A 57,671-nucleotide genomic window follows, 5' to 3' on the forward strand; every position below is an offset into this window, starting at 1 on the left:
GAATCCCCAACAATGGAGGCAATCCGCTTTTTCATTTCGCGTGCAGCTTTGTTGGTAAAGGTCAAGGCCAAAATATTGAAGGAATCCACCCCTTGGTTCATCAAGTGGGCAATCCGATAGGTCAACACCCGGGTCTTCCCGGAACCGGCACCTGCAATCACCATCAATGGCCCATCCTTGTGCAATACAGGGGCCCGTTGCGCATCGTTCAATTCATCCAAAAAAGTACTCAAAGGCTCGGATTTTTAAAAAGTAAACGTGAAATTAGCCAATAATGCCCTTATGCTAAAATCTAGCTTTCAATAGTTATAAACACGGAGGTGTTTTGATTTGAATTGAATATATTTAAGGCCATAACCCTTTTTATTGATGAAATACAACGGTTTCCCTATCTGGATTTGTGCGCTTTTCAGCCTTTTCGCATTGTCCCAAGAAAAAAAAGCAGGGCCAATCCTGGAAAATTATGGTGCTGTATTCACCGTTGAGAACCCCGATTACAAAACCAATGTTAACGAGGAATTTAAAGTGGTTTTTGATGTGGCGACCGGTCCAGAATCCCATGAAGAAATCAATAAACGAATAGAGACCGCTGCTCGATTTTTGAATATGCATGCCCAAAATGGGGTACCAGCTTCTCAACTAAAAGCAGCTTTGATCATACATGGGTCAGCTACGACCAACATCATGAACAATGAAGCGCACCAAAAACGGTTTGGCGTTCCCAATCCCAATGCAGAAATGTTGCAAAACCTTATGGATAATGGAGTTGAAATCATCCTTTGCGGCCAATCCTCCAATTCTCGAAATGTTCCAAAAGAGACCCTTATTCCGGGTGAAAAAATTGCACTATCGGCCATGACGGCATTAATTCAATTACAAAATGACGGTTACCGTCTTATTAAACTATAACTCACTCACCATTATGAAGAAAATTTTAGCCTTTACACTATTAATTTCAAGTGTAACCCTCCACGCCCAAGATTTAGGAAAAGACATTGCAGCCGTTGAATCCAAAGTAGTTGAATGGCGTCGCGACATCCACCAACATCCTGAACTCAGCAATCGCGAATTCAAAACCGCTGAAAAAATTGCAAACCACCTAAAATCCTTAGGCATTGAAGTTCAAACTGGAGTGGCCCACACCGGAGTGGTCGGGCTTTTAAAAGGAGACAAACCCGGAAAAGTAGTTGGCCTACGTGCCGATATTGATGCGCTTCCCGTGACTGAACGTAATGATTTGCCATTCAAGTCAAACGTAACTTCTGAGTTTTTGGGAAAAGAAGTTGGCGTAATGCACGCTTGTGGTCATGATACGCACACTGCCATTTTAATGGGCGTGGCCGAAGTGCTATCCAAACATAAAGACAAAATAAAAGGAACGGTCAAATTCATTTTCCAACCTGCCGAGGAAGGGCCACCTCCAGGTGAAGAAGGAGGTGCCAAATTAATGGTGAAGGAAGGCGTATTGACCAATCCCGATGTGGATGCCATTTTTGGTCTGCACATCAATTCGCAAACACCAATCAACACCATCAAATACAAACCAGGAGGAGCTTTGGCATCCGCCCAACGCTTTGTAATCAATGTGAAGGGAAAGCAAACCCACGGTTCCCAACCTTGGGCCGGTGTGGACCCTATCTTGATTAGTTCAAAAATCATTGATGGTCTTCAGACTATTATAAGCCGAGAAACTGAGCTGACCAATGAAGCTGCTGTGATTTCCGTGGGAAAGATTACCAGCGGGGTTCGCTTTAACATCATTCCAGAAAGTGCTGAACTCATTGGCACCATCCGAACTTTGGATTATGACATGCAGAAAAAATTGAACAATCGAATGCTAGAAATGGTTCCTGCCATTGCCAAAGCCTACGGAGGGGATGCTGATATTGAAATCACTACCTCCACCGCCATTACATTCAACGATTTGGATTTAACCGCCAAAATGGTCCCTAGCTTGGAAAAAGCGGCTGGCAAGGAGAATGTTTCTATACACAAAGCGGTAACCGGAGCTGAAGATTTTAGCTATTTCCAAGAAAAAGTACCCGGTCTCTTTTTTATTCTGGGAGGAATGACCCCTGGAACAACAGAATCGTTTCCGCATCATACGCCAGATTTTAAAATTGATGACAGTGGGCTGCTGTTGGGTGTAAAAGCCATGACACAGCTTACTTTGGATTATTTGAACATGTAACAATGGAATCCCTATTGGATTTTTTAGACGACATTCCTTGGTGGGGGTGGATATTGGTTTTCCTATTATTGGTAGCCATCCGGGATATCTTTTTCCAAAAGGCACACACCATAAGTCATAATTTTCCCATTGTGGGGCATCTTCGCTACTGGTTGGAGAGCATCGGACCGGAAATGCGGCAATATTTTGTAGCCAACAACCGAGAGGAACTTCCTTTCAATCGTATTGAACGCAGTTGGATCTATGCCTCGGCCAAAAAGGAAAACAATTACGAAGGATTTGGCACAGACCGGGATATTTATGCGCATCAGCATGTTTTTGTGAAAAATGCAATGATTGCCTATCAACTTCCTGAAGGCCACCCCAATACCAAAGACCCTTGCTTTTTGCCTTGCGCCAAGGTAATTGGAGGGTACAACAAGCGTAAAAAACCATATCGTCCCGCTTCCATCATCAATGTGTCGGCCATGAGCTTCGGTTCTTTATCGGCTGCTGCCGTGGAGTCTCTCAACAAAGGTGTTGAAAAGTGTGGGGCCTACCATAACACGGGTGAAGGCGGTCTTTCCCCCTATCACAAAAAAGGAGGAGATGTTATCTTTCATTTTGGCACCGGATATTTTGGAGTCCGTACTCGGGATGGAAATTTCTCCATGGAGAAAATGAAAATCCTAGTAGATGAAAATCCTTGCATCAAAGCTGTGGAAATAAAACTATCCCAAGGGGCCAAACCCGGAAAAGGTGGGGTTCTGCCCGGAGCCAAAATCACACATGAACTTGCAGAAATAAGAGGGGTTGAGGTTGGGAAAGATGTCATCTCCCCTCCTACCCACAAGGCTTTCAGCAACATTCCTGAACTTTTGGAACTTATAGAGAACATTGCGGAAGAAACCGGACTGCCTGTTGGCATCAAAGGAGCGGTTGGAAAATTGGAACAATGGGAAGAACTCGCCAATTTGATGAAAAAGTCAGGAAAAGGGCCTGATTTTATCACCATTGACGGCGGTGAAGGTGGTACCGGAGCGGCCCCTCCCAGCTTTGCTGACCATGTCTCGCTGCCTTGGACATACGGATTTACCTCGGTCTATAAAATTTTTAAGGATATGGGATTAACAGACCGCATTGTTTTCATAGGAAGTGGAAAATTAGGATTCCCGGCCAAAGCGGCGATGGCTTTTGCCATGGGTGCGGACTGCATTAATGTGGCCCGTGAAGCCATGATGAGCATTGGGTGCATTCAGGCGCAGGTATGCCATACCAACCGGTGTCCCTCTGGAGTGGCCACACAGAGTAAATGGTTGCAAAAAGGCATCAACGTCCCATTAAAATCAGACCGATTGGCGCAATATTTCAAAACTTTTCGCAAAGAGTTCATGGAAATCACACATGCAGCTGGTTACGAACATCCCTGTCAATTTAAGATGAATGACATCCAAGTAAATGTTGATGATGATTATCTTAGCAGCGGCTTGGAGGCGGTTTATGGATACCAAAAGGACGAGGTAACCTTTTCTTCCATGCAGGAACTTTATGATTGTTCCTATTTGGGAGGTAAGCCCAATTAAAAAAAAACATTATACTTTAGCTCCAAATTTGAATCATCAAATACAACTACTTATGAAAAAACTGTTACTCCCCATAGTTTTGCTTTTTGTTGCTACTTCGGCTTTTGCCCAAAGAAAGAGCGACCTTATTGCAGAAATTGATGACCTAAAGTCAAAAATTTCTGAGGTTGAACAGGAATTGGCCAAGGCCAAACGTGAAATATCGTCGAGTAATGCCAAGGCCGAAACTTTAGAGGTTGAGAACGCTGGGCTACGTGATGCCAACGCCACGTTGCTGGGCAATCTGAGTAACTTCTCGGAACTTTCCAAGCAGAATTCCAACAATGTGAACAAGGCCATGGAAGCCTTGGCTCGTAAGGAAAAACAGCTGAGCGGCATCAACGATATGATTTCCGCAAATGATTCCACAGCCATTGTTTCTTTAACCCGAATTAAGCAAACCTTGGGCGAAAATGCCAATGTAAGTGTCGCCGAAGGCACCATTGTAATCTCAAGCAGCCTGAGTAATCTTTTTGGTTCGGATACGTCCTCGGAACTGACCGAAACAGGAAAAGCTTGGTTGGCCAACGTTTCCAAAGTCATCAAATCAAATCCCAATTTTAAGACCGAAGTGGAAGGGTTGAACATAACAGGGGAATTTGGCCCTACGTTTGACCAAGTCTCCGCTGTTTCCAAGGAATTGGTGGGCACTTTGGGAGTTTCCAGTGAAAAAATAGTGATTACGGCGAAGGACGGCAACTTTAAGGAGGGGGTAAATATTAAATTACAGCCTGACTACAAAGGATTTTATGCCAAGGCAAAGGAAAGTGCCAAGGCAGCCCGATAAGATTGTAGGTCAAAATACTTTTTGCAGTTTTGGTTCGTTCTTGTTGTGTAAAATCAACAAAAACCAAACTATCCTATGAGTGGAGATGATATCCTTCAACTTTTTGCGTATTTAATGCCCGCCGTTGTTACCGGTGTGGTCGCCTTTTATTTTTTTAGACTGCATACCCGTAACGAAGACGGTCGAAGACGATTCCTTTTGCACAAAGATGCCCAAGCGGACACCCTTCCTGTTCGACTGCAAGCTTATGAGCGAATGACGCTTTTCCTAGAGCGTATTGCCATCAACAGCCTTGTGGTTCGTGTGGGACCCAAAGGAAAAAACAAAAGGGATTACGAAAATCTTCTGATCAATCAGGTTGAAACGGAGTTCGAACACAATCTTTCCCAACAGATTTATATGTCCGAGGAGTGTTGGAACATCATCAAAGCGGCCAAAAATGCCACTATTCAGATTATTCGTTCAGCTGGTATGAGCGAAACGGATTCCGCGGATAAGCTTCGGGAAGATATCCTCAACCAGACCATGGAGAAACAATCGCCTTCCAATACGGCCTTGGCTTTCGTGAAAAAAGAAGTGAGCGAACTTTGGGATTAGTGCCTATTCCTGGTGTTCTGGGTCTATTGGACTGGTTTCATCATTCTTGTTCTTGGCATAGAGATATCCCCTTTTCCACCACAAGGTCATTCGCTCCTTATTGAATACCAAAGAATTGGTGGTCAGAACCGTAGGTGTGTAGTAGAAATTGATGATGGCATCTTTTTGATTGGCCACCAACTTTCCTATCCTGATATTCTGGTTCTCAATCCGGTCCAACATAAAACTAAAAATAGTGGTAATTAAGTCGAATGGATTTTTAGCCGACATACGGTTTAAATGACTTACCTCGGTGTGCAATACCACCACGTCTACCTCAGTGGCACCTCGATTAAGAGCTTCTTCGATAGGGACTAAAGTACCAAGTCCGCCATCGGCATATTCGCAACCATTCTTTTTGGCCAAACTCATAAAAGGGGTGTAATTGGATGAAATCCAAATCCAATCGCAGAATTCATCATAGGTACATTCGTGAATGGATTTGTATTCTACTTGATTTAAAGAAAGATTGGATACGGTTACCACCACATCCATATCAGTTTTTTTGAGTTCATTGAATTCCTCCACGGTTATGGATTCACGAATGAGTTTTCTAAGGTTTTCACTTTCCCCGAACGTCTTTTTTCCACGGATAAAATTCTTTACCACCTTCCAATGGTTAATGGCGATAATTTCCACCCCGTGCTTTTTCTTGATCAAAAAAGGGCAATTGTTGAAAATACTGTCTTGGTCCACCGAGGAGTAGATTTCCTTGATTTTGTCAAGCTTATTAAGGGCCAGATGTGAAATTAAAAGACTGCCGGTGGAGGTGCCCACAAAAATATCGTATTTGTGCCGTGCTTCTTGAATTAAAAACTGGGCAACACCGCCTGCAAAAGCGCCCTTGCTCCCACCGCCTGAAATAACCAATGCCCTCATTTGCCCAAAGTTTTGTCCAAATATTGTTGTTCTTCCTGATTCAGCAAAGGATAAAGAGCTTTTAATCGGGCCATGCTATCCTCATTTTTTAAAAACTCCTTTAAAATTTGTCGGGACGATTTTTTAAAATGCCAAACGTGGTGACTGCAAGCTTCCACTAAATTCTTTAAGGAAACGTCATCAAATCCACCAATGCCTTTTAGATATTGAAAGGCCAATAGGCGCACCTCAAAATGAAATTCTGAGCTTGTATAGTTGCTAAGTTCTTCAAAATATTTGGGCTTTAACTCAGAATTGTATTCGGGGGTCACCAAGGCCAAGGTCAGCCAAAGCAACCGAATATTTTTATTGGGGAACCCGATAATACCGTTGGTCTTGTTCAAGTATTTCTTTCGGCTTTCCGGAAAATCAGTCCAAAGCTTATACAAGGCCGATTCTAGGGTGATATAACTTTTGTCGTCAAGTAACTCCTCAAAATTCAGTTGGATTTCCTGTGGAATTTTGTCCACGGACAGCGCTAGGGATTGCCGAACCTTCAGGTTTTCCGTACCAAGCATTTTGGAAATGGTCTGAGTTGAGAGGTGGGTTCCATAATCCAAAATAAGATGATGTTTCAACTCTTCAGAATGAAGGGTGTTCCATTTTTCTTGTAAAATGGACTCAGCGGATGCCAAATCATCACCAATCTGGTTTTGCAGCTCAAAATAGGTTTTAATGGATGGACTTTTCTCTATCAAAAAGGTTTCCACTTTCTCAAAAGGAAATTCCGATTCTTGAAGCCAGGTTTCCTCAAAATCGGAAAGCTTCATCCCCGAAGCTTTTTCCATTTCCCACATAAAATCGGGTATAGTTACATTTTCATAGGCATACTTGTCCAGATAATTTTTGATGCCCTGCTTAAAATTGGAATCCCCTACTCTTTCTTTTAGCATCACCAAGGCCCACGCTCCTTTTTCGTAAAAGGTAAGACTCCCTGCGTTGGAATTGGTAAGGGCCTCCCCATTGCCCTCACCTGAGAAATTAGCCAAGGCTTGAGCGGTTTCCAACAAATGCCAGTAGTAATATTCGTCACCAAAAATGTTCTTTTCTGCCAAATAGGCGTAGAAGGTCGCAAAACCTTCGTGCAACCAATGGTGGGCTCCGCTCTGTTCCGTCACCAAATTGCCAAACCACTGATGCGCCAACTCATGCGCATTGACGTTTACATAGTTCTTATCCTTGAAAGCGATGGAATCCACTACCAATGTATTGGAAAAAATAGTTGCTCCCGTATTTTCCATACCCGCATATAAAAAATCCTGAACGGGAATCTGTTTGTAGTTCTGCCAAGGATAAGGAACCCCGATTTCTTGTTCCAAAAAGTCAAAAATATGCTGGGAGTATCGATATGTGGACTCAACTTTTAAGCTGTCCTTGGGTTCGTAATAGAGTTCAATGGGTACACCAGATGTGGAATGCACAGTCTCTTTTTCAAAATTGCCAATGGCAAACGCCACGAGATAGCTGCTCATTGGCTTTTGTATGTCAAAACTCCATTTGGTCTTACCACTCATTGTTTGCTTTTCAAACAATCTGCCATTTGAGACTACGGAGTAGCCATCATTAAAAACAATAGTTAAATCAAATTCCACCTTTTCCATCATGTCATCAAAACTGGGCAACCAGTGACTGGTATATTTGCCTTGGCCTTGGGTCCAGATTTGTTCGTTTCCCACAACAGTATCGTCCCAACCTAAAAAATATACCGTTTGTTTGGGTTGAGTAGTATAGGTCAATTCAAGTTGGTGCTCTTCTCCTTTTCTAAATTTATTTTGAATGATGAGGCTCTTGTTGGTATTCGTATAAGATGTTGATTCTCCATCAAGTTCAACCTTGGAAAAGGTCATATTGTGAGCATCCAAAAAAATGGAATCAACATCTTTGAGCACATCAAACGCATAGGTGACAGTTCCTTTTATTTTCTTTTCCTGTGGAATGGGCTCAACAAAAACCTTTGCATGGGTAAAATCCACCTTATCCTGAACTTGGGCGGAGAGCAACTGTGTGAGAAGGAAAAAAATAAGAAATGGGGTTCGCTTCATATCGACATACTATCAAAAGTCCTTCCAAATTACATATTTTAGTTCGATGAATCCCAATTTTCTACAAACTCCTATCCCCTATTTAAAAGGTGTTGGCCCCAACCGGGCAGACATACTCAAGGCTGAGCTAGGGATTGAAACCTACCGGGACCTGCTTCATCTGTTTCCCAATCGGTATTTGGATAAGACCCAGTATTACAAAATAGCACAATTGCAGCCCAGCGGTGCTGATGTGCAGGTAGTGGGGAAAATCATTCATCTAAAAACCGTGGAACAAAAACGGGGGAAACGCCTTGTGGCGACTTTTGTGGATGAAATGGGACAAATGGAGCTGGTTTGGTTCCGTGGGCACAAATGGATCCGGGAAAACCTAAAAATCAATGAACCTTATGTGGTCTTTGGGCGGGTTTCAAAATATGGGAGCATCTTTTCCATGCCCCATCCTGAAATGGAATTGCTTTCCGAACATCAAAAAGGAGTAAAAGTGGCCATGCAGCCCATTTATCCCTCTACAGAAAAATTGAGTGCCAAGGGAATCACCAATCGCGTGGTAGGAAAGATGATGCAGCAACTCTTTTTGGAGTCCAAGGGACGGTTTTTGGAATCGTTGCCTAAAACTATCTTGGAGGAATTACGGTTGATTTCCAAAAGTGAAGCGCTTTTCAACATCCATTTTCCAAAGAATCAAGAATTGTTGGCGAAGGCACAGTTTAGACTGAAATTTGAGGAGTTGTTCTTTGTGCAGTTACAATTAATTTCCAAAAAACTGGTGCGAAAACAAAAAATAAAGGGCCTACCTTTTGAAGCTGTTGGGGAAAATTTTACTTCTTTCTTTGAAAACCACCTCCCTTTTGAACTGACCGATGCCCAAAAACGGGTCATCAAGGAAATTCGGGGAGACTTGGGTAGCAATGCGCAAATGAACCGCTTACTTCAGGGTGATGTAGGCTCCGGAAAGACCATTGTGGCCCTCATGTGCATGTTATTGGCCATGGACAACGGTTTTCAGGCCTGTTTGATGGCTCCTACAGAAATTTTAGCCGCCCAACATTACAACAGTCTGAAAGAATTGTTGGGTAAAATGGACGTGAAGATTGCTTTACTCACAGGTTCCACAAAAAAATCGGCACGCACACTACTTCATAATCAATTGGAAAATGGAAATCTGAATATTTTGGTGGGCACCCATGCCGTTTTGGAGGACAAAGTGCAATTCAAAAATCTAGGCTTGGCCATTGTGGATGAGCAACATCGGTTTGGGGTAGCGCAGCGTTCCAAATTGTGGCACAAAGGTAGCCCACCCCAAAGCTCGGATGGAGAGGATGGAGGGGCCATTCCGCCTCATATTCTAGTAATGACCGCCACGCCCATCCCCAGAACCTTGGCCATGAGTCTTTATGGGGATTTGGATGTTTCGGTGATTGATGAACTTCCTCCTGGGCGAAAACCAGTAAAGACCGTCCATCGGTATGATGCGAATCGCTTGAAAGTTTTTAGATTCATCAAAGATGAAATCAAAAAAGGGCGGCAGATTTATATCGTATACCCTTTGATTCAGGAATCTGAAGCCTTGGATTACAAAGACCTCATGGACGGCTATGAAAGCATTGCCCGTGAATTTCCCATGCCGGAGTATCAAATTTCCATTGTCCACGGTAAAATGAAACCTGCGGACAAGGATTATGAGATGGACCGTTTTGTAAAGGGAGAAACCCAAATCATGGTGGCGACTACCGTGATTGAGGTCGGAGTGAACGTCCCCAACGCCTCGGTAATGATTATTGAAAGTGCAGAGCGGTTCGGACTTTCCCAATTGCACCAGCTTCGGGGTCGTGTTGGTAGAGGAGCAGAGCAGAGTTTTTGTATTTTGATGACGGGACACAAACTCTCCGAAGATGCCAAAACCCGATTGCAGACCATGGTACAAACCAATGACGGCTTTGAAATCGCCGAAGTGGATTTAAAACTCCGCGGCCCTGGGGATTTAATGGGCACCCAGCAAAGCGGACTGTTAACGTTAAAGATTGCGGACATTGTAAAGGACAACCAAATCCTAAAAACCGCCCGCTATCATGCCATTCAATTGCTCAAGGAAGACCCAAGGCTGGAAAAAGAAGAGAATCGACCTGTCCGTATCGCCTATGCCAAAATGATGCAGAACAAGACCATTTGGAATTATATCAGCTAAAAAAACCCAGCTTTCGCTGGGCTTGTTCTTCTACGTTGTACTAGACTTCTAGTTAATATCTGTGCCTGCCTCCAATTTGGAAATATTGGCAACTATTACGTCCCTGTTCAATTGGTCGGGGGCTCTACCCTCGGCAACTTTTAAGTGCTTTAGGGCCGATTTGTAATCCCCTACCGCGGAATACCCTCTGGCCAATCCGTAATCTACGGGCCAAGTGCCCTTATGGTTTTTGGCGTTCCATTTAAAAACTTCTAGTGCCTGATCATGTTTCCCTTGAGCAATCAATTGTCTACCATAACCATGGATTTCAAATACCGTTCCCATGGGCATGGCCTCATCCATAACCGCTTTGGCCTCCGCGGTTTTGCCCTGTCTATCCAAAATTTGGGCCTTAAGGCTTAGGTTGTTAAAATTCTTCTGACTGAAAAACTGCCCTTCAATGGCAGCATTGGCCCAGCCCAACGCTTCATCAAGGTCGCCTCCATTGTTCAATGAAAAAGTCGCCGCCTGCTCCCAGGTCTGTCGGTTGAAGCCAGGTGTAGTTTGCAGTTGTTGTCGTATTTCAGCCAAGACATTGGCGGTTACATCGGTTTCAACAGTAAATGGAATCTGTTTTTTCTCCCATTTTAATGAGGCTACAGCAGAATTTGGGCCAACTTCATCAAAAGAAAAGGTTAGCAGTTCGGTATGCGGAATTTCGTTGGTCTTCACATCCACCCGAAGCGCATCTTCTGATGGATCGTAGAAATAACTGCCCCAAGCCTCATGGTTTTCAGAGAAAATAACCGTTGCGGTATTGTCCTCATTGACAACCATGTGCAACCCATATTTTCCGGCGGGAAGGGTCTTTCCACCAACGGTAAGGTCGTGGGTAGTTTTGAATACCGTGTTCTCATTAGCACCAGCTCTCCAAGGAGATTCGGTGGCCGTTCCAAATCCAAGGTTGTTCATGCCATAAGGAACCAAGGCTCCCCAAATTTCTCGATCATTTACACTAGGTCTGGAATACGTAATCGTAACATCTGTGTTACCGATTCGTTGGGATACGCTTGCCAATTGGCTTCCTTGTGGCAAAAAGTCCAATTGTGCGGTAGCTGTACTCGAAACAAAGAGTACTGCCGTGAAAATCGTAGCCGTGAGGGCTGAGTAAATTTTTTTCATCGTTCGTTGTTTGATTTTGTTAATGAATATGTTATTGCGTAGAATTTCCCTAAAGTATGGAGGTTGTCGCTCTAGCAACGTTACAGCAATGTTAAAAAATATGATACCATGTTAAAATATAACATATCCCGCTAAATTTCAATGCTTTACCTTATATTTTTGAAGGATGCATACACCACGAAGTGATATTTGAAATTGTGGAACGGACATTTGTTAGTATTCCATCAATTTGATGAAAGTGGTGGTTGAACATCGTAATTTTACAGACAATAAGAAGACAGGTTTTAATTCAAATTTTAACTTTGTTTGCTTACAAATTATTGAATCAGACGATGAGTAAAACACTATTTGACAAAGTATGGGATTCCCATGTGGTTCAACATATTGATAATGGTCCCGATGTGCTGTTTATTGACCGGCATCTGGTGCATGAAGTCACCAGTCCCGTGGCTTTCTTGGGATTGAAGAACAGAGGTATCAAAGTGCTATATCCTGAACGCACTTTTGCCACTGCCGATCACAATACTCCTACCCGAAATCAGCATTTGCCCGTTAAGGATCCCTTGTCCGCAAATCAATTGAAGGCTTTGGAAGAAAACGCCAACACCCACGGCATACCTTATTGGGGGCTTGGACATGAGAAAAATGGAATTGTGCATGTAATTGGTCCGGAAAACGGAATTACCGTTCCCGGTGCCACTATAGTTTGTGGGGATTCCCACACCTCTACTCACGGTGCTTTTGGTGCCATTGCCTTTGGAATTGGAACCAGCGAGGTTGAAATGGTGCTTTCCACCCAATGCATTATGCAGCCCAAACCCAAACGGATGCGTATCAATATCAATGGTACATTGAACAAGGCCGTTACTCCCAAAGATGTAGCATTGTTCATCATTTCCCAGTTGTCCACCTCTGGTGCTACCGGATATTTTGTGGAATATGCGGGTGATGTGTTCAAAAGCATGTCCATGGAAGGGCGAATGACCGTGTGTAACCTAAGTATAGAAATGGGTGCCCGTGGCGGCATGATCGCTCCGGATGAAACTACGTTCGACTACATAAAAGGACGTGAGTACACCCCAAAAGGCAGCGATTGGGACACCGCAATGGAGTACTGGAAAACCTTGTATTCTGATGACGATGCAGTTTTTGACAAAGAATTGACCTTTGAAGCAAGCGAAATAGAGCCGATGATCACTTTCGGAACAAACCCGGGAATGGGAATGGGCATCAGCAACACCATTCCATTGGCAGAAAGTATTGATGGTGCGGTTGCTACCTTCAAAAAATCCTTGGAATACATGGATTACAATGAGGGCGAGGCCATGGTAGGCAAACCTATCGATTTTGTGTTCTTGGGAAGTTGCACCAATGGTCGTATTGAAGATTTTAGAGCCTTTGCTTCCATTGTTAAGGGAAGAAAAAAGGCGGATAATGTTACGGCTTGGTTGGTTCCCGGTTCACATAAAGTGGAAGAATCCATCAAGAGCGAAGGTATTTTGGATATTTTGGAAGAAGCTGGTTTTGAACTTCGCGAACCCGGTTGTTCCGCCTGTTTGGCGATGAACGATGATAAGATTCCAGCAGGGAAATATGCAGTGAGTACCTCCAACCGAAACTTTGAAGGGCGGCAAGGGCCTGGTGCCCGTACGCTGTTGGCAAGTCCACTTGTGGCCGCTGCCGCTGCCGTAACCGGAAAGGTGACCGACCCGAGGGAACTCATGCAAGAAGAAGCATTTGCTTAACAATAAACAATTCACAATAAAACAATTAACAATAGAACGACAGAAAATTGATTATTGCTCATTGGTAATTGTTAATTGAAAAACTGATAATTGAAAATAGATGGCTTACGATAAATTCAATATACTAAAAAGCACTGCGGTGCCCATGCCCATTGAGAATGTGGATACCGACCAAATCATCCCAGCCCGATTCCTAAAAGCGACGGAGCGTAAAGGGTTTGGCGACAATCTTTTTCGCGATTGGCGATACAATTCCGATGGCACCCCAAAAGAACACTTTGTGTTGAACAACCCAATTTACAGTGGGAAAATTTTGGTAGGGGGCAAAAACTTTGGTTCTGGTTCTTCCAGAGAACACGCAGCATGGGCTGTTTACGATTATGGATTTCGATGTGTTGTCTCCAGTTTCTTTGCCGATATTTTCCGAGGGAACTGCTTGAACATTGGTGTTCTTCCGGTACAAGTGAGTCCAGCATTTTTGGACAAGATTTTCACGGCTATTGAAGCCGACCCAAATACCGAATTGGAAGTGAATCTACCTGAACAGAAAATCACCATTTTGGCAACTGGGGAAAGCGAATCCTTTGAAATCAACGGATACAAAAAACAGAACATGCTCAATGGTTTTGATGACATCGATTACCTATTGAACATCAAAAAAGACATTGAGGAGTTTGCTGAAAACACTCCTTTGTAAGCTAGGCCTGTAGAACACGGCATCAAAAAATGAAAGCACGCACCATTGAAATCATGGACACCACCCTACGGGATGGTGAGCAAACCTCTGGGGTTTCCTTCTCCGCTTCCGAAAAACTTACTTTGGCCAAACTGCTGTTGGAAGAGCTACGGGTGGACCGTATTGAAGTAGCGTCCGCACGAGTTTCCGAAGGGGAACTAAAAGCCGTACAGAACATCACAGAATGGGCTGCTTCCGAAGGATACCTTTCCAAAGTGGAGGTGTTGACTTTTGTAGATAATGGTGTTTCACTAAAGTGGATGCAAGAAGCAGGTGCGAAGGTTCAAAACCTTTTGACCAAAGGGTCTTTGAACCATTTGACCCATCAACTAAAAAAAACACCGGAGCAACATTTCAAGGATATTGAAAATGTAGTGGTCAAAGGTCAGGAATTGGGCATTGAGACCAACGTGTATCTGGAAGACTGGAGCAATGGAATGCGGAATTCCCCAGAATATGTTTTCCAGTTTTTGGATTTTTTGACCGCACTGCCTATCAAGCGTGTTTTATTGCCAGACACTCTTGGTGTTTTGACACACACCGAGACTGGAGAATTCCTTGGAAAAATCATTGAACGCTATCCGGATACACATTTCGATTTCCATGGGCATAACGACTATGACTTGAGCGTGGCGAATGTTATGGAAGCGGTTAAAGCGGGATGTCATGGTTTGCATCTTACCGTAAATGGTATGGGTGAACGTGCCGGCAACGCTCCATTGGCCAGTGTGGTTGCCGTAATCAACGATTTTTTACCGGAGATTACTATTGGCGTTAAGGAATCATCATTGTACAAAGTGAGTAAACTGGTGTCTGCTTTTACAGGTTTCACCATTCCTGACAACAAACCGATTGTTGGTGATAATGTGTTTACTCAAACTGCTGGAATACATGCAGATGGAGACAGTAAAAAGAATCTTTACTTTAATGATTTATTACCTGAAAGATTCGGACGGAAACGGAAATATGCCCTTGGAAAAACATCGGGAAAGGCCAATATCCAAAAGAACCTTCAGGAGCTTGGATTGACGTTGAATGATGACGAGCTTAAAAAGGTCACGGAGCGTATCATCGAACTGGGAGATAAAAAAGAACGGGTTACCAAAGATGACCTGCCTTACATCATTTCGGATGTGTTGGACAGCAATCTGCACCAACAAAAGGTGTTCGTGAAGTCTTATGTGCTAACGCATTCCAAGGGATTAAAGCCCTCCACTACCCTTTCCATTGAAATTGATGGAAAAACGTATGAGGAAAACGCCCAAGGAGATGGTCAATTTGATGCTTTCATCAACGCATTGAAAAAAGTTTACAAAAAAGAGAATCGCGAATTGCCCAAATTAGTGGATTATGCGGTGCGAATCCCTCCGGGGAGTAACTCCGACGCTCTTTGCGAGACCGTAATCACGTGGCAAACTAAAGAAAAGGATTTCACCACGCGCGGACTCGATTCAGACCAAACGGTATCCGCTATAAAGGCGACAGAAAAAATGCTCAACCTAGTATAACGAACGCAAGTTCAAGGAACAAGTTCAAACACAAGAGCAAGAAGAAAGAAAAAGAGCAAAGACAAAAGACAGATTACAATAACTTAATAGCCCGTAATCAAATAACACAATAACCACAGATAAATGAAATTGAACATAGCCCTTTTGGCCGGGGATGGAATCGGCCCCGAAGTTATAGATCAAGCTGTAAAAGTATCCGATGCCGTTGCTGCGAAATTCGGACATGAAATAACATGGGCCCCTGCTTTGACCGGTGCCGCTGCCATAGATGCCGTGGGAGAACCCTATCCCGACGAAACCCATGATGTCTGTGTAGCTGCTGATGCTGTGCTTTTTGGAGCTATCGGACACCCTCGTTTTGACAATGACCCGTCAGCAAAAGTTCGTCCCGAGCAAGGCTTACTGAAAATGCGTCAAAAGTTAGGGCTTTTTGCCAATGTGCGTCCCACCTTCACCTTTCCTTCCTTGATTGACAAATCACCTTTAAAAAAGGAGCGTATTGAAGGAACTGATTTGGTGTTCTTGCGCGAACTCACGGGAGGCATCTATTTTGGGAAACGAGGTCGTGAGGACAATGACAACACTGCCTACGACACTTGCACTTATACTCGTGCAGAAGTGGAGCGGTTAGCCCGTAAAGGCTTTGAAATGGCCCAGCAGCGCTCAAAAAAACTCTGTTGCGTAGACAAGGCGAACGTGCTGGAAACCTCTCGCCTATGGCGTGAAACCGTCCAAAAATTGGAAAAAGAATACACTGATGTGGAGGTTTCCTATGAGTTTGTGGATGCCGTGGCCATGCGCTTGGTGCAATGGCCCAACTCCTATGATGTGTTGATCACTGAAAACCTATTTGGGGATATTTTGACTGATGAGGCCTCGGTAATCTCGGGTTCCATGGGATTGATGCCATCAGCTTCATTGGGAGAAAAGACTTCTCTATTTGAACCCATCCACGGTTCTTACCCGCAAGCGGCCGGAAAAGATATTGCCAATCCGTTAGCTACAGTTTTGTCCGCAGCCATGATGTTTGAAACGGCTTTTGGACTGCAGGACGAAGCAGATGCCATTCGCACTGTTGTTAATAAGTCACTTGCGGAAGGTGTGGTCACCGAAGACCTTGCCGAGGGCGGTAAAGCATACAAAACCAGTGAAGTTGGGGATTGGTTGGCTAAAAATATTTAATCAATCCACTTAAAACCAAAAGAAAGCCAGAGCAATTTGCTCTGGCTTTTTTCTATTCATTAATTGAGATTTCTCGTCGTACCTGCGGTCCTCACTCGAAATGACAAAAATTACCTCTACGTCATTTCGAACGCATGTGAGAAATCTCAAACAGTAAGCTGGACAATCCATTGCAGGGGTACAGATTTCTCGTCGTCCCGTTGGCCGGGACTCTGTCGAAATGACACGGGAAGTCATCTTTGCAACAATTCGAGCCATTTGTGAAATTCCTGTCCCTGGTTAGGCATGGCATTTCAGAACCCCATCCTACTATATGATAATGAGATGCTGAAATAAATTCAGCATGACGAAAACCACCCGAAATGACAAAAGGAACCAACCCTATCATTTCGAACGCATGTGAGAAATCTCAAACAGTAAGCTGGACAATCCATTGCAGGGGTACAGATTTCTCGTCGTCCCGTTGGCCGGGACTCTGTCGAAATGACACGGGAAGTCATCTTTGCAACAATTCAAGCCATTTGTGAAATTCCTGTCCCTGGTTAGGCATGGCATTTCAGAACCCCATCCTACTATATGATTAATGAGATGCCGAAATAAATTCAGTATGACGAAAACCACCCGAAATGACAAAAGGAACCAACCCTATCATTTCGAACGCATGTGAGAAATCTCAAATAGTAAACTGAATAATACATTTTCATGATTGCAGATTTCTCGTCGCGCCTACAGCCCTCACTCGAAATGACAACAATTTGGTATTGCTAATTGTAAACTGTTCATTACATCTTGTAAAAGCTGTGCTTTTACAAGATGTAATCCGTGCTCAAGAAGTTACTCACCTTGGCTTCCATCAATTGCTCAATAGTATTGGTATTCAACTCATTGTCCTTAAACGCCACAAAGGTTCGGATAGAAAACGAACGAAGGGCATCGTGCACACTCAATGTAGATTGCGCAGAGTCTTTTCTACCCGTAAATGGATACACGTCCGGACCACGCTGGCATGAACTGTTCAAGTTAACCCGGCAGACCAAGTTAGCCAGGGAATCAATCAGTGGTGATAGCGTGTACACATCCTTTCCAAAAAGACTTACTTGCTGTCCGTAATTGGATTCAGCCATATCATTCAAAGGCTCCTCAATGTCTTTAAACGACAATACCGGAATCACTGGGCCAAATTGCTCTTCTTCATACACACGCATATCTTTGGTCACGGGATACAAAACGGCTGGCCAGATATAGTTGTCAAAATGCTTACCGCCTTTTTTATTTTTTATTTTGGCACCTTTGGTCTGGGCATCATCCAACAATTCTTGGATATAAGCGGGCTTGCCAGGTTCGGGAAGAGGAGTCAAGTTCACCCCTTTTTCCCACGGATTTCCAAATTTGAGCGAATCCACTTTTTCAGAGAAGCGCTTTAAAAACTCGTCCTTGATGTCCTCATGCACATACAACACCTTCAGAGCGGTACAACGTTGCCCATTAAACGAAAGTGTTCCAGAAATACATTCATTTATAGTAAGCTCTAAATCAGCATCTGGTAAAACAATCGCCGGGTTTTTTGCCTCCAATCCCAATACCAAACGCAGTCGGTTACTTTTAGGATGTTGCTCTTGCAGTGCATTAGCCGATTTACTATTCCCAATCAAAGCCAGAACATCCACCTTACCCGTTTTCATTATGGGAGCGGCCACCGCCCTACCTCGACCAAAAAGAATGTTCACTACTCCTTTTGGAAAACTACTTCTAAAAGCTTCCAAAAGCGGTGTAATCAACAACACGCCATGCTTAGCTGGCTTAAATATGGTGGTATTCCCCATAATAATAGCGGGAATCAACAAGGCAAAAGTCTCATTCAACGGGTAATTATAGGGCCCTAAACAAAGTACGACCCCCAAAGGACCCCTTCGGATGTGAGCGTATACCCCATCATGTTTTTGGAACTTGGCGGCATCCCGGTCCAACTGCTTGTAATCCTCAATGGTATCATAAATATACTCAACGGTACGATCAAACTCTTTATACGAATCCGGTTCAGACTTACCAATCTCCCACATGAGCAATTTCACCACTTCTTCCCGTTTTTGCTCCATACGTTTCACAAAAGCCTCCATACATTCAACACGGTCTTTCACTTTCATAGTCGGCCAAACCCCTTGTCCTTGGTCATAGGCACTCAAGGCAGCGTCCAAGGCTTCCAAGGCTTCGGGCTCACCCATATCGGGGATGCTTCCCAAAGTTGTGGGCGCATATTCCTCAGTAGATGAAATAGTGGAAATTACCGGAGTGGTCTCCCCTTCCCATTTTCTGAGTTCACCGTTTACCAAATAGGTTTTCTGATGTATTTCTTGGGTAATCTGAAGGGCTTCAGGTATTGCTGGCATGTGTTGTTGTTTTAATGTGTGTTATCCAAGTGAATCGTCGTTCACATAGTGCAAAGCTAACACAAAAACAGATGAAAACAGCCTCATTTACACTAGCTTAAAATCGCAAACGATTGAAAATTTGTTATAGCAATCACACTAGGTATTGGAACAGGTCCGGTTTGTTGTTTAGGTAATCCCCAAAAAAGTTATTGGCCTTCATGCGTTGGATCAAGGGTTCCAAATCAGCAGAGGACTTTAATTCTATTCCCACAACGGCAGGTGCATTCTCCCTGCTCGACTTTTTGGAATATTCAAAATGGGTGATGTCATCATCCGGACCCAAAATGTCCGCCACAAATTCCTTCAAGGCACCAGGGCGCTGTGGAAAACGGACAATAAAATAATGCTTTAGGTTTGCATACAATAAGGCCCGCTCCTTTATCTCAGCGGTACGGGTAATATCATTGTTACTTCCACTGATGATGCAAACGACGTTTTTCCCTTTGATTTCTTCGGCGTAATCGTCCAAAGCTGCAATGGTCAAGGCTCCCGCTGGTTCCACCACAATGGCATCTCTATTGTACAAATCCAATATGGTTTGACACACTTTCCCTTCGGGAACGGTAGATACTTGATAGAGGCGGTCTCGACAAATAGGGAATGTCAACTGCCCCACTTTTTGCACGGCCGCACCATCGATGAACTTATCAATATGCTGCAGTTCGACCAACTCCCCTTTCTCTATTGATTTTTTAAGTGAAGGCGCCCCTTCTGGTTCCACACCAATAATTTTGGTCTGCGGAGACAATGCCTGAAACGTTCCACATAATCCTGAAGCAAGTCCACCACCACCAACGGCAGCAAAAATATAATCAATGGGGTCGTTGGCTTGTTGCAAGACTTCCAATCCTACCGTAGCCTGCCCTTCAATGATCTTTTCATCGTCAAAAGGGTGCACAAACGTTTTACCTTCTTGCTTACAGAATGCTTGGGCGGCTTTGTTGGAATCATCAAACGTATCGCCCTGCAACACCACTTTCACCCATTCCCCGCCAAACATGTTGGTCTGATCAATTTTTTGTTTTGGAGTAACGACAGGCATGTAAATGGTCCCTTCAACCTGTAAATGACTGCAGGCAAAGGCGACACCTTGGGCGTGATTTCCTGCGCTGGCGCAGACCACTCCCCTTTTCAGCTCATCTTGGGTCAATGAACTGATTTTGTTATAAGCACCGCGAATTTTGTAGCTGCGGACGCGGTGTAAATCCTCCCGCTTGAGAAGGATATTGGCCCCATATTTTTTGGAATAACGGATACTTTGCTGCAAAGGCGTCTCGTCAGCTACCTGCCGAATCGTCTTCGCGGCCTGATAAATATCCGCTATTTGTGGAAAATAGGTCTCCACTGTTTTCATGGGGCCATTAGATTGGTTTTATCCGATAGGTTTCATGGCGGTCATGGAAGCACGCAAACGAGCTCCAACCACTTCCACATCATGTGTACGGATGGCCTTGTTAACGGCAATGAGCCTAACATTGTCCACGCCTGTATCTTTTCCTTCACCGAAGTGCTTACCAATGACATCGGTATCGATTTTCTTCATGAAATCGGTCAACAACGGCTTACACGCATGGTCAAACAAGTAACAACCATACTCAGCGGTATCGGAAATGACACGGTTCATCTCGAACAATTTCTTTCTGGCGATGGTGTTGGCAATCAACGGGGTTTCGTGAAGCGACTCATAGTACGCAGATTCGCCAATGATTCCGGATTCGGTCATGGTTTCATAGGCCAATTCAACCCCAGATTTCACAAAAGCGACCATCAATACGCCATTATCATAATACTCTTGCTCAGAAATGGATACATCGCCAGCAGGCGTCTTCTCAAAAGCAGTTTCTCCTGTAGCAGCTCGCCAATCCAATAGATTTTTATCGTCATTGGCCCAATCTTCCATCATAGTCTTGGAAAAATGGCCGCTCATGATATCATCCATATGCTTTTGGAACAACGGACGCATGATTTCTTTCAATTCTTCAGACAAATCAAAGGCTTTTATCTTGGCGGGGTTGGACAAACGGTCCATCATATTGGTGATACCCCCCTGTTTTAATCCTTCGGTGATGGTTTCCCAACCGTATTGAATCAATTTGGAGGCATAACCAGCATCTACACCCTTTTCAATCATTTTGTTGAAAGAAAGGATAGATCCCGTCTGCAACAAACCACAAAGAATGGTCTGCTCGCCCATCAAATCTGACTTTACTTCGGCCACAAAGGAAGATTCCAACACACCGGCTTTATCCCCGCCTGTTCCAGCAGCATAGGCCTTGGCTTGTTCCAAACCTTTGCCTTCTGGGTCATTTTCGGGGTGAACAGCAATCAAGGTAGGCACCCCGAAACCTCTTTTATACTCCTCACGCACCTCAGAACCTGGACTTTTTGGCGCCACCATAATCACGGTAAGGTCCTCACGAATCTGCATACCTTCTTCCACAATATTGAATCCGTGGGAGTAGGACAATGTAGCACCTTTCTTCATCAAGGGCATAACTGTGCTCACCACATTGGTGTGCTGCTTGTCTGGAGTAAGATTAATGACCAGGTCCGCAGTAGGAATCAATTCCTCGTAGGTTCCTACGGTGAAATTGTTTTCGCTGGCATTTTTAAAGGATTGTCTTTTCTCTTTTATGGCGGCTGCGCGCAGTGCATAAGAAATATCCAAACCAGAATCTCTCATGTTCAAACCTTGGTTCAAGCCTTGTGCGCCACAGCCCACAATTACAATTTTTTTGCCTTTTAAAGCGGTAACACCATCAGCAAATTCGCTGGGGTCCATAAACCTACATTTTCCCAATTGGGTCAATTGATCACGAAGTGATAGTGTGTTGAAGTAATTTGCCATTTTTTGTATGTGATTTTACTATTTATTGATTTTGAAATTCTGCTAAAATATTGGTGATGGGCATCGCATCTTTACTTACAGCGATTCTACCGGTACGAACAAATTGCATAATGCCATAGGGCTCAAGCGCCTCGTGCATTTCGTCAATCTCATGGCGACGGCCTGTTTTTGCCAAAACAAAGAATTCCCGGCTTACAGTGACAATCTGTGAATGGTGCTCTTTGATGATATTTTGGATTTGACGTTCATCAAACAGTAAATGGGAGGCAATTTTAAATAAGGCCGACTCTTGGTAAATGGTTTCATCATCCGTGTGGTAATAGGCTTTGATGACCTCAACTTGTTTTTCAATTTGATTGACAATCTTGATGGCCCAATCTTCAGTCGAGTAAATTACAATTGTGAATTTTGAAACATTCTCAATCTCTGATTTTGAAACATTTAAACTTTCTATATTAATGTGTCGCTTTAAGAATATTCCAGATATTCTATTCAGCAATCCCACATGATTTTCGGAGTAAACCGAAATGGTAAACCATTGTTTTTCCATGCTTTATTCTATTTTAATTGCAACTTTGTGCAAATCAAACCTTTATTTTAACCTGATGTCTGAAATGGAAGCTCCTGTTGGAACCATCGGGAATACATTGTCTTCTTTTTCCACCCGAACTTCCAAAAAATAAGGACCTTTGGAAGCCATCATTTCCTCCACAGCGTCCTTCAATTCTGAACGCTCCACTACCCTTTTGGATTTGATGTGGTAGCCTTCGGCTATCTTTACGAAATCAGGGTTGGTCATCACCGTTGAGGCGTAACGTCTCTCAAAGAAAAGCTCTTGCCATTGGCGTACCATTCCCAAATGGTCATTGTTCAACACCACAATTTTTACGGGAAGATTATGTTGGAAAATGACCCCAAGTTCCTGAATGGTCATTTGATATCCACCATCGCCGATTATGGCAACTACTTCACGGTCCATGGCGCCCATTTTGGCCCCGATGGCAGCTGGAAGTGCAAACCCCATCGTACCCAAACCACCAGAGGTGATATTACTTTTGGTCTGTTTGAACTTGGCATATCGACAAGCAATCATCTGATGTTGTCCCACATCGGTAACAACAACGGCTTTATGCCCTGAAGCTAAATTAATCTGTTCAATCACCTCGCCCATGGTAAGTCCCGGCTTTGTAGGATGGATATCTTTGTCGATTAAGGTGTCAAATTCAATCTGATACATTTTATCAAACTCGGCCACCCATTCCTTATGCTCATTTTTATTGACCATTGGGAGCAGCAAATCCAAAGTGCGCTTGGCATTCCCCAAAACGGCAACATCAACTTTTACATTTTTATTGACTTCAGCGGGGTCTATCTCAAAATGGATGACCTTGGCTTGTTTGGCATAGGTTGCCAAATTTCCAGTCACCCTGTCATCAAATCGCATACCGATGGCGATGAGCACATCGCATTCATTGGTAAGGACATTGGGGCCATAATTTCCATGCATGCCCACCATGCCTACGTTCAGCGGGTGGTCCGTATCCATGGCAGAGAGACCCAAAATGGTCCAAGCGGCAGGAATTCCTGCCTTTTCAACCAAGGCCTTAAGTTGTTCCTCAGCTTCACCCAAAATCACTCCTTGACCAAAAACGATGTAAGGTTTTTTGGCATTATTGATTAATTCGGCGGCCTTTTCAATAGCACTTAAATCCGGAGTCGGGGCTGGTTTATAGCTTCGAACGCCGGTACATTTTTCATATTCAAAATCCAACTCATCAAACTGGGCGTTTTTGGTGATATCCACCAAAACAGGGCCCGGCCTACCTGATTTTGCTATATAGAATGCCTTCGCCATGATTTCTGGAATCTCTTCGGCACGGGTAATCTGATAATTCCACTTTGTCACCGGGGTTGAAATTCCCACGATATCCGTTTCTTGGAAGGCATCAGAGCCCAGTAAATGCCGCGCTACCTGCCCTGTGATGCACACCATAGGGGTGGAATCTATTTGGGCATCCGCTAAACCTGTTACGAGATTCGTAGCGCCAGGGCCGGATGTAGCCATGGCCACTCCCACTCTACCGCTTACTCTTGCATACCCTTGTGCGGCATGGGTTGCCCCTTGCTCATGTCGGGTCAAAATATGCGTAAGCTTATCCTGAAATTTGTATAACTCATCATACACTGGCATGATGGCTCCTCCGGGGTATCCATAGATTAAATCGACCCCTTCCGCCAACAAACAGTGAATGATGGCCTCAGCACCGGTAATGCGAATCGAAGTGCTTTTTTTCTTGTCTTTCTTTTGTGCTTTCAATGTCTCCATACGTGTATATTTTCGGGAAATACACCCTTATTCCCAATGGGAATTTTATCTTTTAAATCATATCGGTAACACAGCCTTTGGATGCTGATGACACCATTTTTGCGTATTTGTATAGACTTCCTGATTTTATTTTCAACTCAGGTTGTTTCCACTCTTTTCTTCGTTGTTCCAGCTCTTCGTCTGAAATATTGATGTTAATGGTATTGTTCACGGCATCGATGGTAATCTCATCCCCATCCTTCACCAAGGCAATACCTCCACCCACTTGGGCTTCGGGGGATACGTGCCCCACTACAAAACCGTGGGAGCCCCCTGAAAAACGTCCGTCCGTAATCAAGGCGACGTCTTTCCCCAAACCAGCACCCATGATCGCGGATGTCGGTTTTAGCATCTCGGGCATACCGGGAGCGCCTTTAGGTCCTTCGTACCGAATGACCACCACATCCCCTTTCTTCACTTTTCCTGTGTGAATCCCTTCGTTAACAGCGGTTTCACTGTCAAAAACGCGGGCAGTTCCAGTGAATTCAAGTCCTTCTTTACCTGTGATTTTAGCTACGGCACCTTCGGTCGCCAAATTTCCATAAAGAATACGGATATGCCCTGTCTCTTTGATGGGCTGGTCTTTCTTTCGGATGATATCCTGACCTTCTGCCAAATCGGGAGCATCCAATAGGTTCTCGGCCAATGTTCTTCCTGTTACCGTCATACAGTCGCCATGCAACATATCTTCCTTCAACATATATTTTAGAACCGCAGGTACCCCACCCACTTTATGAAGGTCTTCCATGAGGTATTTTCCGCTGGGTTTTAAATCGGCCAATAACGGTGTGTTTTCGCTAATTCGGGTAATGTCTTCCAAAGTAAAATCCACCTCGCCAGCATGGGCAATGGCCATAAAGTGCAATACCGCATTGGTAGAACCTCCTAGAACCGTCACCAAACGGAATGCATTTTCCAAAGATTTTTTGGTCACAATGTCACGCGGTTTAATGTCCTCTCGCAACAAATGCAGCATCGCCTCACCTGCAGCTTCGCAGTCCGCCCCTTTTTTAGCATTTACGGCAGGAATGGAAGAATTAAACGGCAATGACATTCCCATTGCTTCAATAGCAGATGCCATGGTGTTGGCGGTATACATTCCCCCGCAAGCCCCAGCTCCGGGACAAGCCTTGTGAATCACTTCCTTAAATTCAGCCTCATCTATAGTTCCCGCTACGCGCTGCCCATAGGCTTCAAAAGCAGAAATAATGTCCAATTTTTGATCCTTATGACATCCTGGAGCAATGGTTCCACCGTATACCAAGATGGAGGGTCGGTTCAATCGCAATTGCGCCATTAAAGCGCCTGGCATGTTCTTATCGCACCCTACAACTGTGACCAAACCATCATAACTCATGGCTTGAACCACAGTTTCCATGGAATCTGCTATAATATCTCTGGACGGAAGCGAATACCGCATTCCTGGTGTACCGTTAGAGATACCGTCACTCACCCCAATGGTATTGAAAATAAGTCCGACCAAGTTGGAAGCCTCAGCTCCACGCTTGACATCAAGTGCCAGCTTGTTCAAATGCATGTTACAAGGGTTACCTTCATAACCTGTACTGGCAATTCCAATAAACGGTTTTTGTAAATCTTCATCTGTCAATCCCAACGCATGCAACATAGCTTGTGCAGCAGGCAACGTAGGGTCTTGGGTCACAGTTTTGCTAAACTTGTTCAATTCCATTGTAAAATTTTCATTCAAATACAGAATTCCGTTGAATTTAATCTGCTATTCAAAGATAAATGTTTAAAAAGGCCCATATTTTTAACAGTTTCGGGCGGTTTAAATCCATTTAAAAAATAATCAAATTAAATAACTGTAATTCAAATACTTAGGTTAATTCAAAATCCAATATCCATTTATTTTTATTCGTAAAGAAAAAGGGCCTGTATCGATTTGATACAGGCCCTTTTCCAACAACAGTGCGACTGTATCATTCCAAATTTGGAACAATAATTACGACACCATTGACTAGGATATTTCTTTTCATAGATCAATGTTACAAAAAATAAATCTTAAAAAGATGGAAAACTTAAATCAATTTAAAGGAAAGGGAATCACCGGACTTTTTCTGTGCCAAAACACAGATGGCTGCTTCAGAGAGCTGTAGTATTCTAGGGTACCCTCCCGTCGTCTGACCATCTTTCATTAAAATTATCAAACGGCCTGCAGGGGTCAACTGAACGGTTCCTGGCAATGTTCCCGAAGTTAGCATGGAATGGGAATGCCCCTCAACGAGCTCATTAAGTTGATAGGCCATGCGGTCATTTGCTTTGGAAACGGTAAAGGGTTTTGCAAATAGTTCTGCCAATTGTTTGTCTGTCAAAAGTGAGAACTCTGGTCCTTTGAACACTTCTAATTCGTCAGTAAGAAAATGGTCTTCTATTTTAACTTCTGAAATCAATGGTTGATAGGAGATTGTTTCAGTATATGGAATTTCATCCCCATCCTTTATGCGCTTTTTCTTGGTAACTGGAAAAAATTGGGAGCGGCTTCCGAGTACTTTTTCGGTTTGAAAACCTCCTTTTACCGCCAAATACGTCCTAAACCCACCCTTTAGCTTACCAAAAGACAGAATATCGCCTTCTGAAACTTGTACCACTTGATGATTTTCAATGGGGACGTCATTCAATTTGGCCTCTAGATGCGCTCCTGAAAGGCTAATGGCTGTCGCCTCTTCAAATTGCAGTTTTGGACCCATCATGGTAATCTCCAAAACGGCATCATTGGGGTCATTTTCCAACAAAAGGTTAACTTTTTTTACAGATTCAACATCCATGGCACCAGAAATAGGCACCCCTATATCCCGGTGTCCAAAACGACCCAAGTCTTGTATGGTGATGAAAAAACCTGACTTTAACACCTTAAGCATTGAGTATCACTTTTTCTGGTTTGTAAATACCTACTTCGCCTTCAATCTTATGCAAATCATACTCTGCTCTGGATATTTGTTGAAACTGTATCTTGTCTCCCACTTTCACAAAACAGGGGTCTTTTAAACTGGGATTGAACAAAGGAATTGGGCAGTTTCCAATGATATTCCAACCACCCGGTGATTCCTGTGGGTAAATTCCTGTCTGTTTACTTGCCAATCCAACAGATCCTTTAGCCACTTGTAATCGCGGTTCTGCCCGTCTGGGAATCTCCAAGGATTCTGGCACACCACCCAAATACATGAAGCCAGGCAAAAATCCTATTCCATATACAATATATTGGTAGGATGTGTGCTGTTTAATGAGTTCATCTTTGGACAGCTTTAAGGTTTTAGACACTTCCTCGATATCAATACCGAATTCAGCATCATAACAAACGGGAATGTGCCATAAATGTTGAATGCGTTTGGACTTTGTAGCGGCCTGCTTCTGATGACATTCCTGTATGACCCCTTTTATATCTTCAAAATCGAGGTGCTCGTCATTGCATACCATGGTAACGGAGTTATACGCAACAGACATTTCCCATCCAGGTAGTTTTAATTCCTTAAAGGCATCCATAAAGTCGAGAATATCAGCTAAAATGGACGTATCTACCTTATTGGGCCATTCTACTAAAACGGCTCGCTCACCAAAGGTTTTGATGCTTATGGGGTAACTTTTCACTGTAGTAATTGCACCTTGTGTTTGGATAATTCTTGTGAAAGATACGTTAATATTTTCAATGCGGAAGGGGTATCTCCGTGGATACAGAGGGTTTTTGTCTCAATTTTGACCAACTTGCCTGAAGTTGTCTTCACATGCCCTTCTTTTATGATGGGAAGAATGTGTTGCAGCACCTGTTCAGGGTCTTGGATAAGGGCATTGTCCTGTTTACGGTTCACCAAACTTAAGTCACTATTGTAGTTTCTATCGCCGAAGGCTTCATACCAAACTTGGAATCCTTGTTGAAGGGCCACTTGGGCAATTGCGGAACTAAATGGAACATATAAAACTGACCGGGTTTTATATTCCTGAATAGCATTTAGATAAGTTTTGGCTAAATCCTTGTCCTTTGCCGTTTGGTTGTAGAGCGCACCATGCGCTTTAATATGATGTAATTCTGACTGTTCCCGTTCCAAAACAGATTCAAAAGTTTTCACCTGTTCTTGAATGCTTTGGTGAAGTTCATGTTTTGAAATATCCATGACCTCTCTACCAAAATTCTCACGGTCTGGATAGGAAGGATGCGCACCTATCTTAACCTTATGCTGCTTAGCCATCTGTACAATTTGCAGCATGGTTACCGTATCTCCTGCATGCCCACCGCAAGCAATATTGCAAGAACTGATGAAAGGAAGTATCTCAGCCTCGTTTCCTACACCTTCCCCAACATCGCAGTTAATATCTATGGTACACCTTTTCATCAATACACACCCATTACTTTAAGAATACTTTTTATGCCCAAAAAGATGGCAAATCCCACAATGGCAAATCCCAAGATATTTTGAAATGCTGTATTTTTATGTTCTCCCATTACGTTTTTCCGATTCACAATCCACAATAATAGAATGGCCATAATCGGTAATAACAATCCGTTGGCAACTTGAGCAAATTGTATGACTTCGATGGGCTTGATGTTAAAAGACAAAAAGAATACCCCACATAACAATACCAAGGTCCAAACAAATTTGAATCTCCTATCATCCATCTTTCCGCCCCAATTAAAACAACTGCTGGCCACAAAGGCAGCAGCAAGAGGAGCGGTTATTGCCGAAGTGATTCCGGCCGCGAGCAATCCGATGGCCATAAAGTACACCGCCATTTTTCCAAAGAGGGGTTCCAAGGCCTTGGCCATATCCAAGGCATTGTTGATATTGTCCATGGGCACGGATGCTGCGGTCACCAGAATGGCCATGGATACCAATCCTCCCAGACCAATGGATACAACAGTATCCCACTTTACGGTTTTGAGTTCCTTGCTCGACTTCCACTTTTGTTTTACCAATGATGCATGCAAAAATAGATTATACGGCACAACCGTAGTACCCACTAAAGCAATGACGGTAAAAAGCCCTCCTTCTGGCATTGCCGGCACGACCATACCTTTTAAAATATCTAGAAAAGCAGGCTTGGTCATTAGAGCACAAATGAGAAAACTCACCCCCATGATACCTACGAGTCCAACAAAAACCCGCTCCAAGATTTTATAGCTGCTGAACCACAACAATAGAAATATGAAGATGCCAACAATAGTTGGATAAAAAGATATCAGTGTTTTATTTGGAAAGAGTTGCTCCAGTCCCAAAGTGGCACCACCAATATTTCCCGCTTCGTAGGCTGCATTTCCAATGAGGATGGCGGCTAGGACCACAACAATCACAAACTTTTTGATCCATGGTGTTTTTAGTTCGGTACGGACCACATCAACTAGGCCCGTTTGGGCAACTACCCCAATTCTTCCGGCCATTCCTTGAAGCACTATGGTGGCAAGTACCGATACCAGTAGCGCCCAAATCAAAGCATAGCCAAACTGCGCTCCAGCCAGTGTGCACATGGTTAAGGTTCCCGGCCCCACAAAAGCGGCGGCAACCAATACACCTGGACCAATTTTTTTGAGCATAGTTTTGGTTGATTTTAGGCTTTGAATTTAAGGGGATATTGGGACAAACTAGGCATTTCATCCAAAAAAATGCATTTCGTCTAAAAGTGGGGTGTTTTACATCGAGTTTTTATACGAATATGGAAAAGCAGAAGTTATAATAGTCCCAAATCATACTAGACCTTAAACTTGACAAATACTTATGACATGTAAGGATTGTGAAAAAAGTATTGGACATCAGCAGTATAAAGAATCTATGGATTCTTTGGGTGTCCCACTTTGTGACCGACATACACGACTTATCAAAAAAGTCATTCTAGATAATAATACTCCTCTGGAAGCCATCCAGCTATTTTATGCGTTGAAGGAAGCCGGCGCTCACCCCATGTTGGAATGGTGGGATGGTAAAAAATCAGTAGATATTGCCATCTCAAGGGTGAAACTGAACATTGAAATAGACAAGGACTACAACATGATAACGCATGAGCAGGCTATAAATGACCTTGAAGATGCCATGCACTCCTTCAAAAATGGGTTTACCACAGTGCGCATACCCCATTTAGCGGTAAAATATTACTTAGAAGATACCGTCCAGAATATTTTGGGCATAATTTCTGGACTACGAGCCAACATTAAAGCAATTTAATTACAAAATTGTAACCTTTCGTCCTTCTTGCTTTCTTTGTATTCCAAGATATTGATGACAACCGTGTCCTCACCAATATTTTCTAGGTCATTCACGTAGTTTTTACCCCTATTCTCAAAATATTCGGTATCTCCTGGATTAAGCTTGATCATGTCTATTTTTCCATTCCCATATCTTGTAAGCACAAGTCCTCCTGTAGTGCAAACCCAACCATAGTTGGTATTGTGCTTTCTAAACGGGATGCGTTCACATGGAAGCAGGCATAATTCCCATAACTTGACACTTTCATTTTCAAACACCAACCGATTGCTCAACGATTGGGTAATTTTCTGATGCAGCAACTCATCAATCTTCTCCTGTTCCCACGGGTCAAAATTCCCCGCAGGATTCAATTCAACACATTGCATTCTATGAACTTTTTAAAAACGAGCGCAAAAATAGTGCATTGTTTACTCAATAAACGATTGATTTGCAATGTTTAACGATTTATTTACAGTTCTTGTAATTTTATGCAACCGATTCCTGATTTTCAAAAGGAAAGACCACCTAATTCATGCAATCTATAATGAGCTATCCCAACCAGCCTTCCCGATCCAAACTTCGATACTGAATGGCTTCTGAAATGTGGTTGGTATTGATTTCACTCACACCTTCCAAATCCGCAATGGTTCGCGATACCTTTAAAATTCGGTCGTACGCCCTTGCCGATAGACTTAAACGTTGCATGGCATTTTTTAACAGCTTTTTGGAATCCTCATTCAATGCACAAAACTCTCGAATCAATTTGGTGCTCATTTGGGCATTGTAATGGATGTCATCCATTTCGGAAAAACGTACAGCTTGAATTTTTCGAGCCACCACAACCCGTTCACGAATGCAGTCACTGTTCTCCCCTTTTCGGTCGTCTGATAATTTTTCAAACGGCACAGGGGTTACTTCAATATGAATGTCAATCCTATCCAACAACGGACCTGAAATCTTACCTAAATACCGTTGCATCTCAACAGGCGAAGACAAAAAAGGTGCATCAGGGTCATTGAAATAGCCACTTGGACTGGGATTCATACTGGCCACCAACATAAAACTACTGGGGTAGGTAACGGTATACTGGGCTCTGGCAATGGTCACTTCACGATCTTCCATGGGCTGCCGCATCACCTCTAGGACACGACGTTCAAATTCCGGGAGTTCATCCAAAAACAGCACACCATTATGGGATAGAGAAATCTCTCCGGGCTGTGGATAGCTACCCCCTCCTACCAAGGCTGCAGCACTGATTGTGTGGTGCGGATTTCGAAAGGGGCGTTGGCTCATAAGTCCCCTATTCTTCACCTTGCCCACCACACTATGAATTTTTGTTGTTTCCAACGCCTCTTGCAAGGTCATGGGCGGCAAAATAGAAGGCAATCGCTTGGCCAGCATGGTCTTTCCTGCTCCCGGAGGACCTATCAGGATAATATTATGTCCGCCCGCTGCCGCTATTTCCATGCAGCGTTTTATACTTTCTTGGCCCCGAACATCGGAAAAATCAAGCTCAGGGTGCCCGGAGTGCCCGTAAAATTCCTCATGCGCATCTACTTTGGTCTCTTCCAAAGGTGTTCCTGTATCAAAAAAGTCAATGACTTGTTTTATATTATCCACCCCATACACTTCAAAGTCTTCTACTACTGCAGCTTCCATGGCATTCGCATTCGGAAGGATAAAACCCTTAAAACCCTCTTCCTTTGCCTTAATCGCAATTGGCAAAGCGCCTTTTATGGGTTGAAGACTTCCATCCAAGGACAATTCGCCCATAATTAAATAGTCCCCTATTGCTTCGGAATTGATTTGATTGGAGGCAGTTAATATCCCCAAGGCCAAGGTAAGGTCATAAGCAGAACCTTCCTTGCGCAAATCGGCCGGGGCCATGTTGATGGTGATTTTTTTACCGGGAATTTTATAACCTATGTTTTGTAGTGCGGCCGCAATGCGATAATTGCTTTCCTTGATGGCATTGTCCGGCAAGCCTACCAAATGGTACCCAATTCCTTTGTCCACATTAACTTCGACCACCACAGTGGTCGCATCGATGCCAAAAACGGCACTTCCATAAACTTTTATGAGCATGTAGCGTATTTTCTGGTTAAACGAGAACGAAAAAGTAAACGATCTCACTTAACCTCCAGCGCTCTTTTGACGGATACCGGGTTTCCATTTGACGTAAACCCTTCCAGAATCAATAAACGGATTTAATCTACTTTCTTGAGGTGAAAATTAAAACCGATTCTGCCTTTTCTTGGATTTCCTCGGTGTTCATCATCATTTTACGGAATTTGCCCTGAATGTACATTTCCGCTTGGTCTTTATAGTGTTTACTGAAAGGGTTGCCAGATTGCCCGGTCGGCAATATGCTGATACTGTTCTCTATATCCGAAAAATCAATGATACGTCTGGTGGAAGGACCGGAGTTGACTTTGTAATATCCTGTGCTATCGTATGGAAAGCCCATATTATTGATGACCTCCCGGGTTCCATTCACGGGAAATGGGCCAACATTGAAATATTTCCGCAACGATTCCACTTGACCAATGGGATGTCCATGCTCCAGTGTATGCACCTTGTCCCACGTCCACTGACTGGGGTCCGGACCAAAATCTTTGACCAAGGAATTCCAAGCATCCGAAAAAGATTTTAGGACAATATCCCGCCGTGTTTCCACTTTGTCCTTGGTATGGATATTGTCCCACCACTTTCCTTGTTCCATTTTAGCCCCCCATGCAATTTGTCGTTTGAATAAATGTGTAGCTAAAAATTGATTCAATTGTTCTGTCCCCAATTCATCCTCCATGGTGTTTTTGACCATAAAGTATTCACAGCGATGGTATAAGGTTGGAATTGTGCTATTTAGGGAATAATGTCCATTCCAATTTTCCAAGGAGTCCACTTGAACCAATTGCTCATTGGTCAACTTGGTCACGTCAAAGAGTTTAATGAGTTCCGTTATCAATCCTGGATTTACGGAAGAGGTTACGTCCAATATCATTTCTGATGCAGAATCCCTGTCCCAATCATTCTTGGCATCCAACAATTGAACAATTCGTTTGGCGCGGTTTTCGGGCAGATAATATCCGGGATACAGCATCCCTGCAATGGAATCAGGTTGATTGTTGGCCGAATACACGTAGTGCCATGGCGGATTTATAGCTTGCGGGTTTTCTGAAAAATCCAGAAAACGCAGTGGTTCTTCCTTACCAGATGTTCCATCCAAAATGAACTTGGTGGACAAACTGTCCGGCATTTGGTACAATTTCGCAGTGGCCCACCACGCCACATTGCCCTCGGCGTCACCGTACATTACGTTAAGACCGGGAGCGTGAATCTTGGGCAATGCGCTTTTAAATTCATCAATATTCGCTGCATGGCTTAGACCGTAAAGCCCATCCATGACCTCATTTTTTTCTTTGGTGTATATCCATGACATGGCCACAGGCGTTTCCCCAGAAATTTGGTCGGCTATGTGATTCAACACAGGGCCGTGATGGGTTTTGGAATAGGTGAATTCAACATCTTCCCCATCCTTGACCTTGATGGTTTTGGTGACATATTGAAAGTTCTTCCAACCATCAACGGTTTTATATTGTGTGCTGTCGGAAGGGTTGGTTTCTTCATAATAGAAGTCAATATCATCATTTTCGAACATGGTGAGTCCATAGGCCAAATTTCTATCATGTCCCAATAGAGGGAATGGTACGCCCGCCAAATGATACCCATATTTTTCATAGGTTGGGGTGTTTACATGGGCCTCATACCAAACGGATGGCTGAGCGAAGCCAATGTGGGGATCATTGGCCAATATGACCTTTCCACTTTTTGTTTTTTCCGGGGCAATGACCCAACTGTTGCTGCCAATGAATTGAGGAATGGGTAATTTGTCCAAAACTGCTGATACGCCGGTAGTTATTTCTGCAGCCAGGGAATCAACGTCTCTCTTTTGATAGTTCTTAATCCAAACCGTAGAGGTATCAGAATCTATGGCTAAATCCCTCATATATTCCTCTCCGAGTTTATCCCGCATTGTGGTCAGCAAGGGGTCGGTTTTATGGGCCATGGCAAAACTAAAGGCCATGTACCCCACGGCATTGTATACATCTTCTAGGGTAAATGGCTCTTTTTCCAATCCGGTAAGGTAAAACTCCACCGGTGTTGGGCCTTCCTCCACAAATTCGTTAATGCCATCCAAATAGGCTTGTGAAAGCACAGCCATTTCGCTTTGTTTATCCAAAGTGGCAACGGTTTGCGTGGTATGGTCATCAATTCCCAGAGAAAGAAAGAACTTATCGGTCTTCACCAAATCTTTGCCAAATACTTCGGAGAGTCTTCCTTTGGCGACTCTGCGCAGCAATTCCATCTGCCATAATCGGTCTTGGGCATGCACATAGCCCAACGCCCTTAGGGCATCAGTTTCTGTTTCAGCATAAATGTGGGGAATTCCAAAAGTGTCGTAGTACACCTTGACCTCACTTTGCAGTCCTTGCAGCGTCTTTTTGCCTGAATAATCCGGTTTAAGTGCATAGGCTAAAAGGGCCAAACCAATGATTACCAACACAATAAGACCGGCCACAACCAGAAGTACTTTTTTAAGCTTTTTCACAGGATTATAGGTAAGTCAATTGGTCTCTAAGGTAATCTATTTTCACAAATGGAAAAGAAAAAACCCGTTGAAAAGCCAACTCACTTATTCATGGAAAGTTGATGCTTTTCCAAACCGGATTTAAGCCACGCCTCATACGTTTCCACATCCACATACTGAACAGCATCATTCAATATTTCCAAATTAGGCGAAAGAAGCACATAATAGGGCTGCGAAGCAGCATTGAAATTCACGGTTTGAAAAGTGCCCCATTTTTGACCAATAGTCTCTATGGATTTTATACGACCGGAATCGAACTTAAAATCGAATTTTTCGCTTTCCGGCAATTCTTTGCGGTCATCCACATAGAGTGAAATCAGTACATATTCCTCCTTAATGATGGGATAAACATCAGAATCGCTCCAAACATTCTCCTCCATTTTTCTGCAATTGACGCAGGCCCAACCCGTAAAATCAAGTAGAATGGGTTTGTTGTTCTCTTTGGCATAGGCCACACCTTCTTCAAAATCCTTGAAGCAGTCCAATCCAAGTGGGCAATCGCTCTCTGTTTGTACAACGCTGTAGAAATCCGGGGGTGGAAATCCGCTCAACAACTTCAGAGGAACAATATTGAACAAGCCGACAATCAAATAGATAGAAAATGCCAGGCTCAATACGCCAAATAATTTTCGGGTCGATGAAAGTCTCTTTTTGGGCCCATCGTGTGGAAACCTGAACATACCGAACAGGTACAGCGTCATCAATACGAAAAGAACAATCCAAATGCCCAAGAATATTTCCCGTTTAAAAATGCCCCAATTTCCTACCAAGTCGGCATTGGAGAGGAATTTAAAGGCCAGTGCGAGTTCCAAAAACCCCAATACCACTTTTACCGTTGTCATCCATCCTCCCGATTTTGGCAATGAGTTCAACCAAGTGGGAAACAACGCGAACAAAGCAAATGGCAGAGCCAGCGCTAAACCAAAGCCTACCATTCCCATGGTGAGATTGGTGGCCACATTGCCTTCGGCAAGGGTTGTACTCCCCAAAAGCCCTCCTAAAATGGGCCCGGTACATGAAAATGAAACAATAGCCAAGGTCAAGGCCATAAAAAAGATGCCCAAACCTCCACCTACTTTTGAGGAAGCGGAATCCATTTTGTTGGCCCACGAACTGGGCAAGGTCAATTCAAAATACCCGAAAAAGGAAAAGGCAAATACCACAAAAATGACAAAGAAGAACACATTGAGCCAAATGTTGGTGGCGATGGTGTTCAGTATCTGAGAATCTACCGAGTTGAATAGATGAAAGGGCAAGCTCAGCAGGAAATAAATCAATACAATGAAAAATCCGTAGAGCACCGCATTGGCAATTCCTTTTGATTTTTGATTTGCTTGTTTGGTAAAAAAGGACACAGTCAACGGAATCATCGGAAAAACGCAGGGCGTCAATAGGGCAATGAGTCCGCCCAAGAAACCTAGCCCAAATATCACCCAAAGGCTCGATTTGCCCTCAGAGTCCGTTAAACCACCTTGATTGAGCAAATTCTTGTTCTTTAAATCCAATTTTAAGGATTCACCCAAGGCCACGCTTTTTTCATCCAGCGTTTTTTGGGTGTCCACAAAGGCATTTCCATCCAAGGAAATCTGGAAAAGATAATCTTTGGGAATACAGACCTCTTTACAAATCTGGTAAAACAGGTTGACGGAGATTTGTCGCACATCAGGATTTAACAGCTTAACTTTTTGTGTGAAAACAGCCTCTTTTTTAAAAAAAGTCTCTTCTACCTCAAAAATGTCGCTGTATTCCTTTATCGTCTCGCTTTCCTCAGTTTTTCCAACGAGTTCGTAGTCCACTCCAGCCTTTTCAAAAGTAAATTCACTGGGAAGCGAGCCGCCCTCTGCCGTATATTGGGAATATACATGCCAGCCGTCAGCAATCTTGCCTTTAAAGACTAGTTCATACTCGGTATCAGAAATTTTATTGACCGAATGGCTCCAAAGTGCTGGATTGGCATCGGTCTGTGCGGATAAGTATAAAGGAATCAGTAAGAATCCTAAAAGGGGAACTAAAAATCTCATGCAACAAATGTAATCTTTAAAATATTTTGGGTCGATGCATCAACCTTAAAACGTTCGTCCGCTCTTCGGCCCACTACCCAAACAATTTCATCATCGGAGCAAAGTAGCCATTGTTTCTCTTTGGAAAACACATCCACTTTTTCATCCTTGAAAAACTTGGACAGCTTTTTTCCACCTTTCATCCCGTAGGGATAAAAGTAGTCGCCTTTTTGCCAATTTCTTAACACCAACGGAAAGTTTAACTTTTTCTTATCCAAAAAGATAGTGTCACGACCCGACCTTTCGGCCGTCTTTACATTCTCCAGTTTTAGTTTTATCGGAGATTGTAATAGGCCTTCTTTGTCAAATACTGCATAGGACTCATTCGCACTTTCCTTATGTTCTGATAGTATAAGATACTCACGGTCTTTCAACAATCTATGGGTTTTGGAAATAACCTCCTTACCGCTCATGGCGCTCAACAGTCCCTTTACATCATCCCATTCGGTAAAACCATACTCTTTGAAGAGTCCGTAGAGATACGCCTCAATGGGGTGCAATTCCTTTAAAGGTTCCAAGGCTATTTTAATGACATCGCCATCCTCGGCAAACAAAATGGATTTTATTTCTTTGATGTGATTTTGAACCAAACTATTGGTTTCCTTCAAGTGAAGCTGTGTCCGTTTAAAATTTTCAAGGAAGGCAGGGTGAAGCTCCATTAATTTGGGAACTATTTCCAGTCTCACCTTATTACGAAGGTATTTGGTGTCCGCGTTACTGGCATCTTCGCGCCATTGTATTTTATTTCGTTTTGCGAAGCTCCTAATGTCTTTTTGGGAAAATTCAAGCAAGGGCCGAACTACTTTTCCATTTTGGACCGGAATCCCGGAAAGTCCGTCAATGCCCGTTCCGCGGGACAGGTTTATGAGAAAGGTTTCAAGATTATCATCGGCATGATGGGCCGTCAACAAAAAATCAAAACCTTTGGTTTCCAGAAGCTCATTGAACCATTGGTAACGCAACTCACGGGCCGCCATTTGTATGGAACCCCTATTTTTGGTCGCATATTTTTTGGTGTTGAAGGACTTTACCTCTACCCCAATACCCAAATCCTCGGCCAAATTCCGCACAAAACGTTCATCCTCATTACTCTCTGAACCTCGTAAATGAAAGTTGCAATGCGCTAGGGTAACATTCAACCCTGCGTGAACACAAAGATGGGCCAAAACTACACTGTCCACTCCCCCACTACAGGCTACCAACAGTCTTGTTCTTTGTAAGAAGGATAGGTTGTTTTTTATATGTTTTTTAAATGGTGAGAGCATACAGCTAAATTACAAATAATCATTCGCCTGTTTCCAAAACACTACGCATGGCCTTGGCCTTCAACAAACATTCTTGATACTCACGTTCTGGGTCGGATTTGGCCGTGATGGCGCTCCCCACGGAAAAGGAAACATACTTGCGCGTTGCATTGTACAAAATACTTCGGATGACCACGTTGAAATCAAAATTGCCCTCTGGGTCAAAGTAACCAACGGCTCCGCTGTACAGGCCGCGCTTGGTTTCTTCCAATTCCTCAATAATTTTCATTGCGGAAATTTTCGGAGCGCCCGTCATGCTGCCCATGGGAAAAGTTTCTTCAATGAGTTCCACGGGGTTTTTACCTTCTGGAAGCTGGGCAACCACTGTGGAAATTAGCTGATGTACCTGCTTGTAGGTATAGACCTCGCACAATTCTTCCACTACAACGCTGCCCTTCAGGGCACTTTTGGACAAATCGTTTCGGACCAAATCGGTGATCATGATGTTCTCGGCACGCTCTTTTTCATCCAAAGCAAGTTCATGCCTTAGCGTTTCATCTTCACTTTCATTCTTATCCCTCCTGGCCGTGCCTTTAATGGGCTGCGAAATTAGGGTGTTGCCTTGTTTTCTTAGGTAGCGCTCTGGAGAGGCACACATCAGGTACTTGTCATCTAACCGCATAAAAGAAGCAAAGGGTGGCTCAGAAATGGCATTAAGGCGTTGATAGGTTTCCCATGGGTCGATGGAGACCTCTTCAGCATAAAACTCTTGGCAAAAATTAGCTTCGTACACATCGCCTCGGCGGATATGCCCTAAAAGTTGGTTGGTTTTTTCAAAATAAGCATCCTTATGAATCCGCATTTTAATTTTGATGGGATGATGCTCTTTTTGCTTTTGCTCCAAGTCTATCAGGGCCATAACCTGGGCAAAATCGCCTTCAATGTCATCCACCAAATCTTCCAAATACATAAAATGAAGGGTATCCCCAATGCATTTGATGATTTTTGACGGTTGAAAGAATTGAAGCATCGGAAATCCCAATCCATCAAAATTTTGGGAACTTAGGTCTTCCAATTCATTTTTTAAATCATAGGATAAGTAACCAAACAACCAATCTTGATTTTTGGCAAATTGATTTTCCAATTGGTTTAGCGAATCGATAGAACTGAACTTATCGGTCTGTTCGCCAACCGCCATTAAAAAATCGAACGAGCTGTATTTTTGAACATGCGCATTACTGTCCAACCAAACCACTTTGGAAAACGGACGGGACCATTCCAAGAGTGCTCCTTTGTACTGGAATGGATTTGAAATGGTGAATGTGCGATGTTGTCGCAAGGGTTATTTTTTACTTTAATGTTTCCAGAAAAGTGGTCAAGGCAACTGCATGTTCCTTTTTAAGTTCCTCATTTGAAATGCTCTCATTTTCAAAATTTTCGTAGAACAGTGGTAGCGAAAATGTGGCCACAACCTCTCCGCCAAATCGAGGTAAAAGACTTTTGGTAACCTCAAAAGCACCTTTTCCGCCGCGCTTTCCGCCTGAAGTGGACATAAGAAACACTTTAGTGCCCTCCAAAAAATTACGGTCTAATCGAGATAGCCAATCCAATACATTTTTAAAATAGGCTGAAGGATTCCCATTATGCTCGTTCACGGAAAGAATCAATCCCTTGGCATTTTGAATATCTTCCTTTAATTCTACCAAAGAATTGGAATACCCTTTTTGTTTTTCATCATCTTCACTGAACATGGGGAACGGGTATCGCGTCATGTTCAATTGTCGAAATTCTTGATTTTCAAGCAAAGAGGTGGTGTATTGTACGAGTCTGTAATTGATGGAAGTTGAAGAATTGCTTCCGGCGAATGCCAAAATTGCAGCCATAGACGAAAAAGTTTGATTGTTTCGCTAAAATACCCCAATTGATGCTTAGATGCGAGTATTTTGTATAATTTTGGGCCCGAAAGCATCCAAACATACTGTCAAACAAGTATATAGGGTATTTATTATTTGATGAAACCACAAACCAACAGATTGTTTTTTATTGATGCCATGCGCGCATGGGCCATCTTGATGATGCTTCAAGGTCATTTTATCGATGGATTGCTCGACCCCATTTTTCGAGATAAGACCAATATGCTGTTCACTATCTGGCATTATTTCCGAGGCATCACCGCACCTGTTTTCTTTACGGTTTCTGGATTTATTTTCACCTACTTGTTGATTCGGATGCCCCAAAAAGGTTTTGATAATCCACGGGTCAATAAGGGAATCCGTCGTGGGCTGCAACTCTTGTTGATCGGTTACCTACTCCGGTTGAACATCTTCGGACTTTTTAAAGGGCAATTGTATAATTCGTTCTACCTGGTGGATGTGCTCCATTGCATTGGGCTGTCCATTTTGGCCTTGATTGGCCTGTATTTGGCGACCATAAACCGAAAAAAGTATCTTTTCCCATCGCTTCTCGCAGGAATTACACTGATTCTTTTCTTGTTTGAGCCGATATACAAGCAGTGGTCGTTCTCCTTTTTACCCGACCTCTTTGCCAACTACTTTACCAAGGCAAACGGTTCTGTTTTCACCATAATACCGTGGTTGGGGTATACCACAATCGGCGCATTCATTTCGGTGCTGTTCACCCAATACAAGAATTTCAAATACTTATATCCCGTTGCGATTTCAGTAGCTTCACTTGTAAGCTACGTGTTGATTTATCACTCATCCCAAGCGTTTATCGCACTTTATGAATATACAGGATTGGAGTTGTTCCATTTGATTCAAACCAACAACTATCTGTTCATCAGGCTTGGTAACGTCTTTATTGTATTCTCCGTTTTCATGCTTTTGAGAAAGTTCATGACCAACAAAACGGTACTGCAACTTGGGGCCAGTACACTTAGCATTTATGTGATACACTTTATCATTCTTTATGGAAGTTTTACAGGATTGGGACTGTATCGCTTTTTCAATCATTCTTTGACACCCAGCATTGCAATACCAGGCGCATTGTTGTTCATGGTAGCCTGCTCTTATTTGGCCTTGAAATACAACCGCCACGAAGCTGAAATTAAAGCCCAGGTTTCCCAAGGAATTGTTGTAGCCAAATATCAATTGATTGATTTCAGGGAGGCTTCCATTCCTGTCATTAGGGAACTTGTCTCTCGAATAAGACTGTTACTTAGACGGGTTTTCAGAACCGTTCGAAACTAGATAATCACCCATAAAAAAAGCATCCAACTATGTTGAATGCTTTCCTCGTTTTGTATACTAATATTGTTCTATCTGCTCTTAGGCATGCAATGCACGGTCTGCTGTTGCGGCCAAAGCAGCTTCTTTTACGGCCTCCGCATACGTTGGGTGGGCATGGCTCATACGGGCAATATCCTCCGCAGAAGCCCTGAATTCCATCGCTGTTACACCTTCCGCAATCAAATCGGCACAACGTGCCCCGATCATGTGAACACCAAGAACCTCATCGGTCTTTTTATCCGCAATGATTTTTACAAATCCATCCAAATCCATACTAGCTCTAGCCCTGCCCAAGGCACGCATGGAGAATTGACCCACTTTGTAGTCAACCCCAGCTTCTTTTAGTTCTTCCTCTGTTTTTCCTACTGCTGCCACTTCTGGCCAGGTGTAGACCACACCAGGAATCAGGTTGTAATTGATATGTGGTTTTTGGCCAGCCAAGATCTCGGCAACCATGGTTCCTTCTTCTTCGGCTTTATGGGCCAGCATGGCACCCTTCACCACATCCCCGATTGCATAGATGTTGGATACACTGGTCTGTAGATGGTCGTTCACTTCCACTCTACCCTTATCATCTAATTTAACCCCGGCCGCTTCGGCGTTTAAGCCATCGGTGTAGGGTCTTCTTCCTACGGAAACCAAGCAATAGTCGCCTTTGAGCGTTACTTCCTCACCTTTTTTATCATCCGCCTTTACAATGACCTCATCGCCTTTTCGTTCGACAGATTTTACTTTATGTGATAGATTGAACTTCACTTTTTGTTTCTTCAACACCTTCATTAATTCTTTGGAAAGTGCGCCATCCATGCCTGGAATAATCCGGTCCATAAACTCTACAACGGTCACCTCTGCACCCAATCGCTTGTACACTTGGCCCAATTCCAATCCAATGACACCACCTCCTATAACAATCATGTGCTTGGGCACCTCTTTAAGTTTCAAAGCTTCTGTTGAAGTAATGATGCGTTCCTTATCCAATTCAATGAACGGCAAAGTGGATGGCTTGGAACCCGTGGCGATGATAATATTCTTCGCTTCAATGGTCTCCGTTTTACCATCTTTATCAATATTGATGTGAGTGGCATCCTTAAAGCTCCCTAAACCATGGTATACCTCAATTTTGTTTTTGTTCATCAAAAACTCTATTCCTTTGGTGTTTTGGTCGACTACGTCCTGTTTGCGGGCAATCATCTGCTTTAAGTTGACCTTAACCTCACCTGGAATGTCTATTCCATGTTCTTCAAAATGCTTAATGGCATCTTCATAATGGTGCGAAGAATCCAGCAATGCCTTTGAGGGTATACAACCCACATTAAGACAGGTGCCGCCCAAAGTATCGTATTTTTCAATGATAGCAGTCTTCATTCCCAATTGGGCACACCGAATTGCCGCTACATAGCCTCCAGGTCCAGAGCCAATAACGGCCACATCATATTGATTCATAGTATTTGCTTAGAGATAATTATTTCGTTCGATTATCAGTACAAAAATAACAATGTTTCTTCGATACACCATGTCTTCCATTAACATATCCTTACGAATAACTTATGGCAGTTGCCCTTATATTTACCGTATGCGAAGTTTGCGGATACATCAGGAGTTGGAGGTTTTCATTGCAGGAATTGCTGCGGCCCAGAGTTTTCTGCTGTCCATTTACAGTTTTTTTGAGCGAAAGCGGGACTTTAAAAATCTGTTACTATCGATTTTTTTCTTGGCCATAACCATACGATTGGGCAAGTCAATTCTATGGATTTACTTGGATGATTCTCCACTTTGGCTGATTAATCTAGGGTTTATTGCCCATGCGGTTTCGGGTCCAGTCCTTTTTCTTTACACCTTGCATTTTTTGTTTGCTCGTAAATGGTCAACATGGAATTTCCTCCACTTTGCTCCGGCAGCCTTCCTTGTATTGACCAGTAACTTTCTAACACTGGAAGGATTCTGGTATCAGGGCGGTTACTCCGTCTTGCTGCTTCACCAATTACTCTACAGCGGAATCACACTCGTTTTGCTAATATGGCCCGTTGGGCATAAAAAATCGCGATACAGTTTGACCCAAACGGCCAAAATCTGGGTTGGTGCTTTGGTCATTGGAACTGCAATATGGCAACTTTTATACTTTTCCAACTACTTTTTAGGATTGACTCCATATTTGTTAGGACCGGTCATTTATCTTCCCTTTGTCTATTTTTTGGCTTTTCTCCAATTTAAAAACCCTTCATTGTTGAAACAGCGTGTTCAAGCGAAACATCAAAATATACGGTTATCAGATGAAGAACTTGTGGGCTATGCCAAACAATTGGAAGACCTTATGCGGGAAACGAGAACATACCTGAATCCCAATTGCACCCTTACCACAATGGCGGATGCTATGAAACTGCCTCCTTATCTAATTTCGCATGTGGTGAACAATGGCATTGGTAAAAGTTTTCCTGATTTCTTGAACGGATACAGAATTGAGGAGGTAAAACAAAGGTTGGCAGACCCCCATCACCAAAACACCAAAATCGCAAACATTGCCTATGATTGTGGTTTTAACTCCTTATCCTCATTCAATGCGGCTTTTAAAAAAGTAACGGGAACAACACCTTCCTCCTACTTGAAGCGAAATCTTTAGACTTAGCGATTTGTAAATCCGTCAGACCGTTTCATCAAACCAAAAGTGATTTAGGCATTTTGTATTCAAATTGTGACTGGAATCCAATTCTACGTCCAAATGAAGCATAGCATTGTCAGCAAATTTCTGGAACTATGGCATCACCCCAAAAGAGGCGAGTACAAACTGGTCGTTCTTTCCAGCAGTTTCTTTTTCTGTTTGTTGTGTGCTTATTTCATCCTAAGACCCTTGCGGGATGAAATGGGGATTGAAAACGGTGCGGTAAACATGCAATGGTTGTTCACAGGGACTTTTTTAACCATGGTGTGCCTCGTACCAATTTTTGGGTTTCTGGTTTCTAAAAACTCCATTAAGAATTTGATGATTTATGTCTACACCTTTTTCTTGGCCAACCTACTTGTTTTCTATTATTTTTTTGAAACCCACGGGCCGTCAAGAGTATTGGCGATTATTTTTTTTATCTGGCTAAGCGTCTTCAACCTGTTCATTGTTTCCCTTTTTTGGAGTTTTATGGCAGATGTATTCCATAGCATGGCCGCAAAGAAGTTCTTTGGCATCATTGCCGCAGGTGGTAGTCTAGGCGCACTAACAGGGCCGGCTATTGCCCGTGGATTAAGTGGATGGGCGTCCTTTGCCCCATTATTATTGGCAGGTTGTTTCTTTTTAGGAGTGGGATTGTGTTGTGTTCTGTGGATTTTGAAACTATCGCCCCGTAAAAATCATTTCAAGCAAGAAAAGCAAAATTTTAAAGGTAGTGCAAGCGCCATTTTTGAAGGAGTCCAGCAGATTACCAAGTCTTCCTATCTAATGGGAATCGTTGGTTTTATCCTTCTTTACACCTCCATCTCCACCATACTTTATTTTGAACAGGCCCATCTTGTGGAACAGACCCTGCTGGAATCGACGGAACGGATTCGTTATTTTTCAAACATTGACCTCACCGTGAATGGCATTGCCATTTTTGGACAGTTTTTCCTGACCGCTAGAATCATTAAGAGGATTGGACTGTCCTTTGTTTTGGCCTCAATTCCATTCGTGATGGGGTTGGGTTTGGTTTTCCTCGGATTTCATCCCGCTTTGGGAATCGTGGCCGTGCTGATGGTTTTGCACAGAGCTGGAAATTTCACTTTGCTGCGCCCCGGAAGGGAAATTTTGTTCACGGTTACATCGACCAGTGAAAAATACAAGTCCAAAAACTGTATCGATACAGCAGTTTATAGAGGTGGGGATGCGTTGGTGGGTTGGGCATTCTCTGGCTTGGTCGCTCTGGGATGGGGATTGGGCGCCATTGCATTTTTAGCCATCCCATTGGCCTTTCTTTGGAGTTTTTTGGGATTCAAACTAGGGAATCAACACCTTGAAAAAGAGAATATTGTACCTTTAAAACAAATCCATTATGAAAACAAAATACAATCGTAGGGAAGCTATTCAATTATCCGTACTGGCAGGTTTGGGATTATCGCTGAGCGGTTATTCCTCTGCATTCAACAAACTGGAAAAGATTCAAGCGCGACCCATACCCTCCTCCGGCGAACTTATACCCATAGTGGGTTTGGGTACTTGGCAATCCTTTGATGTGGGCAATTCCAAAGAGCAACGAGACGTCTTAACCGAAGTGTTGATGGAAATGAATCGACTTGGGGGAAAGATGATTGACTCCTCCCCCATGTATGGCAGTTCAGAAAGGGTGGTTGGGGATTTAACCGCTCAACTGGACTTTGGGAACGCACTTTTTTACGCTACCAAAGTTTGGACTTCTGGGCAAACCGCAGGCATTCGTCAAATGCAGGACTCCATGGAAAAAATGCAACGAAGAACCATGGATTTGATGCAAATCCATAATCTTGTGGACTGGAAAACCCATGTAAAAACCCTCAAGGGCTGGAAAGAAGAAGGGAAGATTCGATATTGGGGCATTACCCACTATGTGGATTCCACTCACGCTACTTTGGAAAATATCATCAAAACGGAACGACCAGATTTTGTGCAATTCAATTACTCCATACGCTCCCGAAACGCTGAGAAATCACTCTTTGATACGGCTGAAAAATATGGCGTGGCCACCATCATAAATCAACCCTACGAAAGCGGGTCTTTGTTCAGAGCGGTTAAGGGAAAATCGCTTCCGGAATGGGCCAAGGAAAATGATATACACAGTTGGGGGCAATATTTTTTGAAATTCATTTTATCCCACAAAAATGTCACTTGTGTCATTCCAGGCACTTCAAAACCGCATCACATGATTGACAATATGACCGCAGGATTGGGAAAATTACCAGATGATAACTTCAGAAATCAAATGGTCTCCCACCTGAAATCCCTTTAAAACGATCTAAACCGGGGCCAACGGAAACTTGGCGGCACCATACCAACCCAACCAAAGTCCGGCCAAAAGGGAGCAGTGCAGACCTACCTCAAACCAAAATGGTCCACTCCACAGTCCGCAAAGCGCTACCAACAAGAATTTTGCGATAATGCCCAACGAAATAAATAAGTGGGGCCAAAAATTATCGCGTACCACAATCAAGGATGCAATAAATCCAGAAAAAATGGCAGAAGCAAACAGCGCCATGGTACCTAAGACCAAGTCCGAGCTGGACGAGGAACAAAATTGTATCCCGTTAAAAAGGACATCTTTGGAAAGGGTAACGTAGAGTTGCAAGCAGCATCCCCCGATTACTGTGGCCAAACCAGTTAGAAAAAATTTAGTGCGGGCCGACATGATGATGAATTATGTGGTCAGTCGTTTTTTGATAGCCCCAAATTAGGCATCATGGCAGGTGTAAAATATCATTTTAACATCGCTTTAGGTTAAACTTTCCTAAATATGTACAGAGGGGCGGTTCTTTACTTCACTTATCACGAAGGAGCTTTGAGTATTGCCTATATTATTTATGGCGGTGAGCTTGGTTACCATAAACTCCCGATAACTCTTCATGTCTTCCACATTGATTTTTAGGATGTAATCATAATCGCCGCCCACGTGAAAGCATTCTGATACTTCTTCCAGCTTAAGCACCTCCCTTTCAAATTTCAAGACATTTTCCTTGGTGTGTTGCACCAATCGGATTTGGCAGAGCACGGTAAACTCGCGTTTAACCTTTTCTTTATCCACCAACGCGACATAGTCCGTAATGATTCCTGTGCGCTCCAATCTTCTGATACGTTCATACACGGCGGTTTTGGACAATTGTAATTGGTCCGCATAGTATTTGGTAGTCTTTTTGCAGTCTCGCTGTAGTAGTTGTATGAGTTGTTTGTCCAAGGCATCCATGACGAATGTTCTATTTTATGAAAATCAATTCAAGTTAAATGGAATTATTTTCTATTATTTATAAATATAATAGTCTATTATTCTACAAATATAACTATTAATTGATTTTTGAACATACATCTGTTATTTTTACGAAAATTGACAACTATGGACTACAAAGCATCAGAACACATTCAAGACCTTCAATATTTTGGTGAGTTCGGAGGCGTAAACCCTTCGATATCGGACTCATCCACCTATACTTTTCTTTCAGCCAAAACCATGTTCGATACCTTCGAGGGAAATACGGAAGGATGTTACCTTTATAGTCGGCATTCCTCACCTTCCAATCTCTATTTGGGCGAAGCCATGGCGCAATTGGAAGGAACGGAATCGGCCAACGTATTTGCCAGTGGTATGGGCGCCATTACTTCGGTCATCTTTCAATTGTGTGACACGGACGACCATATTGTTTGCAGCCGAACGATTTATGGAGGTACCTATGCCTTCCTGAAAAACTTTGTGAAAAAGTTCAATATCTCCACTTCCTTTATCGATATCACCGACTTGGATGTGGTCGAAAATTCCATCACCCCAAAAACGAAAATCCTCTATTGTGAGGCCATCAGTAATCCTTTGTTGGAAGTGGCCGATATTCAAGCATTGTCCAAACTGGCCAAAAAACATGGCATCCCTTTGGTTGTGGACAACACCTTTTCCCCGTTGAACATCAATGCGGCCAAATTAGGCGCGGATATAGTAGTACACAGCCTTACCAAGTTCATCAACGGTAGTAGCGATTGTGTTGCGGGCGCGGTTTGTGCTTCTTCTGATTTTTGCCTTAGCCTGAAAGACGTAAACGACGGCGCCGGAATGCTCTTAGGCAGCACTTTGGATAGTTTACGGGCAGCTTCCATCCTTAAAAATATGCGTACGCTTCACATACGTATCAAAAAGCATAGTGAGAATGCACACTATCTAGCAAAACAGTTTGAAAAAGATGGACTCAAAGTGGTCTACCCCGGATTGGAAAGTCATCCTGGGCACCAGACCATGAAGGCCCAAATGAACCCTGAATACGGCTTCGGGGGCCTCCTAACCTTGGATGTAGGCTCACTGGACAGGGCAAATGCGCTGATGGAAATGATGCAAAAAGAAAAGCTGGGCTACTTGGCCGTGAGTCTTGGCTTTTACAAAACGCTTTTTAGTGCATCGGGCACATCCACTTCTTCTGAAATTCCTTTGGAAGAACAAAAGGAGCTTGGCTTAACCGAAGGCCTGATTCGGTTTTCCATAGGTTTGGACAACGATATACAGAAGACCTATCTGGCCATGCGCCGCTGTATGGAAGCTCTTGAAATTTTAGAAAAAGACCACTCTTTGGCGTAACGGGAGTCCATTTACAGTTTGGAGAACATACTTCAAAGTCGTAATATTACTTCTTATCTAACTCAGACCGCATGCCAAACCCAGAGAAAAAACCAAAATTTAGGGAAGACGAACAAATTGTAGAAAATAAGAATCTCAACATTTGGGAAGCACTCATTCCAGTCTTTGCGTTGGTGGGCATGTTGGCCTATAATGTCTATGTGTTTGGGGACGATGCTTTAAGCGGTTCCAATCAGTTTATTTTATTGTTGGGTGGGGCCGTTGCTGCCATTGTTGGCTTTTTCAACAAGGTTTCCTATAAAAAAATGATTGCCGAGGTGGCCGAGAACATCCGTTCCACCACAGGAGCGTTGCTCATTCTGTTAATGGTCGGCGCCCTCTCTGGAACATGGTTGGTCAGTGGCATCATTCCCGCCATGATCTATTATGGGCTTCAGATATTGAATCCCACTATATTTTTGGCAGCATGCGTTGTAATATGTGCCATCATATCCATTGCTACAGGAAGCAGTTGGACCACCGCAGCTACGGTTGGTATTGCCCTTATTGGTATTGGTGAAGCTCTGGGCATTTCATTGGGAATGACGGCAGGTGCAGTACTGTCAGGCGCTTATTTTGGGGATAAGATGTCGCCTTTGAGCGACACGACAAATCTTGCCCCAGCCATGGCAGGCGGGGAATTGTTTTCCCATATTAAATATATGACCCTCACCACAGTACCGACCATAGTAGTCACCCTGATTGTTTTCATAATACTTGGATTTACCATAGATACCTCTGGTGTTGCCGATACTACTTCCATATTGGCGAATATAAGCGGAACCTTTAATGTGAGTGGTTGGCTTTTTCTAGTACCTGTAGTTGTCATCTTTTTGATTGTAAAAAAAGCTCCTCCCCTTTTAGCCTTATTGATTGGAACACTGCTGGGCGGCCTCTTTGCGCTTCTTTTTCAACCGGATATTGTGGCCACCATTGGCGGGAGCTCCAGTTTGACATTGGAATCAGGCTACAAAGGTATTTTGAATGCCATCACCGTGGATACCAATATTGCCACGGATGACCCAGCTTTAAATGACCTGTTTTCCTCTGGAGGTATGGCTGGAATGTTGGGTACCATTTGGTTGATCATGTGCGCCATGGTCTTTGGTGGCATTATGGACGGTATTGGCGCTTTGGAGCGAATTACAGAGTCGCTCTTGAAAATGGCAAAGACCACCTTTGGGCTTTTTGCCAGTACCGTTGGGAGCTGTTTGGCACTTAATGTAACCGCATCGGACCAATATTTAGCGATTGTGGTTCCTGGGAAAATGTTCTCCAAAGCCTACGAAGAGCGTGGACTGGCGCCAGAGAACTTAAGCCGTACTTTGGAAGATTCAGGAACAGTCACCTCAGTACTTGTTCCATGGAACACCTGCGGTGCGTATCATAGCAGTGTATTGGGCGTTGGGGTTGGTGAATATGCCCTTTATGCCATTTTCAACTGGCTGAGTCCGTTTATGACCTTGCTTTTTGCGGCGCTGAAGATTAAAATAAAGATGCTTACCACAAGCAAAACGGCCTAAACGATAGAATCCTGATTTTTTCAAAGAACCTTTCCCACAGCAACCGAAAAGAAGGTTTTTTTAAGTATTTTTGGGCTCGAACCAAAATATAAAAACATGGCTACTGTTACCTTAAAAGGAAACGAAATACATACCCTTGGCAACCTTCCCGAAAGTGGTTCCCAAGCCCCCAATTTCACATTGGTTAAAACTGACCTTTCCTCGACCTCCCTTTCAGATTACAAAGGAAAAAAGGTGGTTTTGAACATTTTTCCAAGCATTGATACCGGAACCTGTGCCCAATCGGTGCGCCAATTCAATCAAGAGGCGGCTGAATTGGAAAACACCACTATTCTGTGCATCTCAAAGGACCTTCCATTTGCTCAGGCCCGCTTTTGTGGTGCAGAGGGAATTGATAAAGTGGAAACCCTTTCTGATTTCAGGGATGGAAACTTTGGGAAAGCATACAAGGTGGAATTTACCGATGGCCCGCTTCAAGGACTATTATCCCGTTCTGTTGTGGTCTTGAACGAGAGTGGCGAGGTGGTCTATTCGGAACAAGTTCCAGAAACGGTGGACGAACCCAATTACAAAGCTGCGCTTGAAGCATTGATGGATGCCTAGGGAATCTTTTTTGAAAAATAGGATTCGCAGTGTAGGCTTTGCACTGAGGGGCATGTTTTTGCTCCTACGAACTGAGGCCAGCATAAAAATCCAATTTTTCATTGCGCTTTTGGTAACCGCTGCTGGGTTCTATTTCGAGATTTCCAACACGGAATGGATTCTTCAACTCTTTGCCATAGGCTTGGTCATGGGAATTGAAGGCATCAATACGGCCATTGAGAAAATATCGGACTACATTCAACCGGAAAACGACCCCAAAATCGGTTTTATAAAAGATATTTCTGCGGGAGCCGTTATGATAGTGTCCATTGTAGCGAGCATCATTGGACTCATCATTTATGTACCCAAATTGCTGTAAGCAACATCCAAGGCCGATATAGCATCGTAAATTTGTAAATTAGCCCCGCATTAAACCCTAATTAATGGCGAAAAAAAGGACAAAATCTAAATCCAAACCTACTGCTGCCAACAAAAAGAAGGTTTCTTTGAAACCCTCAAAGCAAAACAAGATCATTTTTGGTAGTTTGCTCATCGTTCTCAGTATTGCACTCTTCTTTTCGTTTATGTCATACTACTTCACGTGGCAGGCAGACCAGAGTTTGTTGTCCGAGTTTGCCAATAGAAATGCGGAGGCCAAAAATCTGCTCAATAAGTTTGGCGCCAGTGTGAGCCATTTTTTTATGTACCGTGGTTTTGGATTGGCCTCATTTGCCTTTCCAGTGCTGTTGGCGGTTACCGGACTCTATCTTTTTTTGGGTTTGAGTGGTAAGGGTCTGGTTGGCAAATGGATTTGGGGTCTGTTGGGGGTCATTTGGATTTCTGTGGCCCTAGGATTTTTTGCCATTGACCAACCCTTGTTGGGAGGTCTAATCGGGTATGAAATGAACGATTTCCTCCAAGATTACACTGGGAAGATAGGGGTATTCCTCATTCTTGTATTTGTATTGATGGTGATTTTGGTACGATTGTTCAACTTTACCCCTGAAGGTGTTGCCAATTTCTTCAAAAAGCAGCGGCAGCAGATTACATCCGATTTTCAGAAAACAGCATCGGTGTCGGATGAAACAAATGAATCTGAAGAAACAAGTCTGGACTTGAGCCCAGAGGACAACGAGCCTGTTAAAGTAGATACCTATACCCATAAAAAAGATATTCCCCCATTAAAAAGTGAAGCTGGATTGGATGTGAACCTTCCCGAAGAAGAAGAGGTTGATATCAGCCTAGAAGTCGAGAAAGTTGAAGAAGAGAAAGAGGAAAGTGACATCAAATCTGAAAAATTGGTCAAGGATTTTGGGGAGTTTGACCCTAAATTGGAGTTGGGCAACTACAAATTCCCTCCTTTGGATTTACTGGAAGCACATGGGGCCTCTGGAGGCATTACCATCAACCAGGAAGAACTGGAGGAAAATAAAAACCGAATTGTAAGTACGCTCAAGAATTACAAAATCGGTATAGCACAAATCAAGGCAACCATCGGTCCAACCGTAACCCTTTACGAGATTGTACCTGAGGCCGGTATCCGTATTTCCAAGATCAAAAACTTGGAGGATGACATAGCGCTTTCTTTGGCAGCTTTGGGTATTCGTATTATTGCCCCTATCCCCGGAAAAGGAACCATTGGTATAGAGGTGCCCAACAAAAATGCTACTGTCGTTTCCATGCGTTCCGTAATTGCTTCGAACAAATTCCAGAAGGCAGAGATGGAATTGCCCATTGCTTTTGGAAAAACCATCAGCAATGAAACTTTTGTGGTCGATTTGGCCAAAATGCCCCACTTGCTCATGGCAGGGGCCACGGGTCAAGGTAAATCAGTTGGGTTGAATGCCGTAATTACTTCGCTGCTCTATAAAAAGCATCCCGCAGAAGTAAAGTTCATTCTGGTAGATCCTAAAAAAGTGGAACTGACCCTTTACAACAAAATTGAACGTCATTTTCTGGCCAAACTTCCAGATTCTGATGATGCCATTATTACGGACAACACCAAGGTCATCAATACTTTGAATTCGCTGTGCATTGAAATGGACAATCGGTATGAGCTGCTCAAAACGGCCATGGTTCGAAATATCAAGGAATACAACGTTAAGTTCAAGGCGAGAAAACTTAACCCCAACGACGGGCACAAATTCCTTCCTTACATTGTTTTGGTGATTGACGAGTTTGCCGATTTGATCATGACCGCCGGAAAAGAAGTTGAAACCCCCATTGCCCGCTTGGCGCAGTTAGCACGAGCCATTGGAATCCACTTGATCATTGCTACACAACGTCCTTCGGTGAATGTGATCACAGGTATCATAAAAGCTAACTTCCCGGCACGGATTGCCTTTCGGGTAACCTCAAAAATAGATTCCCGAACCATTTTGGACGCCCAAGGTGCAGACCAGCTCATTGGTCGTGGTGACATGCTTTACACCCAAGGGAACGATGTAACCCGACTGCAATGTGCGTTTGTCGATACACCGGAAGTTGGAAAGATTACCGACTATATTGGTTCGCAACGTGCCTACCCCGAAGCACACTTACTGCCAGAGTATGTAGGTGAAGAATCTGGCACGGGTATTGATTACGATATTGCGGATAGGGATGCCATGTTCCGCGAAGCCGCTGAAGTGATTGTTACGGCGCAACAGGGTTCAGCCTCCCTCATTCAACGTAAACTGAAACTGGGCTACAACAGGGCAGGCAGAATCATAGATCAACTGGAAGCTGCCGGAATTGTTGGTCCTTTTGAGGGCAGTAAGGCCCGACAAGTTTTAGTGCCGGATATTTATTCTTTGGAACAATTGTTAGAAAATGAAACAAAATAAAACCATGATCAAGAAACATATTCTTTTAATCGGATTTTTAGTAACAGGGCTTTTTTCATTCGGGCAAAACTCGGACAAGGCCAAAGCTTTGTTGGACGAGGTCTACAACAAGGTTAAAAGTTACGACAACATTTATATCGATTTTAAATCCACCCTGGAGAACACCGAGGCCAACCTAAAACAGGAAACCAACGGAAATGTAACCCTTGACGGTGAAAAATATTTCCTAAATTATTTGGGTGCGCAACAGCTTTTTGATGGAAAGAAAGTGTACACCATCGTTCCTGAAAATGAAGAGGTCACCATTGAAGATGTGAATGAAGACAATGATAACGTAAGTCCTTCAAAAATGCTGACATTTTACAAAACAGGCCATAACTACCGGTGGGATATCCTTCAAAATGTGGATGGGCGTAAAATTCAGTATGTAAAATTGATTCCCATCGATTCCAACACCGAAATCAAGTCTATTTTGTTGGGAATTGACACTCAGACCAAGCATATCTACAAGCTTATTCAGACAGGAAACAATGGTACCAAGACCACCATTACCGTTAATTCTTTCAAAACCAATCAGTCACTTTCAAGTACGCTGTTTACCTTTGACGAGAAAAAATACGAGGATAAAGGGTACTATATCACAAGAAACTAAAGATTGAAAATACTAGACCAGTATATATTAAAGAGGTTTCTTTACAACTTCTTCAGTTCGTTTTTCATTTTGATCGTCATATTCATCTTTCAGGGAATATGGCTGTTCATCGATGATTTGGCTGGAAAAGGTCTAGGTATTGTTATTATAGGAAAGTTCATTTTCTACTTTATCCCCACTTTGGTGGACAAGGTACTTCCTCTTACCGTTCTATTGTCCTCCATCCTTACGTTTGGAACATTTGCCGAAAACTATGAGTTTGCCGCCATGAAAGCTTCGGGAATTTCCCTGCAACGAGGCATGCGCAGCCTAGTTGTGTTCGTGTTATTTTTGGGAGTGGTGACCTTTTTCTTTGCCAACAACGTCATACCAAAATCTGAGCAGAAAATGTTCAACCTTAGGCGAAACATTGCCAAGGTAAAACCCGCTGCAGCGATTACCGAAGGGGTTTTCAGTGATTTTGAAGGCACCGGAGATGGAATGAACATTAAAGTGGACAAAAAATACGGGGAACAAGATCGCTTCTTGGACAATGTGATCATCCACAAAAAAACAGACCAGAATGTCAACAATACCGTCATTAAGGCCAAGGCAGGAGAATTGATCAGTAGTGAAGAGTCGGATATCATTCAGTTGGTACTTAAAGACGGCCATTATTATGAAGAAGTTTGGTCCAAGGACAGCAAAGAGCGAAGAAAGCACCCTTTTGCCAAGTCTGAGTTCGAGACTTATACCATTAATATTGACATCTCCGAGTTGAACGACCAAGACCTTGAGGAAGACGGCAACATCACCACGGACAAGATGAAGAATGTGGGGCGACTCGTAAAGGATATTGATTCGTTGGGGAAGAACAATGTTGAAAAAGTAGAGGCTTTCTCTAAAAACATTGTAAATCGCATGGGAGCTTTCCCCGCTAAACCAAAAGTTGACGATAGTTTACAACTTATTGAAATTCCCGAAAAAGAGATTGTAACCGATTCTCTAAAAAATAGCATACAAAATGCCGATGACCTTCTGAAGCAACTTCAGGAATGGCAAAGACTACAAGTCGTCAACAATGCCAAAAATACGATTACGGGCATATTGAACACGGTGGTCTCCAAAAAAGAAGAACTTCAAAAACGATATAAATTCTACAATAGCCATATTCTTTCGCTGCATAACAAATATGCGCTGGCATTTTCCTGTATTATTCTCTTTTTTGTAGGGGCACCCTTGGGAGCCATCATCAGAAAAGGAGGGCTTGGTTTGCCTATGGTCATTGCTATTGTCTTATTTTTGACCTATTATTTTATTGGGGTATTTGCTGGAAACTATGCCAAAGAAGGCAATATTCATCCAGCATTTGGAGCTTGGCTCTCTACTTTGATTATGCTGCCCTTGGGCATTTCATTAACAAAAAGGGCCACAGCAGATAGAGGTCTGTTCGGGTTTGGACATATTTTTGACCGAATTAAATCCCTATTTAAAAAGAAAAAGAAAGATTCTGAAGAGCAATAATGGTTACTAAGGATAAAAAAATACAATTACACGCCATAGAAGAAGCCATTGAGGATATCCGTCAAGGTAAGGTCATCATTGTGGTGGATGATGAAAACCGTGAAAATGAAGGTGATTTTCTCGCCGCTGCGGAGCTCATTACCCCGGAGACCGTAAATTTTATGGCCACCCATGGCCGCGGACTCATTTGTGCGCCCCTCACCGAAGGAAGGTGCAAGGAACTTGGTCTCCATAAAATGGTAACCCATAATTCCGACCCATTGGAAACCGCCTTTACCGTTTCTGTGGATTTACGGGGCAATGGGGTAACCACAGGGATTTCGGCCGCGGATAGGGCCAAAACGGTGTTGGCGTTGACAGATGCAGCCACAAAACCCCATGAGCTTGCCCGGCCCGGGCATATTTTTCCGCTAATAGCCAAGGAAGGCGGGGTATTGCGCCGTACCGGACATACTGAAGCAGCTATAGATTTTGCCCGATTGGCCGGTCTGGAACCTGCGGGTGTCATTGTGGAAATCATGAATGAGGATGGCAGCATGGCCCGATTGCCCGAATTGCTGAAAGTGGCTAAAAAATTTGATTTGAAAATTGTTTCCATCGAGGATCTGATTGCCTACCGTATGGAACATGACAGTCTTATTGAGCTCAAGGAGTCCTTCGATATAAAAACGCGTTTTGGAGCATTCAGGTTACGTGCCTATAAGCAGACCACCAATGACCAAGTGCACATTGCCTTAGTAAAAGGTAGTTGGAAATCTGGCGAACCGGTGCTCACGAGAATCAACTCAACCTTGGTCAACAATGATATGTTGGGCACCTTGACCAACAATCCAGACGAGGCCTTGCAACGTATGTTCGATGTGTTGAACTCCGAAGAAAAGGGCGCCATGATTTTTATTAATCAAGGCAACCAATCCATGAATCTGTTGAGTCGTTTGGCCGAATTGAAAAAATTACAGGCCCAGGGCATCAACAAAGCGCCTAAAATTGATATGGATGCCAAGGATTTTGGCATTGGGGCGCAAATCCTTCACGATTTGAACATCTCCAAGATTCGGTTGTTGTCCAATTCAGGGCAGACCCGACGTGTGGGAATGGTAGGATACGGCCTGGAGATTGTTGAATATGTGAATTACTGATTCAGGTTCAAACTCAAAACGCAAGTTCAAGTTCAATCAAGGCCAGAATTAGTGGATATTCGTGTAATTTATGTCAAGCTTTTTTAAGTGGATGATTGGATAACCTCTACCATTTTTTTGGCTCTTTCTTTCATTTCTTTTTCAGACCAACCCAATTTAATCAAACAGGAAATGGTGCGACCCACCCAATAATCTGATGCTGAAAAATCAGCTTTGGAATAATCCGGAAGGCCTTTGATCACCTCTTCAGGTAATTTTCCCAAGGCTTTGTGGTCGGTCAGATGCTCCCATTTTCTATAATAATGCCAGTTGTTGTTGTACCAGTAAAAACAGGCATCCACCCCATTGGCTCCCAAATCTTGCTGTGCTTTTTGGGCCATTTCTTCCGTAGGAAGGAAGAAGTTCAAAAAGGAATAATTCTCCT

At 43.3% G+C, this 57,671-nt stretch carries 48 protein-coding genes (2 of these 48 running past the window's edge); 23 read left to right on the forward strand and 25 right to left on the reverse strand.

Going from position 1 to position 57,671, the window contains the following annotated elements; translation table 11 throughout:
- On the reverse strand, positions 1–233 hold the start of the coding sequence (locus tag AB1A65_RS11940) for a UvrD-helicase domain-containing protein (protein WP_366589366.1). 2,101 nt of this gene lie to the left of the window's left edge; 233 of the gene's 2,334 nt are visible here — the first part of the coding sequence; its start codon is at positions 231–233; the stop codon falls past the left edge of the window.
- A 136-nt stretch (positions 234–369) separates the two neighbouring features.
- Between AB1A65_RS11940 and AB1A65_RS11945 the strand changes: the two genes are divergently transcribed.
- From AB1A65_RS11945 to AB1A65_RS11965, 5 genes are all read left to right on the forward strand, one after another.
- Complete coding sequence (locus AB1A65_RS11945; RefSeq protein ID WP_366589368.1) at positions 370–909, forward strand: DsrE family protein; 540 nt, start codon at positions 370–372, stop codon at positions 907–909.
- Between the two features lie 13 nt (positions 910–922).
- A complete protein-coding gene (locus AB1A65_RS11950) occupies positions 923–2,191 on the forward strand; it encodes an amidohydrolase (protein WP_366589370.1) in 1,269 nt (422 codons plus the stop codon).
- A gap of 2 nt (positions 2,192–2,193) precedes the next feature.
- Positions 2,194–3,753: an FMN-binding glutamate synthase family protein gene (locus AB1A65_RS11955; protein ID WP_366589373.1), complete on the forward strand. Its 1,560-nt coding sequence runs from the start codon at positions 2,194–2,196 to the stop codon at positions 3,751–3,753.
- 52 nt (positions 3,754–3,805) lie between these two features.
- A complete protein-coding gene (locus AB1A65_RS11960; protein ID WP_366589376.1) occupies positions 3,806–4,579 on the forward strand; it encodes a hypothetical protein in 774 nt (257 codons plus the stop codon).
- Between the two features lie 75 nt (positions 4,580–4,654).
- Complete coding sequence (locus AB1A65_RS11965) at positions 4,655–5,176, forward strand: hypothetical protein (protein ID WP_366589379.1); 522 nt, start codon at positions 4,655–4,657, stop codon at positions 5,174–5,176.
- A gap of 3 nt (positions 5,177–5,179) precedes the next feature.
- Here AB1A65_RS11965 and AB1A65_RS11970 read toward each other — a convergent pair whose 3' ends face one another.
- Together AB1A65_RS11970 and AB1A65_RS11975 are read right to left on the reverse strand one after the other, a co-directional pair.
- A complete protein-coding gene (locus AB1A65_RS11970; protein WP_366589382.1) occupies positions 5,180–6,094 on the reverse strand; it encodes a patatin-like phospholipase family protein in 915 nt (304 codons plus the stop codon).
- Positions 6,091–8,175 (reverse strand): M1 family metallopeptidase, encoded by a 2,085-nt coding sequence (locus AB1A65_RS11975; RefSeq protein WP_366589384.1) that lies wholly within the window; start codon positions 8,173–8,175, stop codon positions 6,091–6,093. The genes AB1A65_RS11970 and AB1A65_RS11975 overlap by 4 nt, the downstream gene beginning before the upstream one ends.
- Positions 8,176–8,221: 46 nt before the next feature.
- On the opposite strand from AB1A65_RS11975, the gene recG reads away from it, so the two are divergent.
- Positions 8,222–10,363: an ATP-dependent DNA helicase RecG gene (gene recG / locus AB1A65_RS11980; protein ID WP_366589387.1), complete on the forward strand. Its 2,142-nt coding sequence runs from the start codon at positions 8,222–8,224 to the stop codon at positions 10,361–10,363.
- A gap of 48 nt (positions 10,364–10,411) precedes the next feature.
- Here the strand turns inward: recG and AB1A65_RS11985 are convergent, their stop codons facing one another.
- Complete coding sequence (locus AB1A65_RS11985; protein WP_366589389.1) at positions 10,412–11,524, reverse strand: DUF2911 domain-containing protein; 1,113 nt, start codon at positions 11,522–11,524, stop codon at positions 10,412–10,414.
- A 332-nt stretch (positions 11,525–11,856) separates the two neighbouring features.
- Between AB1A65_RS11985 and leuC the strand changes: the two genes are divergently transcribed.
- The 4 genes from leuC (at position 11,857) to leuB (ending at position 16,695) form a co-directional block, all read left to right on the forward strand.
- Complete coding sequence (gene leuC / locus AB1A65_RS11990) at positions 11,857–13,269, forward strand: 3-isopropylmalate dehydratase large subunit (protein WP_366589392.1); 1,413 nt, start codon at positions 11,857–11,859, stop codon at positions 13,267–13,269.
- A gap of 100 nt (positions 13,270–13,369) precedes the next feature.
- Positions 13,370–13,966, forward strand: a complete 597-nt coding sequence (gene leuD, locus AB1A65_RS11995) for a 3-isopropylmalate dehydratase small subunit (RefSeq protein WP_366589394.1) — start codon at positions 13,370–13,372, stop codon at positions 13,964–13,966.
- A gap of 29 nt (positions 13,967–13,995) precedes the next feature.
- Positions 13,996–15,513 (forward strand): alpha-isopropylmalate synthase regulatory domain-containing protein, encoded by a 1,518-nt coding sequence (locus AB1A65_RS12000; protein ID WP_366589396.1) that lies wholly within the window; start codon positions 13,996–13,998, stop codon positions 15,511–15,513.
- A 123-nt stretch (positions 15,514–15,636) separates the two neighbouring features.
- A complete protein-coding gene (gene leuB / locus AB1A65_RS12005) occupies positions 15,637–16,695 on the forward strand; it encodes a 3-isopropylmalate dehydrogenase (RefSeq protein WP_366589399.1) in 1,059 nt (352 codons plus the stop codon).
- 806 nt (positions 16,696–17,501) lie between these two features.
- Here the strand turns inward: leuB and AB1A65_RS12010 are convergent.
- The 10 genes from AB1A65_RS12010 to AB1A65_RS12055 all read right to left on the reverse strand — a co-directional run bounded on the left by AB1A65_RS12010 (position 17,502) and on the right by AB1A65_RS12055 (position 29,879).
- Positions 17,502–19,082, reverse strand: a complete 1,581-nt coding sequence (locus AB1A65_RS12010; RefSeq protein WP_366589400.1) for an NADP-dependent glyceraldehyde-3-phosphate dehydrogenase — start codon at positions 19,080–19,082, stop codon at positions 17,502–17,504.
- A gap of 133 nt (positions 19,083–19,215) precedes the next feature.
- Positions 19,216–20,478, reverse strand: a complete 1,263-nt coding sequence (ilvA, locus tag AB1A65_RS12015) for a threonine ammonia-lyase (RefSeq protein ID WP_366589402.1) — start codon at positions 20,476–20,478, stop codon at positions 19,216–19,218.
- 18 nt (positions 20,479–20,496) lie between these two features.
- Positions 20,497–21,972: a ketol-acid reductoisomerase gene (ilvC, locus tag AB1A65_RS12020; RefSeq protein ID WP_366589404.1), complete on the reverse strand. Its 1,476-nt coding sequence runs from the start codon at positions 21,970–21,972 to the stop codon at positions 20,497–20,499.
- A 22-nt stretch (positions 21,973–21,994) separates the two neighbouring features.
- On the reverse strand, positions 21,995–22,522 hold the full coding sequence (ilvN, locus tag AB1A65_RS12025) for an acetolactate synthase small subunit (protein WP_366589406.1): 528 nt from the start codon (positions 22,520–22,522) through the stop codon (positions 21,995–21,997).
- A 42-nt stretch (positions 22,523–22,564) separates the two neighbouring features.
- The gene (gene ilvB / locus AB1A65_RS12030; protein WP_366589409.1) at positions 22,565–24,298 is read right to left on the reverse strand and encodes a biosynthetic-type acetolactate synthase large subunit; all 1,734 of its coding nucleotides are present in this window, start codon (positions 24,296–24,298) and stop codon (positions 22,565–22,567) included.
- 52 nt (positions 24,299–24,350) lie between these two features.
- A complete protein-coding gene (gene ilvD, locus AB1A65_RS12035; RefSeq protein WP_366589411.1) occupies positions 24,351–26,027 on the reverse strand; it encodes a dihydroxy-acid dehydratase in 1,677 nt (558 codons plus the stop codon).
- A 349-nt stretch (positions 26,028–26,376) separates the two neighbouring features.
- Positions 26,377–27,216 carry a biotin-dependent carboxyltransferase family protein gene (locus AB1A65_RS12040; RefSeq protein WP_366589414.1) on the reverse strand — a complete coding sequence of 280 codons (840 nt, stop codon included), beginning with the start codon at positions 27,214–27,216 and terminating at the stop codon, positions 26,377–26,379.
- Positions 27,209–27,943, reverse strand: coding sequence for a 5-oxoprolinase subunit PxpB (gene pxpB / locus AB1A65_RS12045; protein ID WP_366589416.1), 735 nt, complete (start codon positions 27,941–27,943; stop codon positions 27,209–27,211). Before pxpB ends, AB1A65_RS12040 begins: the two co-directional genes overlap by 8 nt.
- Positions 27,940–28,683 (reverse strand): 5-oxoprolinase subunit PxpA, encoded by a 744-nt coding sequence (gene pxpA, locus AB1A65_RS12050; protein WP_366589418.1) that lies wholly within the window; start codon positions 28,681–28,683, stop codon positions 27,940–27,942. The genes pxpB and pxpA overlap by 4 nt, the downstream gene beginning before the upstream one ends.
- Positions 28,683–29,879, reverse strand: coding sequence for an Nramp family divalent metal transporter (locus tag AB1A65_RS12055; RefSeq protein WP_366589420.1), 1,197 nt, complete (start codon positions 29,877–29,879; stop codon positions 28,683–28,685). The genes pxpA and AB1A65_RS12055 overlap by 1 nt, the downstream gene beginning before the upstream one ends.
- Positions 29,880–30,060: 181 nt before the next feature.
- Between AB1A65_RS12055 and AB1A65_RS12060 the strand changes: the two genes are divergently transcribed.
- The gene (locus AB1A65_RS12060) at positions 30,061–30,504 is read left to right on the forward strand and encodes a hypothetical protein (protein ID WP_366589422.1); all 444 of its coding nucleotides are present in this window, start codon (positions 30,061–30,063) and stop codon (positions 30,502–30,504) included.
- Here the strand turns inward: AB1A65_RS12060 and AB1A65_RS12065 are convergent.
- From AB1A65_RS12065 to AB1A65_RS12095, 7 genes are all read right to left on the reverse strand, one after another.
- Positions 30,501–30,911, reverse strand: a complete 411-nt coding sequence (locus AB1A65_RS12065; protein ID WP_366589424.1) for a hypothetical protein — start codon at positions 30,909–30,911, stop codon at positions 30,501–30,503. The genes AB1A65_RS12060 and AB1A65_RS12065 overlap by 4 nt on opposite strands.
- Positions 30,912–31,074: 163 nt before the next feature.
- A complete protein-coding gene (locus tag AB1A65_RS12070; RefSeq protein ID WP_366589426.1) occupies positions 31,075–32,610 on the reverse strand; it encodes a YifB family Mg chelatase-like AAA ATPase in 1,536 nt (511 codons plus the stop codon).
- 127 nt (positions 32,611–32,737) lie between these two features.
- Entirely contained in the window at positions 32,738–35,134 is a 2,397-nt protein-coding gene (locus AB1A65_RS12075; protein WP_366589427.1) for a penicillin acylase family protein, read from the reverse strand.
- Positions 35,135–35,214: 80 nt separating this feature from the next.
- Positions 35,215–37,194, reverse strand: coding sequence for a cytochrome c biogenesis protein CcdA (locus AB1A65_RS12080; RefSeq protein WP_366589430.1), 1,980 nt, complete (start codon positions 37,192–37,194; stop codon positions 35,215–35,217).
- Positions 37,191–38,498 (reverse strand): tRNA lysidine(34) synthetase TilS, encoded by a 1,308-nt coding sequence (gene tilS, locus AB1A65_RS12085; protein ID WP_366589433.1) that lies wholly within the window; start codon positions 38,496–38,498, stop codon positions 37,191–37,193. Before tilS ends, AB1A65_RS12080 begins: the two co-directional genes overlap by 4 nt.
- A 19-nt stretch (positions 38,499–38,517) precedes the next feature.
- Positions 38,518–39,816 (reverse strand): anthranilate synthase component I family protein, encoded by a 1,299-nt coding sequence (locus AB1A65_RS12090; RefSeq protein WP_366589436.1) that lies wholly within the window; start codon positions 39,814–39,816, stop codon positions 38,518–38,520.
- 10 nt (positions 39,817–39,826) lie between these two features.
- Positions 39,827–40,360, reverse strand: a complete 534-nt coding sequence (locus AB1A65_RS12095) for an NAD(P)H-dependent oxidoreductase (RefSeq protein ID WP_366589439.1) — start codon at positions 40,358–40,360, stop codon at positions 39,827–39,829.
- 129 nt (positions 40,361–40,489) lie between these two features.
- On the opposite strand from AB1A65_RS12095, the gene AB1A65_RS12100 reads away from it, so the two are divergent.
- Complete coding sequence (locus AB1A65_RS12100) at positions 40,490–41,686, forward strand: acyltransferase family protein (protein WP_366589442.1); 1,197 nt, start codon at positions 40,490–40,492, stop codon at positions 41,684–41,686.
- Positions 41,687–41,764: 78 nt separating this feature from the next.
- On the opposite strand, the gene lpdA is transcribed toward AB1A65_RS12100, so the two are convergent.
- Positions 41,765–43,168, reverse strand: coding sequence for a dihydrolipoyl dehydrogenase (lpdA, locus tag AB1A65_RS12105; RefSeq protein WP_366589445.1), 1,404 nt, complete (start codon positions 43,166–43,168; stop codon positions 41,765–41,767).
- Between the two features lie 130 nt (positions 43,169–43,298).
- On the opposite strand from lpdA, the gene AB1A65_RS12110 reads away from it, so the two are divergent.
- The 3 genes from AB1A65_RS12110 to AB1A65_RS12120 all read left to right on the forward strand — a co-directional run bounded on the left by AB1A65_RS12110 (position 43,299) and on the right by AB1A65_RS12120 (position 46,668).
- Positions 43,299–44,342, forward strand: a complete 1,044-nt coding sequence (locus tag AB1A65_RS12110) for a helix-turn-helix domain-containing protein (RefSeq protein WP_366589448.1) — start codon at positions 43,299–43,301, stop codon at positions 44,340–44,342.
- Between the two features lie 99 nt (positions 44,343–44,441).
- Positions 44,442–45,761 (forward strand): MFS transporter, encoded by a 1,320-nt coding sequence (locus AB1A65_RS12115; protein ID WP_366589451.1) that lies wholly within the window; start codon positions 44,442–44,444, stop codon positions 45,759–45,761.
- Complete coding sequence (locus AB1A65_RS12120) at positions 45,739–46,668, forward strand: aldo/keto reductase (RefSeq protein ID WP_366589454.1); 930 nt, start codon at positions 45,739–45,741, stop codon at positions 46,666–46,668. Before AB1A65_RS12115 ends, AB1A65_RS12120 begins: the two co-directional genes overlap by 23 nt.
- A 6-nt stretch (positions 46,669–46,674) precedes the next feature.
- On the opposite strand, the gene AB1A65_RS12125 is transcribed toward AB1A65_RS12120, so the two are convergent.
- Entirely contained in the window at positions 46,675–47,031 is a 357-nt protein-coding gene (locus AB1A65_RS12125) for a hypothetical protein (protein ID WP_366589456.1), read from the reverse strand.
- A 132-nt stretch (positions 47,032–47,163) separates the two neighbouring features.
- Complete coding sequence (locus AB1A65_RS12130; RefSeq protein WP_366589458.1) at positions 47,164–47,616, reverse strand: Lrp/AsnC family transcriptional regulator; 453 nt, start codon at positions 47,614–47,616, stop codon at positions 47,164–47,166.
- A gap of 147 nt (positions 47,617–47,763) precedes the next feature.
- Here AB1A65_RS12130 and AB1A65_RS12135 point away from each other — a divergent pair, with 147 nt between their 5' ends.
- The 8 genes from AB1A65_RS12135 (at position 47,764) to ribB (ending at position 57,247) form a co-directional block, all read left to right on the forward strand.
- Positions 47,764–48,984, forward strand: a complete 1,221-nt coding sequence (locus AB1A65_RS12135) for an aminotransferase class I/II-fold pyridoxal phosphate-dependent enzyme (RefSeq protein ID WP_366589460.1) — start codon at positions 47,764–47,766, stop codon at positions 48,982–48,984.
- A 71-nt stretch (positions 48,985–49,055) separates the two neighbouring features.
- Positions 49,056–50,546, forward strand: coding sequence for a Na+/H+ antiporter NhaC (gene nhaC / locus AB1A65_RS12140; RefSeq protein ID WP_366589462.1), 1,491 nt, complete (start codon positions 49,056–49,058; stop codon positions 50,544–50,546).
- A 96-nt stretch (positions 50,547–50,642) separates the two neighbouring features.
- A complete protein-coding gene (tpx, locus tag AB1A65_RS12145; RefSeq protein ID WP_366589465.1) occupies positions 50,643–51,149 on the forward strand; it encodes a thiol peroxidase in 507 nt (168 codons plus the stop codon).
- Entirely contained in the window at positions 51,142–51,507 is a 366-nt protein-coding gene (locus tag AB1A65_RS12150) for a diacylglycerol kinase family protein (protein ID WP_366589467.1), read from the forward strand. Before tpx ends, AB1A65_RS12150 begins: the two co-directional genes overlap by 8 nt.
- Positions 51,508–51,571: 64 nt before the next feature.
- Positions 51,572–53,953 (forward strand): DNA translocase FtsK, encoded by a 2,382-nt coding sequence (locus AB1A65_RS12155; protein ID WP_366589469.1) that lies wholly within the window; start codon positions 51,572–51,574, stop codon positions 53,951–53,953.
- Positions 53,954–53,957: 4 nt separating this feature from the next.
- Positions 53,958–54,605 (forward strand): outer membrane lipoprotein carrier protein LolA, encoded by a 648-nt coding sequence (locus AB1A65_RS12160; protein ID WP_366590199.1) that lies wholly within the window; start codon positions 53,958–53,960, stop codon positions 54,603–54,605.
- 3 nt (positions 54,606–54,608) lie between these two features.
- Complete coding sequence (locus AB1A65_RS12165) at positions 54,609–56,108, forward strand: LptF/LptG family permease (protein ID WP_366589471.1); 1,500 nt, start codon at positions 54,609–54,611, stop codon at positions 56,106–56,108.
- On the forward strand, positions 56,108–57,247 hold the full coding sequence (ribB, locus tag AB1A65_RS12170; RefSeq protein ID WP_366589473.1) for a 3,4-dihydroxy-2-butanone-4-phosphate synthase: 1,140 nt from the start codon (positions 56,108–56,110) through the stop codon (positions 57,245–57,247). Before AB1A65_RS12165 ends, ribB begins: the two co-directional genes overlap by 1 nt.
- Positions 57,248–57,330: 83 nt before the next feature.
- On the opposite strand, the gene AB1A65_RS12175 is transcribed toward ribB, so the two are convergent.
- Positions 57,331–57,671, reverse strand: partial view of a DegT/DnrJ/EryC1/StrS family aminotransferase gene (locus AB1A65_RS12175; protein WP_366589476.1) — the end only. 853 nt of this gene lie beyond the right edge of the window; the window shows 341 of its 1,194 coding nt (coding positions 854–1,194); its start codon lies beyond the right edge, outside the window; the stop codon is at positions 57,331–57,333.

Origin of the sequence: Allomuricauda sp. ANG21, assembly GCF_040705235.1 — a bacterium.
Lineage (GTDB): Bacteria > Bacteroidota > Bacteroidia > Flavobacteriales > Flavobacteriaceae > Flagellimonas > Flagellimonas marina.

Excerpts from the sequence above, each read along its gene's own strand:
- AB1A65_RS11945 (WP_366589368.1), top strand. The coding sequence starts at position 370 with ATGAAATACAACGGTTTCCCTATCTGGATTTGTGCGCTTTTCAGCCTT.
- AB1A65_RS11950 (WP_366589370.1), top strand. The coding sequence starts at position 923 with ATGAAGAAAATTTTAGCCTTTACACTATTAATTTCAAGTGTAACCCTC.
- AB1A65_RS11955 (WP_366589373.1), top strand. The coding sequence starts at position 2,194 with ATGGAATCCCTATTGGATTTTTTAGACGACATTCCTTGGTGGGGGTGG.
- AB1A65_RS11960 (WP_366589376.1), top strand. The coding sequence starts at position 3,806 with ATGAAAAAACTGTTACTCCCCATAGTTTTGCTTTTTGTTGCTACTTCG.
- AB1A65_RS11965 (WP_366589379.1), top strand. The coding sequence starts at position 4,655 with ATGAGTGGAGATGATATCCTTCAACTTTTTGCGTATTTAATGCCCGCC.
- AB1A65_RS11970 (WP_366589382.1), bottom strand. The coding sequence starts at position 6,094 with ATGAGGGCATTGGTTATTTCAGGCGGTGGGAGCAAGGGCGCTTTTGCA.
- AB1A65_RS11975 (WP_366589384.1), bottom strand. The coding sequence starts at position 8,175 with ATGAAGCGAACCCCATTTCTTATTTTTTTCCTTCTCACACAGTTGCTC.
- recG (WP_366589387.1), top strand. The coding sequence starts at position 8,222 with ATGAATCCCAATTTTCTACAAACTCCTATCCCCTATTTAAAAGGTGTT.
- AB1A65_RS11985 (WP_366589389.1), bottom strand. The coding sequence starts at position 11,524 with ATGAAAAAAATTTACTCAGCCCTCACGGCTACGATTTTCACGGCAGTA.
- leuC (WP_366589392.1), top strand. The coding sequence starts at position 11,857 with ATGAGTAAAACACTATTTGACAAAGTATGGGATTCCCATGTGGTTCAA.
- leuD (WP_366589394.1), top strand. The coding sequence starts at position 13,370 with ATGGCTTACGATAAATTCAATATACTAAAAAGCACTGCGGTGCCCATG.
- AB1A65_RS12000 (WP_366589396.1), top strand. The coding sequence starts at position 13,996 with ATGAAAGCACGCACCATTGAAATCATGGACACCACCCTACGGGATGGT.
- leuB (WP_366589399.1), top strand. The coding sequence starts at position 15,637 with ATGAAATTGAACATAGCCCTTTTGGCCGGGGATGGAATCGGCCCCGAA.
- AB1A65_RS12010 (WP_366589400.1), bottom strand. The coding sequence starts at position 19,082 with ATGCCAGCAATACCTGAAGCCCTTCAGATTACCCAAGAAATACATCAG.
- ilvA (WP_366589402.1), bottom strand. The coding sequence starts at position 20,478 with ATGAAAACAGTGGAGACCTATTTTCCACAAATAGCGGATATTTATCAG.
- ilvC (WP_366589404.1), bottom strand. The coding sequence starts at position 21,972 with ATGGCAAATTACTTCAACACACTATCACTTCGTGATCAATTGACCCAA.
- ilvN (WP_366589406.1), bottom strand. The coding sequence starts at position 22,522 with ATGGAAAAACAATGGTTTACCATTTCGGTTTACTCCGAAAATCATGTG.
- ilvB (WP_366589409.1), bottom strand. The coding sequence starts at position 24,298 with ATGGAGACATTGAAAGCACAAAAGAAAGACAAGAAAAAAAGCACTTCG.
- ilvD (WP_366589411.1), bottom strand. The coding sequence starts at position 26,027 with ATGGAATTGAACAAGTTTAGCAAAACTGTGACCCAAGACCCTACGTTG.
- AB1A65_RS12040 (WP_366589414.1), bottom strand. The coding sequence starts at position 27,216 with ATGCTTAAGGTGTTAAAGTCAGGTTTTTTCATCACCATACAAGACTTG.
- pxpA (WP_366589418.1), bottom strand. The coding sequence starts at position 28,683 with ATGAAAAGGTGTACCATAGATATTAACTGCGATGTTGGGGAAGGTGTA.
- AB1A65_RS12055 (WP_366589420.1), bottom strand. The coding sequence starts at position 29,879 with ATGCTCAAAAAAATTGGTCCAGGTGTATTGGTTGCCGCCGCTTTTGTG.
- AB1A65_RS12060 (WP_366589422.1), top strand. The coding sequence starts at position 30,061 with ATGACATGTAAGGATTGTGAAAAAAGTATTGGACATCAGCAGTATAAA.
- AB1A65_RS12065 (WP_366589424.1), bottom strand. The coding sequence starts at position 30,911 with ATGCAATGTGTTGAATTGAATCCTGCGGGGAATTTTGACCCGTGGGAA.
- AB1A65_RS12070 (WP_366589426.1), bottom strand. The coding sequence starts at position 32,610 with ATGCTCATAAAAGTTTATGGAAGTGCCGTTTTTGGCATCGATGCGACC.
- AB1A65_RS12080 (WP_366589430.1), bottom strand. The coding sequence starts at position 37,194 with ATGAGATTTTTAGTTCCCCTTTTAGGATTCTTACTGATTCCTTTATAC.
- tilS (WP_366589433.1), bottom strand. The coding sequence starts at position 38,498 with ATGCTCTCACCATTTAAAAAACATATAAAAAACAACCTATCCTTCTTA.
- AB1A65_RS12095 (WP_366589439.1), bottom strand. The coding sequence starts at position 40,360 with ATGGCTGCAATTTTGGCATTCGCCGGAAGCAATTCTTCAACTTCCATC.
- AB1A65_RS12100 (WP_366589442.1), top strand. The coding sequence starts at position 40,490 with ATGAAACCACAAACCAACAGATTGTTTTTTATTGATGCCATGCGCGCA.
- lpdA (WP_366589445.1), bottom strand. The coding sequence starts at position 43,168 with ATGAATCAATATGATGTGGCCGTTATTGGCTCTGGACCTGGAGGCTAT.
- AB1A65_RS12110 (WP_366589448.1), top strand. The coding sequence starts at position 43,299 with ATGCGAAGTTTGCGGATACATCAGGAGTTGGAGGTTTTCATTGCAGGA.
- AB1A65_RS12115 (WP_366589451.1), top strand. The coding sequence starts at position 44,442 with ATGAAGCATAGCATTGTCAGCAAATTTCTGGAACTATGGCATCACCCC.
- AB1A65_RS12120 (WP_366589454.1), top strand. The coding sequence starts at position 45,739 with ATGAAAACAAAATACAATCGTAGGGAAGCTATTCAATTATCCGTACTG.
- AB1A65_RS12130 (WP_366589458.1), bottom strand. The coding sequence starts at position 47,616 with ATGGATGCCTTGGACAAACAACTCATACAACTACTACAGCGAGACTGC.
- AB1A65_RS12135 (WP_366589460.1), top strand. The coding sequence starts at position 47,764 with ATGGACTACAAAGCATCAGAACACATTCAAGACCTTCAATATTTTGGT.
- nhaC (WP_366589462.1), top strand. The coding sequence starts at position 49,056 with ATGCCAAACCCAGAGAAAAAACCAAAATTTAGGGAAGACGAACAAATT.
- tpx (WP_366589465.1), top strand. The coding sequence starts at position 50,643 with ATGGCTACTGTTACCTTAAAAGGAAACGAAATACATACCCTTGGCAAC.
- AB1A65_RS12150 (WP_366589467.1), top strand. The coding sequence starts at position 51,142 with ATGCCTAGGGAATCTTTTTTGAAAAATAGGATTCGCAGTGTAGGCTTT.
- AB1A65_RS12155 (WP_366589469.1), top strand. The coding sequence starts at position 51,572 with ATGGCGAAAAAAAGGACAAAATCTAAATCCAAACCTACTGCTGCCAAC.
- AB1A65_RS12160 (WP_366590199.1), top strand. The coding sequence starts at position 53,958 with ATGATCAAGAAACATATTCTTTTAATCGGATTTTTAGTAACAGGGCTT.
- ribB (WP_366589473.1), top strand. The coding sequence starts at position 56,108 with ATGGTTACTAAGGATAAAAAAATACAATTACACGCCATAGAAGAAGCC.